Below are 57671 nucleotides of genomic sequence, written 5' to 3'. Positions count from 1 at the left end.
CGTGAGGGCCAGATTGCCCGTGTGAAAACTGATAGGTTGGTTTTTCACACGGCCGGTTCTGGCCGCGTTGGATCTAAAGGAAATCGTTTGTTGCAGCAGTACAACGCAGGCAATAAACAGAATTTTGTACGGGTATTCCGAAGCCGCTGATGGGCGCAGAGAACGTGAACCGCTCTGCGTGGGCTTCAGACTGGCTTTTCACCCCTGTAAGGGAATATTGCAGGCCCGTTTAAGTCCGCATTATAAGGAAATTTTCGGCCCCGTGGTGCGGCGAAATGGCACCTGGAGGGCTCGGCGAGGGGCGTTTTCAGGTTGGAGCGAGGGTTTACAGGGCTTTGGCGGAGGAAGTTTTTTTTTCGCCTGTTTCGGCTGGTTTTTGACGGTGAGATCAGGGTGTTCGCCCGGTTAAGCGCGGCTGATACGTTGCAAGCCAGGTAAGACGGGGCTTGCAGAGCAATGGGCGGGGTTTTGTGGACGAGATTGTGTGCAATATTGAGCTGTAAGGGAGCTTGAAAAGCATTGCTCAAAAAACAACCAAAAAACCATGTTTTTCACTACATGTTGTGGTTTTGGTCGATTTTCAACCACTCCAGACACAACTAAGCCCGACCGAAGTCGGGCTGTGATGTCGCGCCCGGTTTCAGCTGAAACGAGCGGCACCCACGCGGTCGGCACCATCGGCGGCAACCTTGGCTGCACCGATGTGATCAGCGCCATCGGCAGCGACTTTGGCAGCCCCCGTACGATCGAAACCATCGGCCGCGAAAGAGGCAGAATCGGTGTGGTCGTAACCGTCAGAAGCGACAGCCGCGTCGTTGAAAGCAGCCGAGCCAGTGCGGTCGTAGCCGTCAGCGGCGAAGGTGTTGGCGGCCAGGACGGAAAGGGTCAGGGCGAGGATCAGTTTGGTTTTCATGGTAGTGGCTCCAGGTTCGTTGGCGTTGTGTGCCTTGGGTGTGGAATGAATACTACGCCAAGTATTTTGATTAAAAAGTGCAAATAAATGCTTAAAGCAATCGTATTTATCGATACAAGGCCCGGCGCTTCATCTGGTCTCTAAAAAAGGATGGGTCGAGCCTCGGGAGATAAAAGTGGGGCGGATCAGCCGTTGGAGCAGCCGTTGCCCATGACGCTGTAACGCAGAATGTGTCGCTGGCCTTTGGAGTCGTCGTAGACCATTTTGGCCGGTACCACTTCGCAGACATTCGGGATTTCGCTCATCGAGATAACTTTGGCGATGTCCAAGTGGGTGGAGTAGGTGTATTCCTCGACGACGGGTTGTTGTTTGGCGGCATCAGTCGGAGCCTCGTCTGCCATGGCGGTTGCGCACAGACTGCTGAGGGCCAGAACCAATAAAGCTTTCATTTAAAAGTTACCTTTCTGAGGTCGAATGGGGTCACGCAATCTTTTTAGGATTGCGTGTGGAGCTTTAATAAAGAGTCTTGGATTAACTGCCTTCGTGGGGGCTGCAACTGGGTTAATCACTTTGCCGTGTTGGCGAGGCTGATTTTAGGCCTGGGGCTGGCGGGCATATAGCCGTGCTTTTGATAAACACTTTTGGCAGATTTGGTAACAATCCCCGCGAAGATCAAAAGATCGCAGGCTCCTGCGAAGCCCTGCAATAGCCGGGTTTGAGCTTCTCGTTGCGGTATAGCCACATTTTGTAGGGGCTTGTTACTACCATCGTCGAATGGTTCTATAGGCCCGCCCCGGCTACAACTGGGGCCATACAAAAACAACTATTCCACCGAGGTAAGAAAGATGAGTGCGGCTTCTTTGTATCCCGTTCGTCCCGAGGTAGCAGCCAATACGCTGACTGACGAGGCCACTTACAAGGCCATGTACCAGCAGTCGGTCGTCAACCCGGACGGCTTCTGGCGCGAACAAGCCAAGCGCCTGGACTGGATCAAGCCTTTCACCACGGTGAAGCAGACGTCCTTTGACGATCACCATGTCGACATCAAATGGTTCGCCGACGGCACGCTGAACGTTTCCTACAACTGCCTCGACCGTCATCTGGCCGAGCGCGGCGATCAAATCGCGATTATTTGGGAAGGGGATGACCCTGCCGAAAGCCGCAACATCACCTACCGCGAGCTGCACGAAGAAGTGTGCAAGTTCGCCAACGCCTTGCGCGGCCAGGATGTGCACCGCGGTGACGTGGTGACGATCTATATGCCGATGATCCCCGAAGCCGTGGTCGCCATGCTGGCCTGCACCCGGATCGGCGCGATTCACTCGGTGGTGTTCGGTGGTTTCTCGCCGGAAGCCTTGGCCGGTCGCATCATCGACTGCAAATCCAAAGTGGTGATCACCGCCGACGAAGGCATCCGTGCCGGCAAGAAGATCCCGCTCAAGACCAACGTCGACGACGCGCTGACCAACCCGGAAACCAGCAGTATTCAGAAAGTCATCGTGTGCAAGCGCACCGGTGGCAACATCAAGTGGAACCAGCATCGCGACATCTGGTACGAAGACCTGATGAAAGTGGCGGGCAGCGTTTGCGCGCCGAAAGAGATGGGCGCTGAAGAAGCGCTGTTCATCCTTTATACCTCCGGCTCCACCGGCAAGCCGAAGGGCGTGCAGCACACCACCGGCGGTTACCTGCTGTATGCGGCGATGACCCACGAACGCGTGTTCGACTACCGCCCGGGCGAAATCTACTGGTGCACCGCCGACGTCGGCTGGGTCACCGGTCACACTTATATCGTCTACGGCCCGCTGGCCAATGGCGCGACCACGTTGCTGTTCGAAGGCGTGCCGAACTATCCGGACATCACCCGGGTGGCGAAGGTTGTCGACAAGCACAAGGTCAATATCCTCTACACCGCGCCAACCGCGATCCGCGCGATGATGGCGTCGGGTACCGCCGCTGTCGAAGGTGCCGATGGCAGCAGCCTGCGTCTGTTAGGTTCGGTCGGTGAGCCGATTAACCCGGAAGCGTGGGATTGGTACTACAAGAATGTCGGCCAGTCCCGTTGCCCGATTGTCGATACCTGGTGGCAGACCGAAACCGGCGCGACCCTGATGAGCCCGCTGCCGGGCGCTCACGCGCTGAAACCTGGCTCGGCAGCACGGCCGTTCTTCGGTGTGGTGCCTGCGTTGGTGGACAATCTGGGCAACATTATCGAAGGCGTTGCCGAGGGAAACCTGGTGATTCTCGATTCGTGGCCAGGCCAGGCGCGCACCCTGTATCGCGACCATGACCGCTTCGTCGACACCTACTTCAAGACCTTCCGTGGCATGTACTTCACCGGTGACGGTGCGCGTCGTGACGCAGACGGTTACTACTGGATCACCGGTCGCGTGGATGACGTGCTCAACGTTTCCGGGCACCGCATGGGCACCGCCGAGATCGAAAGCGCGATGGTCGCGCACCCGAAAGTCGCCGAAGCGGCGGTGGTGGGTGTGCCGCACGACATCAAGGGGCAGGGCATTTATGTCTACGTCACGTTGAATGCGGGCGAAGAACCGAGCGAGCAACTGCGCCTGGAGCTGAAAAACTGGGTGCGTAAAGAGATCGGCCCGATTGCTTCGCCGGATGTGATTCAGTGGGCGCCAGGGCTGCCGAAAACCCGTTCGGGCAAGATCATGCGCCGGATTCTGCGCAAGATCGCCACGGCGGAATACGAAGGGTTGGGGGATATTTCGACCCTGGCCGATCCGGGTGTGGTGCAGCATTTGATTGATACGCACAAGACCATGAACGTCGCTTAAGCGCCGATTCCTGAGTCATCGAAGCCCCGCCAGGTGTTGAGCCTGGTGGGGCTTTTTTATGGTGATCGCACTTTAATCGTTGGTGTCTATGTGGGCCTCTTCGCGAGCAAGCCCGCTCCCACATAGAACCTGAGTAGGGCGCAAATTCTGTGTTCACTGCAGATCAACTGTGGGAGCGGGCTTGCTCGCGAAGGCGATCTGTCAAACGCCACATCAACACCAGCCAATAATTATCGGCTTCCGCCGTAGGCCATTTCCCGCTGTTACCCATCCTCCTTCAAGTTACTAAATGTGTAACCGCACGCCCGACAACGAGGCATTGGGAAACGCAAAGCCCCGTTTCAGGGCCTCTCAATCGCCCTGAAAAATAAGACACAACGCTGCGCTTGCCGGATTAGAAGGGTTTGCCAATAATAGGCCCGCAATTTGCAACATAGATCGGTTCACTGTCTTTTGCTCTTGCATGAAATTGCAGAGCTGTCAACGTGCCCAAGCGGCATTCTCGGTGCTTCTGTAATTTGTTGTCGCATTGAAGAAATATCGGCTTCGGGCCTGTCGTTAGAATGCCGATCACTCGCTCGTCGTTGCCTGTGTTGAAAATCACTGTTGAATTTCATACGCGCATCCCAGGACGCAGCACCGCTTTGCGGTTTAACCCATTCGCATATTGGGCTGTTGCTCACTCTGCCGTTTTTGCCCTTTACCGATGGAGTCCCAAGATGAAGAAACTCGTGCTGCTTGGCGTCCTGGCACTGTCCGTGCTGTCCCTGCCGACCTTCGCCGATGAAAAACCTCTGAAAATCGGTATCGAAGCGGCTTACCCTCCGTTCGCCTCCAAAGCGCCGGACGGCAGCATCGTCGGGTTCGACTACGATATCGGCAACGCCCTGTGCGAAGAGATGAAGGTCAAGTGCCAGTGGGTCGAGCAAGAGTTCGACGGCCTGATCCCGGCACTCAAGGTGCGCAAGATCGACGCAATCCTGTCGTCCATGTCGATCACCGAAGACCGCAAGAAGTCCGTGGACTTCACCAACAAGTACTACAACACCCCGGCTCGCCTGGTCATGAAGGCCGGCACTCAGATCAGCGAAAACCTGACTGAGCTCAAGGGCAAGAACATCGGCGTGCAACGTGGTTCGATCCACGAGCGTTTCGCCCGCGAAGTCCTGGCCCCGCTGGGTGCCGAGATCAAGCCTTACGGTTCGCAGAACGAAATCTACCTCGACGTGGCCGCCGGCCGCCTCGACGGCACCGTGGCAGACGCGACCCTGCTGGATGACGGCTTCCTGAAAACCGACGCCGGCAAGGGCTTCGCCTTCGTTGGCCCGGCCTTCACCGACGTCAAATACTTCGGCGACGGCGTAGGGATCGCGGTTCGCAAGGGCGACGCGCTGAAAGACAAGATCAACACCGCGATCGCGGCCATTCGCGAGAACGGCAAGTACAAGCAAATCCAGGACAAGTACTTCGCCTTCGATATCTACGGCAAGTAACCGTCCCCGCAACAAGTCCGAAATGGCGCAAGCAGCAGGATCTCTGAGGTTTGCGCCATTTTTTCATCCCAACTTTCGAGGACCTGAATCATGTTGAAAGGCTACGGGGCTGTCATCCTCGATGGCGCATGGCTGACGCTTCAGCTCGCCTTGTCGTCCATGGCCCTGGCCATCGTCCTGGGGCTGATCGGCGTGGCGCTGCGTCTGTCGCCGGTGCGCTGGCTGGCCTGGCTGGGCGATCTGTATTCCACGGTGATCCGCGGTATTCCCGATCTGGTGCTGATCCTGCTGATTTTCTACGGTGGCCAGGACCTGCTCAACCGCGTCGCGCCGATGCTCGGCTATGACGATTACATCGACCTGAACCCGCTGGCCGCCGGTATCGGCACCCTGGGCTTCATCTTCGGTGCGTACCTGTCGGAAACCTTCCGTGGCGCGTTCATGGCGATCCCCAAGGGGCAGGCAGAAGCCGGCATGGCGTACGGCATGAGCAGTTTTCAGGTGTTCTTCCGGGTGTTGGTGCCGCAGATGATTCGCCTGGCGATTCCGGGTTTCACCAACAACTGGCTGGTACTGACCAAGGCCACCGCGCTGATTTCGGTGGTGGGTCTGCAAGACATGATGTTCAAGGCCAAGCAGGCGGCAGACGCTACCCGCGAGCCTTTCACCTTCTTCCTCGCGGTGGCGGCGATGTACCTGGTGATCACCAGCGTCTCGTTGCTGGCATTGCGTCATCTTGAGAAGCGCTACTCGGTAGGCGTAAGGGCGGCTGAGCTATGATCTTCGACTACAACGTCATTTGGGAGGCCTTGCCGCTGTACTTCGGCGGGCTGGTGACCACCCTCAAACTGCTCGCGCTGTCGCTGTTCTTCGGTTTGCTCGCGGCATTGCCGCTGGGGCTGATGCGCGTCTCCAAGCAGCCGCTGGTCAACATGAGTGCCTGGTTGTTCACCTACGTGATCCGTGGCACGCCGATGCTGGTGCAACTGTTCTTGATCTACTACGGTCTGGCGCAGTTCGAAGCGGTGCGTGAGAGCTTCCTCTGGCCATGGCTGTCCAGCGCCACGTTCTGCGCGTGCCTGGCCTTCGCGATCAACACCAGCGCCTACACCGCCGAAATCATCGCCGGCAGCCTGCGCGCCACGCCGAACGGCGAGATCGAAGCGGCCAAGGCCATGGGCATGTCGCGAATCAAGATGTACAAGCGGATCCTGCTGCCATCGGCCCTGCGCCGGGCCCTGCCGCAGTACAGCAACGAAGTGATCATGATGCTGCAGACCACCAGTCTGGCGTCGATCGTGACCCTGATCGACATCACCGGTGCCGCGCGCACGGTCAACGCTCAGTTCTACTTGCCGTTCGAAGCCTACATCACCGCCGGCGCGTTTTACCTGTGCCTGACGTTCATTCTGGTGCGCCTGTTCAAAATGGCCGAGCACCGCTGGCTGGGCTATCTGGCCCCGCGGAAGCACTGATATGGAACGCATCGATCATGCTTTGCCGTGGAGCCACCTGGGCAGTGAACGCCGGATTTCGGTGTTCCGCTTCGGTGCTGGCGAGCGCAAGGCCTATATCCAGGCCAGCCTGCACGCCGATGAACTGCCGGGGATGCGCACGGCCTGGGAGCTGAAAAAGCGCCTGACCGAACTCGAAGCCCAGGGCTTGCTCAATGGTGTGATTGAACTGGTGCCGGTGGCCAATCCGCTGGGCCTGGGTCAATTGCTGCAAGGCAATCATCAGGGGCGTTTCGAAGCGGGCAGCGGCAAGAACTTCAACCGGGATTTTGTCGAACTCAGCGCGCCGGTGGCCGCCGAACTCGATGGGCATCTGGGTGATGATCCGCATGCCAATATTCGACTGATCCGTCAGGCCATGAGCGATCACCTGGCAGCTTTGCCAGAGGCGAGCAGCCAGTTGCAAGGCATGCAGCGCATCTTGCTCAGCCATGCCTGCACCGCCGATGTGGTGCTGGATCTGCACTGCGATTGCGAAGCGGCGCTGCACATGTACGCCTTGCCGCAACACTGGCCGCACTGGCGCTCGCTGGCTGCGCACCTGGACGTCAAGGTCGGTCTGCTGGCGGAAGATTCCGGCGGCAGTTCCTTTGACGAAGCGTGCTCGCTGCCATGGCTGCGTTTGTCGCGTCTGTTCCCGGATGCGCAGATTCCACTGGCCTGCCTGGCGACGACCATCGAACTGGGTGGTCAGGCCGATACCGGTCGCCCGGAGGCGATAGCTCACGCCGAGGGCATTCTGGCGTTCCTCGCCGAGCAAGGCCTGATCGGTGGTGAATGGCCCAAGCCCGCGCAAGACGCGTGCGAAGGCATGCCGTTCGAAGGCACCGAATTGTTGTTCGCGCCGCATCCTGGCGTGGTGAGTTTTCTGCGTAAACCCGGTGAGTGGGTGGAAGCAGGTGACGAGATTTTTGAAGTGATCGATCCGCTGGCGGATCGGGTCAGCACGGTGTGTGCTGGTACGTCCGGGGTGCTGTTTGCCATTGAACGGCTGCGTTACGCCCAACCCGGTTTCTGGCTGGCCAAGGTGGCGGGGCGCGAAGCGCTGCGTCACGGGCGCTTGCTCAACGACTGACTGACTGTTTTTGTGAGAACCGACCGCATGTACAAACTTGAAGTCCAAGACCTGCATAAACGCTATGGCAGTCACGAAGTGCTCAAGGGCGTGTCCCTGAAAGCGGCGGCTGGCGATGTGATCAGCATCATCGGCTCCAGTGGCTCCGGCAAAAGTACTTTCCTGCGCTGCATCAACCTGCTCGAGCAGCCGCACGCGGGCAAGATTCTGCTCAACAACGAAGAGCTGAAACTGGTCGCCAACAAGGACGGCGCGCTGAAAGCCGCCGACCCGAAACAGCTGCAACGCATGCGTTCGCGCCTGTCGATGGTGTTCCAGCATTTCAACCTGTGGTCGCACATGACCGCGCTGGAAAACATCATGGAAGCGCCGGTGCATGTACTCGGCGTGTCCAAGGCTGAAGCCCGCGAGAAAGCCGAGCACTACCTGAACAAGGTTGGCGTGGCCCATCGCAAGGACGCCTACCCGGGTCACATGTCCGGTGGCGAACAGCAACGTGTGGCGATTGCCCGTGCGCTGGCGATGGAACCTGAGGTGATGTTGTTCGACGAACCGACCTCGGCCCTCGACCCGGAGTTGGTGGGTGACGTGCTGAAAGTCATGCAGGCCCTGGCACAGGAAGGCCGGACCATGGTGGTGGTGACGCACGAAATGGGCTTTGCTCGTGAAGTGTCGAACCAGCTGGTGTTCCTGCACAAAGGCGTGGTCGAAGAAAGCGGTAACCCGCGCGAAGTGCTGGTCAATCCGCAGTCGGAACGTTTGCAGCAATTCCTCTCGGGCAGCCTCAAGTAATCAAGGCTGCCGTTGCGCACCGGGATAGTGCATGCTTCGCAGCCTAAAGTCTGGCCCTGATCCCCTGTGGGAGCGGGCTTGCTCGCGAAAGCGGTGTATCAGTCAACATGTTGCTGTCTGAACCACCGCATTCGCGAGCAAGCCCGCTCCCACAATGGATCTATGTTGGTTTTGAGATTTGCGTTCATTTACGGGCTAGCATTGGCCCATGCCTTCCATCACTGTTTTCGTTTCGGATTGCCCGCCATGACTGCCCATCGAATTGGTTTCCTGATTTGGCCCAGCACTAAAGCTCTGACGCTTGCGCTGGCAGAGGAGGCCTTGCGTGTTGCCCAGCGTGTGCACCCGGACGTTGTTTACGAATTGTCGTTTTTGCAGGCCGAACCGCCGACCGAAGGTGCCTGGCAATTGCCGGGTGAGCCCTGGGCCGGCAAGCTCGAAAACTTTCAGAAACTGTTCCTACTCGCCGATGAGCCGCCGACCTCGCTCGCGCCGTCGCTCAGCAGTGCGCTGAAACAACTGGTGCGCGCCGGTTGTGTGATCGGCGGTTTGTCGGCCGGTGTGTACCCGTTGGCGCAATTGGGTTTGCTCGACGGCTATCGTGCTGCTGTGCATTGGCGCTGGCAGGACGATTTCGCCGAGCGTTTCCCGAAGGTGATTGCCACCAGTCACCTGTTCGACTGGGATCGCGATCGCTTGACCGCGTGCGGTGGCCTGTCGGTTCTCGACTTGCTGCTGGCCGTGCTGGCCCGTGATCACGGCGCCGAACTGGCCGGCGCGGTGTCGGAAGAGTTGGTGGTCGAGCGCATTCGCGAGGGCGGCGAGCGCCAGCGCATTCCGCTGCAGAACCGCTTGGGTTCGAGTCATCCGAAGCTCACCCAGGCGGTGTTGCTGATGGAAGCCAACATCGAAGAGCCGCTGACCACCGACGAAATCGCCCAGCACGTGTGCGTGTCCCGTCGGCAGTTGGAGCGGATCTTCAAGCAATACCTCAACCGCGTGCCGAGCCAGTACTACCTGGAACTGCGCCTGAACAAGGCCCGGCAGATGTTGATGCAAACCAGCAAGTCGATCATCCAGATCGGCCTGTCGTGCGGCTTCTCTTCGGGGCCGCATTTCTCCAGTGCCTACCGCAACTTCTTCGGTGCCACGCCGCGGGAAGATCGCAACCAGCGGCGCAGCAGCAGTCCGTTCGAGTTGTCCTCGGTGCCATCGGAGCGCGGTTGATCGAGCGCTGTACTACTCGTCGATCTCGGAACCTTCAGAGTCGGAGATTTCTATCTCCCCCCGATTGATCACGGCTTCCACCCCAAAATCCGCGCCCGTGCGTTCGAAGTAAGCGATCAGCCGTAACAGGCTTTCCTCGGAAAATGGATTGCCCCTCAACGAAATATTATCTGCGACGTCCACCGGCAGTTCCGACAAGTCACTGGGCGCCTCGGTGATGGCGTTGCCGCTCAAGTCTGCCCAGTCCAGCTCGGACAGCTGTAACAGCCCATCCGGTATCCGGTTGATGCCGGTGTCGTTCAGCAGCACGGTCGCCAGCGCCGGCATCTGACTCACATCAGGCGTCTGTCCTAGCGGGTTCGAGCCCAGGTCGAGATAGTCGAGCTGTTCCATCCCCGCCAGGGCGGCGACCGATTCTGATGACAGACTGACGCGACACTCGGGAAGTGACAGAGACCTGAGTTGACCCATTTTGAACACCGCCTCCGGAATGTCGCCAAGGTTACAGCTGCGCAGCCTGAGGCTTTTCAGGTTGGGAAAGGACTCCAGGAAACGTCCGATGCGCGTCACCCCCTCCGCACTGCGAAACGCCAGTGACGACACATGGCTGAAATCGGCGCTCAGGGCAGGCAGTTCTCCATTGATGACCGTGGAAAGTGTCAGATCGTAGGTGGGTTCAAGCGTATCGCTGAAATTATCCAGCTCCGCATCCCGTTGCCAGCAGTTCTCAAGGGCTTGCTTGAATTCGTCGCGGTTGGCGTGCTCGACAAGCAGTTGAGCTGCGCTGAAGGGTTCGTCTGTCAGTGGATGCAGGTCCGGAAGAGCGGCGGTCCAGGCAGACAGATCGTTCCTCAATTGGCTCAGCTCTTCTTCCAGGCGTGTCAACGCGACCCGACCTTCCTCCAGCGTGCCGGGCAATTCGTAGACGAACTCGCTGGCTTGCTCGACTTCCATGCCAGGGTAGAGCGCCCTGACACGATCAATGTCTGCCTCGGGTGCGAAAACGCCCATGTCGAAAGCGCTGTCGACGTGATGGTTTTTGATGAGTTGTCGCGAGCTGTCGGAAACCGGATTGTGCGTGAGGTGTATGCCACGCTTTTCATACAGCGGACTGTCGAACAAGGCCGTCGGCAGTTCACTGATTCCATTGTTCATCAGCAGAAGGGTGCCCAGGCGTGGGTGTTGCAGAGTGCCGGGCGGGATTTCGGTCAGGTTGGTGCTGCTCAGGTCCAGATGGGTCAGTTCAGTCATCGAGTCGATGCGGGGCACCGTTTCAAACGGGTTGCGGTAAAGATCCAGCATGGTCAGTTTGTTTAATGACGTCAGCTTCAACCAGGTGGCTGCGTCTACCCTGATGCCGCAATCGCTTAACACCAGTGCCTCCAGCTGCGGCATCCGGGTGATGGCGTCGGGGAGGGTGGTCAGGGAGAAACGGCGCAGTTCCAGTCGGCGAAGTCCGCTGAAGCCCTGTAGAAAACCAGCAACACCTTGCGCTGCGTGGCTGCCTTCCAGGGATAGCAGCGACACATGACTGAAATCTGCAGTCAACGATGGCAGATCACCCAGCATCGGTTCGTCGAACCTGAGCACGTACCGCTCCATGTCGTCCGAGGTGTCAAAATCCCGATCGGTTTGGCGCCGCCAGGCGCGCTGGATTTCCTGCGCCAGCAACCTGCGAATGTGTTGTTCGGCCTGGCGCTCCAGGGCGCTCAACGCAACCCCGGTGTCGGGGTGCGCCGTTGGGGCTTCGCTGATCCATCGACCCAGATCCAGATGCAATCGGTTCAGCTCGTGGTGTACGCGTGAGAGTGCTACCCGAGCGCCATCGGGGTGGCTTTGCAACGCCTGGACCACGGACTGCAATTGATCCTGGGACAGATCGGGATAAACCTCCCGGACCCTGTCGTCGAGGGTGGGTGTCATGCGATTGCCGCGGTCATAGCCCTCCGCACCACCAGGAAGGCGCATGGTGGTCGGGTCGTAGTAGGGTTTTCGATGGGGATGCCTGGCAAACAGAGTGCGTAGCGTCGGCTGGTCCAGCGCGTTTTCGGCAATGCGCTTTCTGAGGGCCTGGGCGTCAGCGATGGAGGGGTTGAACGCATCGCGATGGGCCTGGGGCAACGTTTGAAAGAGTGCCTGATAGAAATCACCGGGCGTGTCCTGATCAACGTGATAGGAGCCATCCTCGTTGGCCACCAGTGTTTTCACGATGGCCGCATCGGTCGGGCCAATGCTGTCGCGCACGGTGCCCTCGCTGGAGTAATCCCGCACTTCGATGCGTAATCCGTCCGGCCAGCCGGGCAGTGCGTTCAGGCTGTGCAGGGCCACTTTGTGGGTGTCGACGTTTTCCAGCGCGTCGGCATAAAGGCCTTCATAGGCGCGGGTAGCGCGGACGGCCTCCATGGCTTTGTTCGCCGCGTCCTTGAGCCGCTGGGGCACGCGCCCGCCGTGCAGCTGGCGTAACTCGGTGCCGGTGGCATTGCTCACCAGCTCTTGCGCCACATCGGTCGGCAGGCCCCGCACATCGGCGAGCAGTTGCTGAACCTGCACATCATCGGTGTGTTCCTGAATGCTGTAGAGCCGCTCGAACAGCGACTTGCGATATTGGCGGGCCAGTGTTGCCGTTTGCTGTCTGAAGGCTGGCGTTTGGGTTGCCGGTGTCGGCAGTGGTGTATCGACCGGCCATGAGTCATGGCGTGTCAGCAGTGCATGCTGCAGGGCGGTATCGGCTTTTTGATAGTGCTCGGGTTGATCGCTGCCGATCTGTTCGATAAACGTTTCGATGTCGCGGTTGATCCGCCAGCGCTTGATCGTGTCAGTCAGCAGCGACGGCGGGCGATAGTTTTCGACATGCGCCTGGCGCAATACGTTGTCGTGGTAGCCGCTGATCCGCAGGATCTGTTCGCGCTCGGCACTGGTGAACGACTCGACACTATGGCCAAGGCGACGCATGACCTTTTCCCGCTCCCAGTACAGCGGTTGTTCCAGTTCGGTTTGCCAGGCACCGTGGTGGTTATGCCGCAGCGACGGCTGATAAGCATCGTTGCGGCGCGGATGCTCAATCTGGAACCTGTCCGACATGGGGTCGGGTTTCACTGAATACAGTTTTCCCTCAAGGCGCAGCATCGTTTTGCCCGCGTGTGGGTACAAGCCCAGATGATTGGGCTTTACCCCTTCGGGCAAACTGAGTGTCTGTTCATAAGGTGTGAGATCCGGCATCCAGTAACGGGTTTTGCCTCCGGCTGTGGCGACAGGTTTGAGCGGGTCGATGAGCGCGACGGCTTCGCGGGGCAGAAGCCGGCTGAAGGCGCCGACGGCGATTGCACCGCCTACCGCGAATGTCCCGACTTGAACGACGGTTTCGACGAACGTCATCAGGTGTCCGAACGCTTCTGTTCTCAGCCCTTCAGCCATGTCCACGATGCCTTCGAAGCTCTCGTCCAGTAACTGGTAGGCCATGTAGCCCAGCATCAATTCACCCAGCAACGGCACCAAGGGCGCCGCCACGAACGACGCAGCTTCAAGGATCCTGGAGGCCACTTTGCTGAAGGCATCCCACAATGCCCAGCGGGCGTCTCGGTCGGCGCTGGCGGTGGAGACGGCGACAGTGCTGGCGTCGTTGAGGATTTTGTTCAGCTGCCGCTGATAGCCATGGTTCCACAGGTCCGCTTTGATCGGGAGCACGGAGAAACGCAGATTGGGACGCTCGACCGGCGTTTCGCGCCAGCTCGGCAATGGATCGCCGGGCTGGTGCTGATGCCAGGTCACGGTCTGGAGGCGGCGGTTGAGATCGGCGAAAAAGTGTCCGCGTTCCTTGTGCTCGACGAACCGGCTGAAGAACGCTTGATAAGCGGGTGTCCGCAGCTTGCGAGTCAGATCGGTCATGAACGCCAGCGTGTCGGGGTATTGCTTGAGCGGGTATTCGGGGTCATCGGGAATATAGGCAATGAGCCGCGTACTCTTGCGTGCCCGCTCAAGGTTCGGCGCGAAAATGACAATGCCGGTCAGCGGGGACGACATCAGGGTCAGGTCGTGGCCATAGAGCGGCTGGCCATTGAGTCGCGCCCTCGAACCTCCTTCAACCATGCGCAGGAGCGCGAGGTGCGCATCATCTGGAATATCCTTGCGGATGTGTGCCATTTGCAGCGCCGACCTGAGTGCGGCTTTGTTCAAGCCGATCGTGCTGGATTTCAACGCGGCACCGGCCACCGGGTTGGTCAGCCCCAGAAATTCCTTGAGATACGCGGTGTACTGGCCACCGATATCGAGTTCGCGGCATAGCCGGGCGAAGGCCTGGACCGGGATTTTATGCTTGATCGCCGGCAACGTTTCGAACTGCCCTGTGGACGACGGCTCGGTAATGAAGGTCGAAGCGGATTCGAAGGCATCTGCGGCCGTTTCCGATTCCTGGAAGTTATGCAGCGCGGCATCGAGCAGCGATACCGTCCAGGTGCGGGCGGCCCCGGTGTTGATTTTGAACAGGGTCACGGTTTGTGGGATGTACAGGCGCAGGAAGGTGGTCTTGACGTCCAGTTCCAGGCCAAACCGGGTTTTCAGGGCCGCGATGAGAAGGGGTTCGGCAAATGCCCGTGGGTTTTTCAGCGTCGACAGCTTTGAATCCAGGCGATTTCGATGGTGCCAGTGTTCCTGACTGAGCTTTTTCAGCGAGGCATGTTGTGAAGGTGTCGCGGTGCCATGCCATTGGGGAGTCGCAAGCGAGGCGTTCTTGAGGGCGCTGCGGGTTTCAAGCGATGCCTCTAATGCCCAGGCGGGCAGATTGTTGAACAGGTGATGGTAATGATCATCCGGCTGCGTGACGAAGTGATCGTCGCCAGCGGCCCTAGGGTGATCGTTTTCGAGTTGGCTCATGCGCTATTCCCTTAGCGTTTGGATGAGTCGCCAGCAAAACAGACGATGAAGCACTGCGTGCGGTACATATTTACCGCATCGGTCGACAAGCCTGCCTATAACCTGTGCCGGCGGTTTAAACTGCGCCTTTGCGACCCTATATGTCGCATTGCCGTAAACCCGGGCAAAACCGGTGTTTGCGCTATAAGAAGTTGTCGCTTGGCGGCAAGGCCGGGCTGAAAACTGTCCTTACAATCCCCTCATCGCTCGCCAGTTTCAGGCGAGTGTTCCTCATCAGGAGACTCCGATGTCCGTTGAGCACGCTGCGGTAGAACGCGCCGATTTCGACCAGGTAATGGTTCCCAACTATGCGCCTGCCGCTTTTATTCCTGTGCGTGGCGCCGGTTCCCGTGTCTGGGACCAGTCTGGCCGCGAGCTGATCGACTTCGCCGGCGGGATTGCCGTTAACGTACTGGGCCATGCGCACCCGGCGCTGGTCGCTGCCTTGACCGAGCAGGCGAACAAGCTGTGGCACGTGTCCAACGTGTTCACCAATGAGCCGGCCTTGCGCCTGGCCCATAAGCTGGTCGACGCCACGTTTGCCGATCGTGTGTTCTTCTGCAACTCCGGCGCCGAAGCCAACGAGGCCGCTTTCAAGCTGGCCCGTCGCGTGGCCCATGACCGTTTCGGTACCGAGAAGTACGAAATCGTTGCCGCGCTCAACAGCTTCCACGGCCGTACCCTGTTCACCGTGAACGTCGGTGGCCAGTCGAAGTACTCCGACGGCTTCGGTCCGAAGATCACCGGCATCACCCACGTGCCTTACAACGATCTGGCCGCGCTGAAAGCCGCTGTTTCCGACAAGACCTGCGCGGTGGTCCTGGAGCCGATCCAGGGCGAAGGCGGCGTGTTGCCGGCCGAGCAGTCTTACCTGCAAGGCGCCCGTGAGCTGTGCGACGCACATAACGCGCTGCTGGTCTTCGACGAAGTGCAGACCGGCATGGGCCGCAGCGGTGAGCTGTTCGCCTACATGCATTACGGTGTGACCCCGGACATCCTGACCAGCGCCAAGAGCCTGGGCGGCGGTTTCCCGATCGCAGCAATGCTGACCACCGAAGACCTGGCCAAACACCTGGTCGTCGGCACCCACGGCACCACCTACGGCGGCAACCCGCTGGCGTGCGCGGTCGCTGAAGCAGTGATCGACGTGATCAACACGCCCGAAGTGCTGAATGGTGTCAAAGCCAAGCACGACAAGTTCAAGACCCGTCTTGAGCAGATCGGCGAGAAGTACGGCCTTTTCACTCAGGTTCGTGGCCTGGGCCTGCTGCTCGGTTGCGTGCTGAACGATGCCTGGAAAGGCAAGGCCAAGGACATCTTCAACGCCGCCGAGCGTGAAGGCCTGATGATCCTGCAAGCCGGCCCGGACGTGATTCGTTTCGCGCCAAGCCTGGTGGTAGAAGACGCCGATATCGATGCCGGTCTGGACCGTTTCGAGCGCGCCGTGGCCAAGCTGACGCAAGCCTGATAGACCCTTCGACGCCTGACAATTCAGGCGTCGAACCCAATTGTTATGCCGGGACGGATCAAATGTGGGAGCGGGCTTGCTCGCGAAAGCGGTGGGTCAGACAGCAATGATGTTGACTGATACACCGCTTTCGCGAGCAAGCCCGCTCCCACACTGACCTCTGTGTCTTCAATGACGGCCCGGTTACTTTTCCTGAAGTGTTAGATGAGAAAGGAGTGACACCATGCTGGTGATGCGCCCCGCGCAAATGGCTGATCTGGGCGAGGTACAGCGTCTGGCTGCGGATAGCCCGATTGGTGTCACTTCCTTGCCGGATGACGTTGAACGCCTGAGCGACAAGATCGCGGCAAGCGAAGCCTCGTTCGCCGCCGAAGTGAGCTTCAATGGTGAAGAGAGCTATTTCTTCGTCCTCGAAGACACTGCCACCGGCAAGTTGGTCGGTTGTTCGGCCATCGTTGCCTCGGCCGGTTATTCCGAGCCGTTCTACAGCTTTCGTAACGAAACCTTCGTGCACGCCTCCCGCGAGCTGAAGATTCACAACAAGATCCACGTGCTCTCCCAGTGCCACGACCTGACCGGCAACAGCTTGCTGACCAGCTTCTACGTGCAGAGGGAGTTGGTGGGCACGCCTTGGGCGGAGCTCAACTCCCGTGGCCGTCTGTTGTTCGTGGCCAGCCATCCGGAGCGCTTTGCCGATTCCGTGGTGACCGAGATCGTCGGTTACAGCGACGAAAATGGCGATTCGCCGTTCTGGGATGCCATCGGTCGCAACTTCTTCGACCTCAACTACGCCGAAGCCGAGCGTCTGTGTGGCCTGAAGAGCCGCACCTTCCTTGCCGAGCTGATGCCGCATTACCCGATCTACGTGCCGTTGCTGCCGGACTCCGCTCAAGAGGCGATGGGCCAGGTGCACCCTCGGGCGCAAATCACCTTCGACATCCTGATGCGCGAAGGCTTCGAGACCGATCACTACATCGACATTTTCGACGGCGGCCCGACCCTGCACGCCCGCGTTTCGGGGATCCGTTCGATCGCCCAGAGCCGTGTGGTGCCGGTGAAAATCGGTGAGCCGGTCAAAGGTGCCGGGCGTCAGTACCTGGTGGCCAATGCCCAGTTGCAGGATTACCGCGCCGTGTTGCTCGAGCTCGATTACGCGCCGGGCAAACCCGTGACCCTGGATCTTGAAGCGGCCGAAGCCCTGGGCGTCGGTGAAGGTGCCAGCGTGCGCCTGGTGGCGGTCTGACACGTAGAAAAGCAGGCCTGATTGATTGCCTGGAAAGCAGCGAGTTTCGCGCAGGGTGCCAAGCGCCCTTCGTTTGAGGAGATAGCATGATCGTTCGTCCCGTACGCAGCAGCGATTTACCCGCTCTGATCGACCTGGCCCGCAGCACCGGCACTGGCTTGACCACCTTGCCGGCCAACGAAGAGCGTCTGGCCCATCGGGTCGGCTGGGCCGAGAAAACCTTCCGCGGCGAAGCCGGGCGGGGCGATGCGGACTACCTGTTTGTGCTCGAAGACGACAATGGTCGCGTGGTGGGTATTTCCGCGATTGCCGGTGCCGTCGGCCTGCGTGAGCCTTGGTATAACTTCCGGGTGGGCCTGACGGTCAGCGCCTCGCAAGAGCTGAACATTTACCGCGAAATTCCGACGCTGTTCCTGGCCAACGACCTGACCGGCAACTCGGAACTGTGCTCGCTGTTTCTGCACGCCGATTACCGCAGTGGCCTCAACGGTCGCATGCTGGCCAAGGCGCGGCTGTTGTTCATCGCCGAGTTCCCGCAACTGTTCGGCAACAAGATCATCGCCGAGATGCGCGGCATGTCCGACGAAGCCGGGCGTTCGCCGTTCTGGGAAAGCCTTGGTCGGCATTTCTTCAAGATGGAATTCAGCCAGGCCGATTACCTCACTGGCGTGGGCAACAAGGCGTTCATCGCCGAACTGATGCCGAAATTCCCGCTGTACACCTGCTTCCTGTCGCCAGACGCGCGCAACGTGATTGGCCAGGTTCATCCGGACACCGAGCCGGCCCTGGCGATGCTCAAGAGTGAAGGTTTCAGTTACCAAGGCTACGTCGACATTTTCGACGCAGGCCCTGCGGTGGAGTGCGAAACCGCCAAGATCCGCGCGGTGCGCGACAGCCAGGCGCTGGTGCTGGCCATCGGCACCCCGGGCGATGACGCCACGCCGTTCCTGATCCATAACCGCAAGCGCGAAGACTGCCGGATCACTGCCGCGCCTGCACGCTTCGCCGCCGGCACGTTGGTGGTTGATCCGCTGACCGCCAAACGTCTTCAACTCAACGCTGGCGATCAAGTACGCGCCGTTCCGTTGTCTGCAGCTCGGGAGTCGAAATAATGAATTCGCTATACATCGCCGGTGAATGGCTGGCCGGCCAGGGTGAAAGCTTTCAATCGGTCAACCCGGTGACCCAGCAAGTGCTGTGGGCCGGCGAAGGCGCCACCGCCGATCAGGTCGAGTCGGCTGTGCAGGCTGCGCGTCAGGCGTTCCCGGGCTGGGCCCGTCGTACCCTGGAAGAGCGCATCAGCGTGCTGGAAGCCTTTGCCGCCGCGCTGAAGAATCACGCTGACGAACTGGCTCACACCATCGGCGAAGAAACCGGCAAACCCCTGTGGGAAGCGGCGACTGAAGTCACCAGCATGGTCAACAAGATTGCCATCTCGGTACAGAGCTACCGCGAACGCACCGGCGAGAAGAGCGGCCCGCTGGGCGACGCCACCGCTGTATTGCGTCACAAGCCACACGGTGTGGTGGCGGTGTTCGGCCCTTACAACTTCCCCGGTCACTTGCCGAACGGTCACATCGTGCCGGCGCTGCTGGCCGGTAACAGTGTGCTGTTCAAGCCCAGCGAGCTGACGCCGAAAGTCGCCGAACTGACGGTCAAGTGCTGGATCGAAGCCGGTCTGCCGGCTGGCGTGCTGAACCTGCTGCAAGGTGCTCGCGAAACCGGTATCGCCCTGGCGGCGAACCCGGGCATCGACGGTCTGTTCTTCACCGGTTCCAGCCGTACCGGCAATCATCTGCATAAACAGTTTTCCGGTCGTCCGGACAAAATCCTCGCGCTGGAAATGGGCGGTAACAACCCACTGGTGGTGGATCAGGTCGAGAACCTCGATGCGGCCGTTTACACCATCATTCAGTCGGCGTTCATTTCTGCCGGTCAACGCTGCACCTGCGCCCGTCGTTTGCTGGTGCCGCAAGGCGCCTGGGGCGATACGCTGCTGGCGCGTCTGGTGGCGGTCAGCTCGACCCTTTCAGTCGGTGCGTTCGATCAGCAACCAGCGCCGTTCATGGGCTCGGTGATTTCCCTCGGCGCTGCGAAAGCGCTGATGGAAGCGCAAGAGCATCTGCTGGCCAACGGCGCCGTGGCGCTGCTGGAAATGACTCAGCCCCAGGCTCAGGCTGCGTTGCTGACCCCGGGCATCCTGGACGTGACAGCCGTTGCCGATCGCCCGGACGAAGAGCTGTTCGGCCCGTTGCTGCAAGTGATCCGCTACGCTGATTTTGAAGCGGCGATCGCTGAAGCCAACGACACCGCTTATGGCCTGGCGGCCGGTCTGCTGTCGGATTCCGAAGCGCGTTATCAGCAATTCTGGCTGGAAAGCCGCGCCGGTATCGTCAACTGGAACAAGCAGCTGACCGGTGCGGCGAGCAGCGCACCGTTCGGCGGCGTCGGCGCCTCGGGCAACCACCGTGCCAGCGCCTACTACGCGGCGGATTACTGCGCGTACCCGGTGGCGTCGCTGGAAACCCCGAGCCTGACCTTGCCGACTGCTTTGACGCCCGGCTTAAAGATGTCGTAGCGCCCATTCGCGAGCAAGCCCGCTCCCACATTGGAATACATTTCCCTGTGGGAGCGGGCTTGCTCGCGAAGGCCGCGATGCGGTCTAAAAGAACAGTTACCAGAAGCCTATAACAACAGATTCTCGTGGAGCCTCGCTGATGAAATCCTATGAAGTCAATTTTGACGGTCTAGTGGGGCCGACCCATAACTACGGTGGCCTGTCCTACGGCAACGTCGCCTCCCAGAGCAACAGCCAGCAATCTTCCAATCCGAAGGAAGCCGCGCTGCAAGGCCTGGCGAAGATGAAAGCGCTGATGGAGATGGGCTTTCAGCAAGGCGTGCTGGCACCGCAGGAACGTCCGGACGTCGGTGCGCTGCGCCGCTTGGGTTTCAGCGGCACCGACGCGCAAGTGATCGAGCGCGCCGCCAAGGACGCAATGCCGCTGCTGGTCGCCAGTTGCTCGGCGTCGAGCATGTGGGTAGCCAACGCCGCCACGGTCAGCCCGAGCGCCGACACCGCCGATGGTCGCGTGCATTTCACCGCCGCCAACCTGAACTGCAAATATCACCGCAGCATCGAACACCCGACCACCAGTCGCGTGCTGGGGGCGATGTTCGCCGATCAGAAGCATTTTGCGCACCATGCCGCGTTGCCGGCCGTGGCGCAGTTCGGTGATGAAGGCGCGGCCAACCACACCCGTTTCTGCCGTGACTATGGCGAAGCCGGCGTCGAGTTTTTCGTGTTCGGCCGCAGCGCGTTCGACACCCGTTATCCAGCCCCGCAGAAGTACCCGGCGCGTCAGACCCTCGAAGCCTCCCAGGCGGTCGCGCGTCTGCATGGCCTGAGCGATGACGGCGTGGTCTATGCCCAGCAGAACCCTTCGGTGATCGATCAGGGCGTGTTCCATAACGACGTGATCGCCGTAGGTAATGGCGAGGTGCTGTTCTATCACGAGGACGCGTTCCTCGACACCGACCAGATGCTCGCTGAGTTGCAAGGCAAACTCGCAAAAGTCGGTGGGAAATTTCAGTCGATCTGCGTACCGCGTTCCGCGGTCACCGTGGAAGACGCCGTCCGTTCCTACCTGTTCAATAGCCAGCTGCTGTCGCGTCCTGACGGCTCCATGCTGTTGATCGTGCCGGAAGAATGCCGTGGCAACGAGCGTGTCTGGCAGTACCTGCAAGGCCTGACCAGCTCTGGCGGCCTGATCCGCGAAGTAAAAGTTTTCGATCTCAAGCAGAGCATGCAGAACGGCGGTGGCCCGGCTTGCCTGCGGTTACGCGTCGCCCTCAACGAAACCGAACTGGCGGCCGTCAACCAAGGGGTTATCATGACGGCACCGTTGTACGGCACGTTGACCGAATGGGTCGACAAGCACTACCGCGACCGCATGACCGAAAACGATCTGGCGGACCCGCAATTGTTGCTTGAGTGCCGGACGGCACTGGATGAACTGACGCAAATCCTTAAACTGGGCGCGGTTTATCCATTCCAGATCAATTGAACGTCGAGAGCGTAAAAACATGAGCGATACCCTGCAGCTGATCCTTGAAGACACCGACGGCACGCAACTGGAAACTTCCTGCACCCGCGTCGCGGTCATGTGGCAAGGCAAAGAGCTGTGGATCCAGCAGGACGGCCGCGGCCAGTTGCTGATCGGCGTGGACGTCGAAGAGGGTGACGCTGAATACGCCAACCTGCTGTTGCGCCCATTGGCGACTAATCTGGTAAGTCTGCAACTGGAGATGGAACCGGCCGACCTCGGCGGCGATGAGGACCACGTGCACGGCCCGGATTGCAATCACGATCACTAAGGAAACCGCTCTATGCTCGCCCTCGGCAAACTGCTTGAACTGACCCTCGCCGGCCGCGAACCGGCGGAGAAGACTCAACTGACAGTCGAAGGCGTACGGATGCGCTGGTTGAGCGAAGGTGCGCTGGAAGTCCGGCCACCTGACGCTCGCGACAATGGCCTGGACCTGCTGCTTTCGGCAGGCATCCATGGCAATGAAACAGCGCCGATCGAGTTGCTCGATCGCCTGTTGCATGACATCGCCCGCGGTGACTTGAAGCCGCGCGCGCGTATTCTGTTCCTGTTCGGCAATCCCGAGGCTATCCGCCGCGGCGAGCGTTTCATCGAGCAGGACGTCAATCGGCTGTTCAACGGCCGACACGAACAAAGCAGCGGCTCCGAGGCCTTGCGCGCTTGTGAGCTGGAGCGGCTGGCGGCGACGTTCTTCAGCCTGCCGGACCGCAATCGCCTGCATTACGACCTGCACACGGCGATCCGTGGCTCGAAAATCGAGCAGTTCGCCTTGTATCCCTGGAAAGAAGGCCGTCAGCATTCACGCCTGGAACTGGCTCGCCTGCGCGCCGCCGGTATGGAAGCGGTGCTGTTGCAGAACAAACCTTCCATCGTCTTCAGCTCCTACACCTACGACAAGCTCGATGCCGAGTCCTTCACCCTGGAGCTGGGCAAGGCCCGGCCGTTCGGGCAGAACGATGGGGTGAACGTCAGTCTTCTTGAAGCACGGCTGAAGCAGATCATCGAAGGCAGCGAGCCACCCATGACCGACGACGGGCTGGATGGTTTGCAGTTGTTCAGTGTGTCGCGGGAGGTCATCAAGCACAGCGATAGCTTCCGCCTGAACCTGCCGGCGGACATCGAAAACTTTTCGGAATTGAAAGTGGGTTATGTGCTGGCCGAGGATATCGCCAATACCCGCTGGATCATCGAAGAGCAGGGCGCCCGGATCATCTTCCCCAACCCCAGGGTCAAGAACGGCCTGCGCGCCGGCATCCTGATCGTGCCGACCACCGACGAAAACCTGGCTTAAGCACGACACATAACAAATGTGGGAGCGGGCTTGCTCGCGAAAGCGGTTTAACATTCAACGTATTTGTTGACTATCAGTCCGCTTTCGCGAGCAAGTCCGCTCCCACATTTGATTTGAGTGAAGCCCGGACCCCACCCAAATCACAGGCTGTGTTTAGACGGCCAATGCGCGAGGCTCGCTGCGACGCAATGCACGGGTCTTGTGCAGCGTATCCGCGCAAGTCTTCGCCGCTTCCTGACCCTTATGCACGAAATGCTCGAAGAAGAACTTCTGATGTTCTTCGCCGGCATGGAAGTGGTGCGGGGTCAGAACCACCGAGAACACCGGTACTTCAGTTTCCAGCTGAACCTGCATCAGGCCGCTGATCACCGACTGGGCGACGAATTCGTGGCGATAGATGCCGCCGTCGACCACCAGGCCTGCGGCGACGATGCCGGCATAACGACCGGACTTGGCCAGCAGCTTGGCGTGCAGCGGAATTTCAAAGGCGCCGCCGACTTCGAAGAAATCGATGTCCGATTCCTGATAACCCTGGGCAATCATTTCGGCGACGAAGCCTTTACGGCTCTGGTCGACGATTTCCTTGTGCCAGCAGGCCTGGATGAACGCGACGCGCTCGCCCTGATGGTTTTTGCTTTTGCTATCGATTGCGGTGGGTTGCATGTTCTGACTCCTGTTTGTGTGAAAAACAGGGCGTTATGAATCGAATGGGATTCAAGGGGGCGCAGGCACAAATGCCTGCGGACGACGCTTTGGTATAAGCCTGGGCGGCGTCAATCCCGTTCTCTCTTCATCCGGACTATGACCGTCGGCCCCGGGATCACACCGGGTCTGCTGACCTTGCCGCCATCACAGCCATTGCCGTGCCTGTCGCCAAGCGCTCGCGGGCTATGCGCATTGCGCGCAATTACCGCCGGTGGGGAGTTGCACCCCGCCCTGAGAACGTTTTGCCGCCCGTTTGTTTGGCGGCGAAGGGTTTTTAACACATATTTCCGTGGTGTGCATGCCAATACCCGTCAATCAAATGCAGAACCTGTGGGAGCGGGCTTGCTCGCGAAAGCGGTTTAACATTCAACGCAAATGTTGACTGTCAGTCCGCCTTCGCGAGCAAGCCCGCTCCCACATGGATTGCGCTTTTTCGAAGACGTAAAGCGCCTTTTCCTCGTTCAAGGCTTGATTATTTGTCGGCATGACCGCAGTAATTCCATCCTGAAAGGGATTTTCCCTGCTAACCGAGGCCAGATTCATGAGCGTTATCGATCTTCGCAGCGACACCGTCACCCAACCGACCGCAGGGATGCTCGACGCGATGGCCAATGCGGCCACTGGTGACGACGTTTACGGCGAAGATCCGACGGTCAATCGTCTGGAAGCCGAACTCGCAGAACGACTGGGTTTTGCCAAGGCACTGTTTGTCCCGACGGGCACCATGAGCAACCTGCTGGGCTTGATGGCCCACTGCGAGCGCGGTGATGAATACATTGTCGGTCAGCAAGCCCACACCTATAAATACGAAGGTGGTGGCGCGGCGGTGCTCGGTTCGATCCAGCCGCAGCCGCTGGAAGTGCAGGCCGATGGCTCGCTGGACCTGGCGCAGGTCGCCGCGGCGATCAAGCCGGACGACTTCCACTTCGCCCGCACCCGTTTGCTGGCATTGGAAAACACCATGCAGGGCAAGGTGCTGCCGCTGGAGTATCTGGCCCAGGCTCGCCGTTTCACTCGTGAAAACGGCCTGTCGCTGCATCTGGATGGTGCCCGGCTCTACAACGCGGCGGTCAAGCTGGGTGTCGATGCCCGGGAGATCACTCAGCATTTCGATTCGGTTTCGGTTTGCCTGTCCAAAGGCCTGGGCGCGCCGATCGGTTCGGTGCTGTGCGGCTCGGCGGAGTTGATCGCCAAGGCGCGACGTCTGCGCAAGATGGTCGGCGGCGGCATGCGCCAGGCCGGGATTCTCGCGGCGGCGGGGCTCTATGCGTTGGATAACAACGTACAGCGCCTGGCCGACGACCACACCAACGCGCAATTGCTGGCCGAAGGCCTGCGCGCGGCGGGCTACGAGGTCGAACCGGTGCAGACCAACATGGTTTACGTGAAAATGGGCGACAAGGCCGAAGCGATCAAGGCCTTCGCCGCGACACACGGGGTCAAGCTCAGCGCTGCCGCTCGTCTGCGAATGGTCACGCACATGGACGTCAGCCGTGCGCAAATCGAGCAGGTTGTCGCGACATTCGTCGAGTTTTCCCGCATCTGATCGCGTTAGCGGTCCAATTGACCGTTTCTATCGTATAAACACGCTGTACCCCGCGCGCAGGGCCGATATAATGCGGCCCTTTGCCGTCGCTTCGTCTGTTGACGTTTCGCACAGGCCTTTGGCCGCAGCCTCCGTGGAAGAACCTAATGAAAAGCGCAGAAATCCGTGAAGCCTTCCTTCGCTTCTTCGAAGAACAAGGCCACACCCGTGTAGCCTCCAGCTCTTTGATTCCGGGCAACGACCCAACCCTGCTGTTCACTAACGCGGGGATGAACCAGTTCAAGGACTGCTTCCTGGGCCAGGAAAAACGCGCGTACACCCGCGCCGTCAGCAGCCAGAAATGCGTGCGCGCCGGCGGCAAGCACAACGACCTGGAAAACGTCGGTTATACCGCCCGTCACCACACCTTCTTCGAAATGCTGGGTAACTTCAGCTTCGGTGATTATTTCAAGCGTGACGCCATTACCTTTGCCTGGACGTTCCTGACCTCCGACAAATGGCTGAACCTGCCTAAAGAAAAGCTCTGGGTCACTGTCTACGCCAGCGATGACGAGGCCTACGACATCTGGACCAAGGAAGTCGGTGTACCGGCCGAGCGCATGGTTCGCATCGGTGACAACAAGGGTGCGCCGTACGCCTCCGACAACTTCTGGACCATGGGCGATACCGGCCCGTGCGGTCCTTGCACCGAGATTTTCTACGATCACGGCGCCGACATCTGGGGTGGCCCACCGGGCTCGCCGGAAGAAGACGGCGACCGTTACATCGAAATCTGGAACAACGTGTTCATGCAGTTCAACCGCACCGCCGATGGCGTGTTGCACCCGCTGCCAGCCCCGTCGGTAGACACCGGCATGGGTCTTGAGCGGATCAGTGCCGTGCTGCAGCACGTTCACTCGAACTATGAAATCGACCTGTTCCAGAGCCTGCTGAGCGCATCGGCCAAGGCCATCGGTTGCACCAACGACAACCAGGCTTCCCTGAAAGTCGTGGCGGACCACATCCGTTCCTGCGGCTTCCTGATTGCCGACGGCGTGCTGCCGTCCAACGAAGGCCGTGGTTATGTGTTGCGCCGGATCATTCGCCGCGCTTGCCGTCACGGTAACAAACTGGGCGCCAAGGGCAGCTTCTTCTACCAGATCGTTGCGGCCCTGGTCGCCGAGATGGGCGAAGCGTTCCCAGAGCTGAAGTCCCAGCAGGCGCACATCGAGCGCGTCCTGAAAGCCGAAGAAGAACAATTCGCCAAGACCCTGGAACAGGGTCTGAAAATCCTCGAGCAGGATCTGGCCGAACTCAAAGGCGACGTGGTACCGGGCGACGTGGTGTTCAAGCTTTACGACACCTACGGCTTCCCGATGGACCTGACCGGCGACATCGCCCGTGAGCGCAACCTGACCATCGATGAGGAAGGCTTCGAGCGCGAAATGGAAGCCCAGCGCGTGCGTGCCCGCTCCGCCAGCTCCTTCGGCATGGACTACAACAGCCTGGTCAAGGTTGACGTGGCCACCGAATTCACCGGTTACACCGCTCACAGCGGTTCCGCCAAAATCGTTGCGCTCTATAAAGAAGGGCAATCGGTTGACGTACTGAGCGAAGGCGAAGAGGGCGTGGTCGTTCTCGATCAGACGCCGTTCTATGCCGAATCCGGTGGTCAGATTGGTGATTGCGGCTTCCTCCAGGCTGGCGCTGCGCGTTTCGACGTGCGCGACACCACCAAGACCGGCGGCGCGTTCCTGCACCACGGCGTGCTGGATTCGGGCAGCCTGATCGTAGGGGCTCCGGTGGAGACTCATGTCGATGCCGAAGTGCGTCATGCGACGTCGCTGAACCACTCGGCGACTCACTTGCTGCACGCCGCATTGCGCCAGGTACTGGGCGAGCACGTTCAGCAGAAAGGTTCGTTGGTCGACAGTCAGCGTCTACGCTTTGACTTCAGCCACTTCGAAGCGATCAAGCCTGAGCAGTTGAAGGCGCTGGAAGACATCGTCAACGCCGAGATCCGCAAGAACTCCGAGGTTGAAACCGAAGAAACCGACATCGAAACCGCCAAGCAGAAAGGCGCCATGGCGCTGTTCGGCGAGAAGTACGGCGACAGTGTTCGCGTGCTGAGCATGGGCGATTTCTCCGTCGAACTGTGCGGCGGTATTCACGCCACCCGTACCGGCGACATCGGTCTGCTGAAAATCATCAGCGAAGGCGGTGTTGCCTCCGGTGTGCGTCGTATCGAGGCTGTGACTGGCGCAGCAGCGCTGGCCTACTTGAACGCGGCTGAGGAACAACTCAAGGAAGCGGCCAACCTGGTCAAGGGCAGCCGCGACAACCTGATCGACAAGCTGTCGGCTGTGCTGGAGCGCAACCGTCTGCTGGAGAAGCAACTCGAGCAGTTGCAGGCCAAGGCGGCCAGTGCGGCGGGCGACGATCTGTCGGCTTCTGCCCTGGACGTCAAAGGCGTGAAAGTACTGGCCGTGCGTCTGGACGGTCAGGATGGCAAGGCGCTGCTGGCGCTGGTCGATCAACTGAAAAACAAACTCGGCCGCGCAGTGATCCTGCTCGGCAGTGTCCATGAGGAAAAGGTCGTTCTGGTTGCAGGCGTGACCAAAGACCTGACTGGCCAACTCAAAGCCGGTGATTTGATGAAGCAAGCCGCTGCGGCAGTGGGCGGGAAGGGCGGTGGTCGTCCAGACATGGCGCAAGGCGGTGGTACTGACGCTGGCGCACTGGATGCCGCATTGGCCCTGACTGTTCCATTTGTAGAGCAGGGTTTATAAGGCAGTGTGCCTGGCCCGCGGTCTAGTGGCGGGCCAGAACGCTGTTTGAGTGATTATTGGGCGCCCTTCATGGGCAGAGGCGGCTTTGAAATGGCTTTGATCGTACAGAAATTTGGAGGCACCTCAGTCGGCACTGTCGAGAGAATCGAGCAGGTCGCCGACAAGGTTAAGAAATTCCGCGATGCGGGCGATGACCTGGTGGTTGTGCTGTCTGCAATGAGCGGCGAAACCAACCGTCTGATCGATCTGGCCAAGCAAATCAGTGGCGACGGCCAACCGGTTCCTCGCGAGCTGGATGTGATCGTGTCCACCGGTGAGCAGGTGACGATTGCACTGTTGGCCATGGCGCTGATCAAGCGCGGCGTGCCGGCGGTGTCGTACACCGGCAACCAGGTACGGATTCTGACGGATAGCGCGCACAATAAAGCGCGAATCCTGCAGATTGATGACCAGAAGATTCGCGGTGATCTGAAGGCAGGTCGTGTCGTCGTTGTCGCCGGTTTCCAGGGCGTTGACGAGCACGGCAATATCACCACGCTTGGTCGTGGCGGCTCCGACACCACCGGTGTGGCGCTGGCGGCAGCCCTGAAGGCTGACGAATGCCAGATCTATACCGACGTCGATGGCGTCTACACCACCGACCCGCGTGTAGTGTCCGTGGCCCAGCGTCTGGACAAGATCACCTTTGAAGAGATGCTGGAAATGGCCAGCCTCGGTTCCAAGGTATTGCAGATCCGTGCGGTGGAATTCGCCGGCAAGTACAACGTTCCGCTGCGCGTACTGCACAGCTTCAAGGAGGGTCCGGGCACCCTCATTACTATTGATGAAGAGGAAACCATGGAACAGCCGATCATTTCCGGCATCGCTTTCAACCGCGATGAAGCCAAGCTGACTATCCGTGGCGTGCCAGACACCCCGGGCGTGGCGTTCAAGATTCTCGGCCCGATCAGTGCCGCGAATATCGAAGTCGACATGATCGTGCAGAACGTTGCGCACGATAACACCACCGACTTCACCTTCACCGTGCATCGCAACGATTACCAGGCGGCGCAAACCGTGTTGGAAAACACCGCTCGCGAGATCGGTGCCCGTGAAGTCGTTGGCGACACCAAGATTGCCAAGGTCTCGATCGTTGGCGTCGGTATGCGTTCCCACGCAGGCGTGGCCAGCCGCATGTTCGAATCCCTGGCCAAAGAAAGCATCAACATCCAGATGATCTCGACATCGGAAATCAAAGTCTCCGTTGTGATCGAAGAGAAGTACCTGGAACTGGCTGTGCGCGCTCTGCACACGGCTTTCGAACTGGACGCACCAGCCCGACAGGGCGAGTAATGCGTTTCCCGGAGGGCGCGGTCTGACCGCGCCCTTTCGTTTTTTTGAATGGTGCGTACCAAAGCTGTTCTTTTGCTCGCGCTAGTCAATACTCAGGCATGTAGGGCTGCGACCTTTTCGGTTGTAGGTCGAATGCCTTTTTTTTGCAGACTGTTGTCCCTGAAATGAAATGCGTGAGGAGAAAGGTATGCTGATTCTGACTCGTCGGTGCGCAGAAAGCCTGATTATTGGTGATGGCGAAATCACCGTGACCGTGCTCGGCGTTAAAGGAAATCAAGTGCGTATTGGTGTCAACGCCCCGAAAGAGGTGGCTGTCCACCGTGAGGAAATTTACCTGCGTATCAAGAAAGAGAAGGACGAAGAACCAAGCCATTAATTTTTATCGTTTTTTATGTTTGCAAACGGGGATAAAGCTGGTTAATATACGCCCCGTGTTGCGGAGAGCTGGCCGAGTGGCCGAAGGCGCTCCCCTGCTAAGGGAGTACACCTCAAAAGGGTGTCGGGGGTTCGAATCCCCCGTTCTCCGCCATTATTTGCTTAGTACGTTGTAATCTGGCTTCTTCGGTAAGTTGTTGAAATTACTAGAAAAAGTGCTTTACAAAAAGATTTAACGGCCTATAATGCGCGGCAACAAATGCACTCGTAGCTCAGCTGGATAGAGTACTCGGCTACGAACCGAGCGGTCACAGGTTCGAATCCTGTCGAGTGCACCATTTAAGAGTTGTTTGCAGCAATGTGAATAACTTGGCTCCAACCAGTTGTGATCTGGTATAAAAACACAAATGCACTCGTAGCTCAGCTGGATAGAGTACTCGGCTACGAACCGAGCGGTCACAGGTTCGAATCCTGTCGAGTGCACCAAACACCAAAAAGCCCGCGTTTAACGCGGGCTTTTTGCCGTCTGCGATTTGGCTTTTCCTTTGGTACAACCTTTCTCGTCGAACTCGATGTGAGCACTGCGCCCCCGCTTGTTGTCATAGCGGTAGCTCATGGCTGAATTGCGGGTGCTGATCTTGTCTGGCTTGCCGAGAGCGCTTTCGACGTCCTGTTGGTTCATGCCGGCAACGACACGCTGATTGATGATCGCTATGCGGCGTTCCTTCGCGCTGAGCAGATTTCCACATTTGTCCTCGGATTGACCAACGACCGTCGGCTCTCTTCTTAGGTTTTTCATACCGGATGTTTTACGGACCTCGGCTTCTGGCATCAGGGCTGTCGTGCTACCTGGCAAGAAGGTTTGCACGTCCTGAAGCGAAAGGCTTTCTCCAGTCGTACAGCTCAAGGTTGTGAAGGTGATGTGCCCATTGGGGGCTTCGCATCGGTGAACAGTCGTGGCAAACGCCCAAAGCGGCTGGCAGAGCAGGGTGGCTAGCAAAAAATAATGAACATTCCATGGCATTCGGCGTCCTCCTGACGGTCCTTATCAAGAGTAGCCAATACATTTTTCGACGATGGTGTGTTTTCTTTTCAGGATAAGTCGTCGCAGTTCCATGGATCAGGACAGCGCTCAGGTTTGTCTCGCAACCGCTTGTTTCAGCCACGATTTTTTAACGTTTAAAACCGTCAGGCGGTGTTATCATTGCGCCCGTCAGCCCCGCCGGGGCTTGTGGAATACCTCCATGGACTTACCCAGTAGTTACTCAGTACCCCGTTTTTACAATCATGAATTGACTGATTGATCCTTCCGGCGTGCCCCGCTGCTGGGAGTGGAGTTCGCCTATGTCTGAAGTTGAAGTAAAGAAAACGCAGGAAAGCTTGCAGGACCGCCTTGCTCAAGTCATTGAGCTGCTGCAGCGCCAGCGGGTGGTCGAAGACCTGACTCACCGCCAGGAAGGTCCGCATCACGACCGGGTCGAGAACCTGGTTCACCGGCAAAACCTCGTCGAGTTGCAGCGCAAGCTCGATGATCTGCACTCCGCCGACGTTGCCTACATCCTTGAAGCTCTGCCACTGGACGATCGTCTGACCGTCTGGCAATTGGTCAAGGCCGACCGCGACGGCGACATCCTGCTCGAAGTATCCGATTCGGTTCGTGAAACCCTGATCGCCGACATGGACGATCACGAACTCCTGGCGGCAGCCAAGGACATGGACGCCGACGAACTCGCTGACCTGGCCTCCGAGCTGCCGCGAGACGTCGTCCACGAGCTGATGGAAACCCTCGATGCTCAGCAGCGCGAGCGCGTCCGCTCCGCGTTGTCCTATGACGAGGAGCAGGTCGGTGCGCTGATGGACTTCGAGATGGTGACCATCCGTGAGGATGTCAGTCTCGAAGTGGTTTTGCGTTATCTGCGCCGTCTCAAAGAGCTGCCAAGCCATACCGACAAACTGTTCGTGGTCGATTACGACGGCGTGCTCAAGGGCGTATTGCCGATCAAGCGCCTGCTGGTCAATGACCCGGAAAAGCAGGTTTCGGAAGTCATGGCCAGCGATCCGGTGAGTTTCCATCCGGATGAAGACGCTTACGAGGCCGCTCAGGCCTTCGAGCGTTACGACTTGATCTCGGCCCCGGTGGTCGACAAGAACGGCAAGCTGATCGGTCGTCTGACCATCGATGAAATGGTCGACCTGATTCGTGAAGAGAGCGAAAACGAAGTTCTCAACATGGCGGGTCTGCGTGAAGAAGAAGATATTTTTGCGTCAGTCTGGAAGTCCCTGCGCAACCGTTGGGCCTGGCTGGCGGTGAACCTGATCACTGCATTCGTTGCATCCCGGGTGATCGGTTTGTTCGAAGGCTCCATCGAGAAACTGGTGGCCCTCGCGGCATTGATGCCGATCGTGGCAGGTATCGGTGGCAATTCGGGTAACCAGACGATCACCATGATCGTTCGGGCCATGGCGCTGGACCAGGTCAGTACCGGCAATACATCGCGTTTGATGCGCAAGGAATTGGCGGTCGCCTTGATCAATGGCCTGGTCTGGGGTGGGGTGATTGGTGTGGTGTCCTACCTGCTTTATGGCAGTTGGTCCCTTGGCGTGGTGATGACCGCCGCCATGACGCTTAACCTGTTGCTTGCAGCGTTAATGGGGGTGTTGATTCCGATGACCCTGGCGCGGCTCGGGCGTGACCCGGCGATGGGAGCCAGTGTGATGATCACGGCCATGACCGACAGTGGAGGCTTCTTCATCTTCCTCGGGTTGGCGACAATTTTCCTGCTCTGACACCCTGCCTTAAAAAAGCCCGCCGGAATCGGCGGGTTTTTTTTTACCTGAATTTCAGGCAAAAAAAAGCCAGCAATTACGCTGGCTTGAGCTTTCGGGATGAATCAGGAAACGTCTGCGGCCATTTCGGCGTCATGGGCGATCAGCGAAACCAGTGCGTTTTGCTGACGGTGGGAGAGTTGGCGGAAGCGTTGCAGCAGTTCGCGTTCGTGCAATGACAGCTCGGGGCTGTCCAGGCGCATGCTCAATTCTTCGCCCAACGCGCCTTCCTGAATAAGACTCTGCTCAAGGCGCGCGATGATTTCAGAATTCATGCTGCGATGATGATTGCGAGCCACCTCGGCAATGCGTTCACGCATTCCGTCTGGCAGACGTACGACGAACTTGTCAGCCGTACGGCTGGAATAAATTGCCTGTTTCAATGGGCGCATATATTTAACCGGTTAGTTCAGGGGAGCGGTTCTCGGGATTGGCCGCAGGATGTCAGATAGGACAAGCACTCCGACCAAATGTTCAACCTGAATTGAAAGAGGCACGCATCATGCCTCAAATTAGCCAGATCATTGGCGTCAATTCTGTGACAAATATTGATCCGGGTAAAGGCTTAATGCCAGCACCTATTATCAGAAATGCGGACTGGTTTGAAAACATTCCATGAGTCCGTATCGCTGACCGCGTCCTCTTGCCCGACAGGAGATGCCTGAAGACCCCTGAAGGTGCATGCTATGCGGATTCGATCCTTGTTCCTTACCTTAACAGGATAGTGGCAAATGGCCGATTTACTAGGGCAGACGGATGGTATGGGATGATTTCAGGATGGATGGCAGGCTGATTTATTTAATGGGGCCTTCGGGATCCGGCAAGGACAGCCTCATCGAAGCCGCTCGCGGGCCGTTGCGGGCACATAATTGTGAGGTGGTGCGTCGGGTTATCACGCGGTCGGCTGAATCCGTGGGTGAAGACGCCATCGAGGTATCCCGCGAAGAGTTCGAGCGACGCAGAAACAAAGGGGATTTCGCGCTGTCGTGGCAGGCCAATGGGCTGGATTACGGTATTCCTGTGCTCATAGATCAGTGGCTCAAGGAAGGTCGCGATGTGCTGGTCAATGGTTCGCGCGGGCACCTGGAACAAGCGCAACAGCGCTATCCCAAGCTATTGCCGGTGCTATTGACGGTCAGGGATGAAGTTCTGCGAGAGCGCCTGCGGCGGCGGGGGCGTGAGAGCCTCGCAGAAATTGAAGCGAGACTGCACCGCAATACGTTATTCACGGCTGATGATTCAGACAATTCAATGGGTGATGCACCGATCCGCCGACTTGATAACTCCGGCGACTTGGCTGTGACCGTCGCCAGGCTTCTGGAGCTGCTGAGCGTCAGCGCAAAACCGGATCGAATTTGATCTTGCGCCCGGCGATCAGCGCCAGCACAAAAAGTGCACCGAACACGCCGCAGGCAATCAAGGGCAGGGTGACGACCGCGTCCTGGACCAAAGACAGATGAAGGATGCCACTTAGTAAGGCGAGGATGAAAAACCCTGCGGCCGATTTGGACATGCTGTGCTCCTGATGGGGTGATTCAAAATACCAAGCGTTCAAAAGACTGTATGCGCGGTTGAAGACTCTCCTGGCTCACCTCTTGGCCGACAAAACTGTGTTGATCGCTCATGGTTGCCAATTGAGGCGCTTTTTGCAGCTGCAGGTAATGGGGCGCGCGTTGGGCAAGCGCCACGGCATCGTTTTCGGGGAAGAACTGAAAACCCAACAGAACCGCCAGGGCCACTGCATTCGCGACTAAAAGAGCGCTGTTCATGGGGCTGATCTCCTTCGTTCTTTGAGAACAGTCGAAGCAGCCCGCATGCCAAAAGTTTAACGGCAATTAAATCCTTTAAAAACAAACAATTAGGATATTTTCGCAAAATGCTGGCATTGCATTTTGCAATGATGGCATTTTGCGGTGATGCAATTTGCACGGTAAACAACGCCACGCTTCTGTGAGGCGCCTGCCTACACTTAAAAAGCCTACGGACGACATGACAAAAGCGGGCCTGCCCGTTAACATGCATGCCGTCCATCGCCCCGCATTCCTTGCGGGCGACTTGTGTCTCAGTAGCTCAATTGGATAGAGCATCCCCCTCCTAAGGGGAAGGTTGGCAGTTCGAACCTGCCCTGGGACACCACTATCATCAAGCGCCCACCCCCCCAGTCAGCTCCAGCCCACTGCATCAAGCCGTCAGCGTATGCTCGGAATCCCCGAACCAGGTGCGCACCAGATCGGGCCCAGGCGTACCCGTGTGGTCAAGCACCGCCACATCGACGAAGTTCTTGCCATTGCTTGCACCATCGGTATCCACCTTCACGGTGATGTCGCTGCCGGTCTGCACCACTTGGACAAAGTCCGACACCTGGCTGGTGCTGCTGACAAAGTTGGCCTTGAGCAGCGCGGAGAGATCGACTGTGTCCCCTTCGGCGTAGTTGTAGTCGAGGATATGGTCGCCGCCTTCATTCACGTTGAAGTAGGCGAACACGTCGGCTCCCGCGCCACCGCTGAGCGTGTCTTCGCCGCCACGACCCACGATGATGTCGTTGCCGTCGCCGCCACTGATCGTGTCCGCGAGCATGCTGCCCACCAGTGTGCCGCTGGATTCTCCGTGGTAACTGACTTGGGTGCCGGCCTCGCCGCCGTCGGTGACTTGGAAATCTTCCACCGAGTAATGCCCCAGCAGGTTCACCTCGGCCCGATGCACGCCGTCGTCCACCGTCAGCAGGCCGCCGGCACCAGAGGCGTTGGCGTTGTAGCTGAGCTGGGTGTTGGCGCCGAAAGCGAGATCGCCGAACAACAGCAAGTCATTGCTTTCCAGGCCGAGGATGCCGGCCAGCGAGCCCGCTGTTTCGGCCTGGGCGATCACCAGCGTGCCCGCGCCTTCGCCATGGAAGGCGACGGACCCGTGGGCGGCGCCGGAGAAGGTCAGGGTCGCGTCGCCATCGATGGTCGCGCTGCCGTTGCCGGTCACGTCGGCCAGCAGGTGCAGGTCACCACCGTTGGCCCACAAGTGGCCGGTGTTTTCGACCGTACTGGCCACCGTCATACCGCCTGCGCCCGTGGACTCCAGCACCCCGCTGTTGGTGATGGTGTGGGTGCCGGTGTCGAGCACCAGGCTGTTCAGCCCGCTGGCCATGATCAGCCCCGCATTGATCAGCACCATCTGCCCGGCACCCAACTGGCCGGCGCCGGAAATGCGGTTGTCGATATTGGTCAGCACGGTGTCGGCACTGCCACCGAAAACCACGTTTTGCGCGTTGTCGGATAGCAGCACCTGGCCGCCACCGGTCAAGGTCGCGCCACGGAACAGAACCTCAAGACTGGTCGTGCTGCCGGCGGAGCCGAGTTCGATGGTGCCGCTGTTATTGATGCTGCCACCGAACGGCATGATCGCGCCGTCGGCAATGGTGAGGGTCCCGCTGTTGTTGGTGAGTGGGTCGACATCGAACTGGAAGTTCGCTTCGCTCAAGTCCGCCGCATCGACACCTTTGAGAGTGACCGTCTGGCCAGTGCTGATGCTGACCAGTGCATTGCCGTTGGCGTCGTTGGTGATACTCAAGTCTGCAAAGCCGTTGACGCCCGTGAAGCCAATCAAGTCGATCTTGTCCGCTGTGGCATCGAAATTGTAGATCTGGTTGTTGCCGATCGGCTGGGCGAAGACGAAGGTGTCGGCACCAGACGAACCGGTCAGATTGTCATCAGCGGACAAGGCGAAGATCGGCGCGCCTGGGGCATAGACTTCGACGTTGTTGAATACGTAGGCACTGGCGGTGCTGCCGTCGCTGTTGGTCCAGTTCATGTTGACATCAAGCACCAACGCACCCACGAAGTCGCTTGGTGTTGTCACGGTCAATGCGCCGGGATCGCTGGTTTGCACGGTCCAGGTGCCGTCGCCGTTGTCGGTACCTGTATTGAACGCCCACCCCGAGGGAACACCGCTGATGGCCACCGTTACAAGGCTGCTGATATCGGCCAACGGAACGCTGAGGGCTAGATTGATCGGTTCGCCGGCAACGCCTGCCGGAAGGTTTGCACTGCTCCCGGCCGCACCAGCATTACCCGCCAGGTCGGTGTAGCTGTTCGCGGCGACGTCGACTTTTATGCTACCGCTCAGCGTTCTGGTCAGCGTCGCCGTGTAGGTATCGCCGTCAACCTGGGTAAAGTTACTGAAGGTTCCGCGGGGCGTTCCGCTCGTTGTCGTCACCGCGACATCAGACAGGCTGAAACCGCTCACTGTCTCACTGAACTGGAATGTGACCGTCGACGTTGAACCGACCGAAATCCCGAGGGCAGTCCCCGTCACTGCCACCGTCGGCGGCACGGTATCAACCGGCGTCTCAACGACGTTCTGCACGTTTACCGTAATGGTCTGCGTGTCGATTCCGCCATTGCCGTCGGCCACCTGAACATCCACAACGTAGGCGTTGTCGCCATCGGTACCCCCGACATCCTGGGGATTCTCGTAATCAGGCGCCGAATTGAACGTCAGCACCCCGCTTGAACTGATCGTGAATTTGCTGAAGTCCGTCCCGGCCGTATTCAGGATCGAGTAGCTCAGTGTCTGCGTTGGTAGATCAGCGTCGGTCGCCAGCACTGTCGTGACCGCCGTGGTGTTCTCCAACACGTTGATCGAAGCCGTCGCACCACCACCGTTGGAGGTGATAATCGGGCTATTGTCGTTGACGCCTGTCACGGTTACAGCAATCGCCTGGTCGTCGAACAGCGTGCCGTCCGATGCCCGCACAATCACGTCATAAACGTTGTTCGTTCCCGTATCAGTCGGCGCTTCAAAGTTGGGTGCAGAGATAAAGCTCAGCACGCCTGTGCCAGAAACGATCGAGAATTTCGCGGCATCCACTCCACCGACGATGCTGTAGCTCAGCGTTTGTGCTGGCAGATCAACATCGGTCGCCGTTACCGTCGTGATCGCCGTGGTGTTTTCCGCCACGCTGATCGAAGCCGTTGCACCAGCACCGTTGGAAGTGATCGTCGGTGAGTCGTTGCTGCCGGCGATGTGCACCGTGACCGATGTGAGGGTGCCATCGGCGCTGCTCACCGCAAAGGTGTCGGTGTAGGTGGTACCGGCGGCGAACTCGTTGTGCGCAGAGTTGGCGACGTAGGTCCAGGCTCCGTCGGTGCCGATGGAGAACTGGCCGTAGCTACCGGCGGTGGATTGCGCGACGAAGGTTGCGGCGCTGTCGACGTCGCTGATGGTCAGGGTGCCGGCGGTGGAGATGTCGGCGGCGGCATTGGTCTCGGTGAGGTTGGCGATGTCGGCGGACAGCACGGCCGCATCGTTGGTGCCGAGGATGTGCACGGTGACCGAAGTAGCGGTGCCGTCGGCACTGCTCACCGCGAAGGTGTCGGTGTAGGTGGTACCGGCGGCGAACTCGTTGTGGGCTGAGTTGGCGACGTAGGTCCAGGCTCCGTCGGTGCCGATGGAGAACTGGCCGTAGCTGCCGGGGGTGTTGGTTTGCGCGACGAAGGTTGTGGCGCTGTCGACGTCGCTGATGGTCAGGGTGCCGGCGGTGGAGATGTCGGCGGCGGCATTGGTTTCGGTGAGGTTGGCGACGTCGGCGGACAGCACCGCCGCATCGTTGGTGCCGAGGATGTGCACGGTGACCGAAGTAGCGGTGCCGTCGGCGCTGCTCACCGCGAAGGTGTCGGTGTAGGTGGTACCGGCGGCGAACTCGTTGTGCGCAGAGTTGGCGACGTAGGTCCAGGCTCCGTTGGTGCCGATGGAGAACTGGCCGTAGCTACCGGCGGTGGATTGCGCGACGAAGGTTGTGGCGCTGTCGACGTCGCTGATGGTCAGGGTGCCGTTGGTGGTCAGCGCGGCATTGGTCTCGGTGAGGTTGGCGACGTCGGCGGACAGCACGGCCGCATCGTTGGTGCCGAGGATGTGCACGGTGACCGAAGTAGCGGTGCCATCGGCGCTACTCACCGCAAAGGTGTCGGTGTAGGTGGTACCGGCGGCGAACTCGTTGTGCGCAGAGTTGGCGACGTAGGTCCAGGCTCCGTCGGTGCCGATGGAGAACTGGCCGTAGCTACCGGCGGTGGATTGCGCGACGAAGGTTGCGGCGCTGTCGACGTCGCTGATGGTCAGGGTGCCGGCGGTGGAGATGTCGGCGGCGGCATTGGTTTCGGTGAGGTTGGCGACGTCGGCGGACAGCACCGCCGCATCGTGGTGCCGAGGATGTGCACGGTGACCGAAGTAGCGGTGCCGTCGGCGCTGCTCACCGCGAAGGTGTCGGTGTAGGTGGTGCCGGCGGCGAACTCGTTGTGCGCAGAGTTGGCGACGTAGGTCCAGGCTCCGTTGGTGCCGATGGAGAACTGGCCGTAGCTACCGGCGGTGGATTGCGCGACGAAGGTTGTGGCGCTGTCGACGTCGCTGATGGTCAGGGTGCCGTTGGTGGTCAGCGCGGCATTGGTCTCGGTGAGGTTGGCGACGTCGGCGGACAGCACGGCCGCATCGTTGGTGCCGAGGATGTGCACGGTGACCGAAGTAGCGGTGCCATCGGCGCTACTCACCGCAAAGGTGTCGGTGTAGGTGGTACCGGCGGCGAACTCGTTGTGCGCAGAGTTGGCGACGTAGGTCCAGGCTCCGTCGGTGCCGATGGAGAACTGGCCGTAGCTACCGGCGGTGGATTGCGCGACGAAGGTTGCGGCGCTGTCGACGTCGCTGATGGTCAGGGTGCCGGCGGTGGAGATGTCGGCGGCGGCATTGGTTTCGGTGAGGTTGGCGACGTCGGCGGACAGCACCGCCGCATCGTTGGTGCCGAGGATGTGCACGGTGACCGAAGTAGCGGTGCCGTCGGCGCTGCTCACCGCGAAGGTGTCGGTGTAGGTGGTGCCGGCGGCGAACTCGTTGTGCGCAGAGTTGGCGACGTAGGTCCAGGCGCCGCCAGTGCCGATGGAGAACTGGCCGTAGCTGCCGGCGGTGTTGGTTTGTGCGACGAAGGTAGCGGCGCTGTCGACGTCGCTGATGGTCAGGGTGCCGTTGGTGGTCAGCGCGGCATTGGTCTCGGTGAGGTTGGCGACGTCGGCGGACAGCACGGCCGCATCGTTGGTGCCGAGGATGTGCACGGTGACCGAAGTAGCGGTGCCGTCGGCACTGCTCACCGCGAAGGTGTCGGTGTAGGTGGTACCGGCGGCGAACTCGTTGTGGGCTGAGTTGGCGACGTAGGTCCAGGCTCCGTCGGTGCCGATGGAGAACTGGCCGTAGCTGCCGGGGGTGTTGGTTTGCGCGACGAAGGTTGTGGCGCTGTCGACGTCGCTGATGGTCAGGGTGCCGGCGGTGGAGATGTCGGCGGCGGCATTGGTCTCGGTGAGGTTGGCGATGTCGGCGGACAGCACGGCCGCATCGTTGGTGCCGAGGATGTGCACGGTGACCGAAGTAGCGGTGCCATCGGCGCTACTCACCGCAAAGGTGTCGGTGTAGGTGGTACCGGCGGCGAACTCGTTGTGCGCAGAGTTGGCGACGTAGGTCCAGGCTCCGTCGGTGCCGATGGAGAACTGGCCGTAGTTGCCGGCTGTGTTGGTTTGCGTCTGGAAGCTTTCCGGGCTGTCGATATCAGTGACGGTCAGGCTACCACCCGTGGTCAGCGGAGCATTGGTTTCGGTCAGCGTGACACTGGCCGAGGACAGCACTGCGGCGTCGTTGCTGCCGGTGACAGTGACGGTCACCTGCTGGGTGTCGACACCGCCGAGGCCATCGCTGACCTGCACGCTGAACACTTCGTTGTGACTCTCACCGGCCTTCAGCGATTGCACCGCACTGGCGACGCCATCGGTGCCGTTGGCCAGGGTGTAGGTCCATTGGCCGGTGCTGTCGACGGCGATCGAGCCGTAGGTTCCAGTTGCCGAGCCATTGATGGACCAGGTGGCGGTGGCCGCGTGGTCGATGTCGCTCGAGCTGAACTGGCCACTGACGCTGAAGGTGCTGTCTTCCTGCACTGCGCCGACATCGTTGCCACTGGCGAAACTGAGTACGGGTGCATCGTTGCTGCCGGTGACAGTGACGGTCACCTGCTGAGTGTCGACACCACCGAGGCCATCGCTGACCTGCACGTTGAACACTTCGTTGTGACTCTCGCCGGCCTTCAGCGATTGCACGGTGCTGGCAACGCCATCGGTGCCGTTGGCCAGGGTGTAGGTCCACTGGCCGGTGCTGTCCACGGCGATGGAACCGTAAGTGCCGGTATTGGACCCGGCAATGCTCCAAGTGGCGGTGGCATCGTGATCAATGTCGGTCGAACTGAACTGGCCACTGACGCTGAGCGTGGTGTCTTCCTTCACGGAGCCGACATCATTGCCCGACGCGAAACTGAGCACCGGCGCATCGTTGCTGCCAGTGACGGTGACAGTCACTTGCTGGGTGTCGATGCCGCCCAAGCCATCGCTGACCTGCACGCTGAACACCTCGTTGTGAGTCTCGCCGGCCTTCAGCGATTGCACGGCACTGGCGACGCCATCGGTGCCGTTGGCCAGGGTGTAGGTCCACTGGCCGGTGCTGTCGACGGCGATCGAGCCGTAGGTTCCAGTTGCCGAGCCATTGATGCTCCAGCTGGCGGTGGCATCGTGGTCAATGTCGGTCGAACTGAACTGGCCGCTGACGCTGAGGGTGGTGTCTTCCTTCACGGAGCCGATATCGTTACCCGACGCGAAACTGAGCACCGGCGCATCGTTGCTGCCGGTGACGGTGACAGTCACTTGCTGGGTGTCGACGCCACCGAGGCCATCGCTGACCTGCACGTTGAACACTTCGTTATGACTCTCGCCGGCCTTCAGTGACTGCACGGCACTGGCGACGCCATCGGTGCCATTGGCCAGGGTGTAGGTCCATTGGCCGGTACCGTCGACGGCGATCGAGCCATAAGTGCCGGTATTGGACCCGGCAATACTCCAAGTGGCGGTGGCATCGTGATCAATGTCGGTCGAACTGAACTGGCCACTGACGCTGAGCGTGGTGTCTTCCTTCACGGAGCCGATATCGTTGCCACTGGCGAAACTGAGTACGGGTGCATCGTTGCTGCCGGTGACAGTGACGGTCACCTGCTGAGTGTCGACACCACCGAGGCCATCGCTGACCTGCACGCTGAATACCTCGTTGTGACTTTCGCCGGCTTTCAGCGATTGCACCGCATTGGCAACGCCATCGGTGCCGTTGGCCAGGGTGTAGGTCCACTGGCCGGTGCTGTCGACGTCGATCGAGCCGTAGGTTTCAGTTGCCGAGCCATTGATGGACCAGGTGGCGGTGGCATCGTGATCAATGTCGCTCGAACTGAACTGGCCACTGACGCTGAGCGTGGTGTCTTCCTTCACGGAGCCGATATCGTTACCCGACGCGAAACTGAGCACCGGCGCATCGTTGCTGCCGGTGACGGTGACAGTCACTTGCTGGGTGTCGATGCCGCCCAAGCCATCGCTGACCTGCACGCTGAACACCTCGTTGTGAGTCTCGCCGGCCTTCAGCGATTGCACGGCACTGGCGACGCCATCGGTGCCGTTGGCCAGGGTGTACGTCCACTGGCCGGTGCTGTCGACGGCGATCGAGCCGTAGGTTCCAGTTGCCGAGCCATTGATGCTCCAGCTGGCCGTGGCATCGTGGTCAATGTCGGTCGAACTGAACTGGCCGCTGACGCTGAGGGTGGTGTCTTCCTTCACGGAGCCGATATCGTTACCCGACGCGAAACTGAGCACCGGCGCATCGTTGCTGCCGGTGACGGTGACGGTCACCTGCTGGGTGTCGACACCGCCGAGGCCATCGCTGACCTGCACGCTGAACACTTCGTTGTGACTCTCGCCGGCCTTCAGCGATTGCACGGCACTGGCGACACCGTCGGTGCCGTTGGCCAGGGTGTAGGTCCACTGGCCGGTGCTGTCGACGGCGATCGAGCCGTAGGTTCCAGTTGCCGAGCCATTGATGCTCCAGCTGGCGGTGGCATCGTGATCAATGTCGGTCGAACTGAACTGGCCACTGACGCTGAGCGTGCTGTCTTCCTTCACAGAGCCGACATCATTGCCCGACGCGAAACTGAGCACCGGCGCATCGTTGCTGCCAGTGACGGTGACGGTCACCTGCTGGGTGTCGACACCGCCGAGGCCATCGCTGACCTGCACGCTGAATACCTCGTTGTGACTTTCGCCGGCTTTCAGCGATTGCACGGCGCTGGCGACGCCATCGGTGCCGTTGGCCAGGGTGTACGTCCACTGGCCGGTGCTGTCGACGGCGATCGAGCCGTAGGTTCCAGTTGCCGAGCCATTGATGCTCCAGCTGGCCGTGGCATCGTGGTCAATGTCGGTCGAACTGAACTGGCCACTGACGCTGAGCGTGCTGTCTTCCTTCACAGAGCCGACATCATTGCCCGACGCGAAACTGAGCACCGGCGCATCGTTGCTGCCAGTGACGGTGACGGTCACCTGCTGGGTGTCGACACCGCCGAGGCCATCGCTGACCTGCACGTTGAACACTTCGTTGTGAGTCTCGCCGGCCTTCAGCGATTGCACGGCACTGGCGACGCCATCGGTGCCGTTGGCCAGGGTGTAGGTCCACTGGCCGGTGCTGTCCACGGCGATGGAACCGTAAGTGCCGGTATTGGACCCGGCAATGCTCCAAGTGGCGGTGGCATCGTGATCAATGTCGGTCGAACTGAACTGGCCACTGACGCTGAGCGTGGTGTCTTCCTTCACGGAGCCGACATCATTGCCCGACGCGAAACTGAGCACCGGCGCATCGTTGCTGCCAGTGACGGTGACAGTCACTTGCTGGGTGTCGACGCCACCGAGGCCATCGCTGACCTGCACGTTGAACACTTCGTTATGACTCTCGCCGGCCTTCAGCGATTGCACGGCACTGGCGACGCCATCGATGCCGTTGGCCAGGGTGTAGGTCCATTGGCCGGTACCGTCGACGGCGATCGAGCCATAAGTGCCGGTATTGGCCCCGGCAATACTCCAAGTGGCGGTGGCCGCGTGATCGATGTCGCTTGAGCTGAACTGGCCACTGACGCTGAGGTTGGTGTCCTCCTGCACCGCACCCACATCATTACCCGACGCGAAACTGAGCACCGGCGCATCGTTGCTACCAGTAATGGTGATGGTCACGGTCTGCGTCGCCGAAACAGCGTTAGCCGCGCCGCTGTTGTCGGTGGCGACCACGGTGTACGAGAAGGTGACGGTTTCACCCGCGCCGAGGAAATCGAGGTTCTGGCTGGTGCTGTAATCCCAGCTGTTTTGATCGACCGAAAAACCGGCGACCAGTGCCGAAGCCACGCCCGCATCGAGCGTGCCGCTGCTCCAGGCGATGTTGCCGTTGGAGGTGTGCGACACAGTCACCACGTCGATGTTGTCCACGTCGGCAAAGCTCAGTGCGCCGCTGTCGCTCAGTGTGGCCGCGCCGTTGCCTTCGCTCATGGCGCCGGTGACGTCGGCAATCGTCAGCGTCGGCCGGTCGTTGGTGCCGGTGATAGTAATGGTCACGGTCTGTACCGTGCCGTCACCGATCGCCACGTTATAAGTCTGGGTGAGGGTCTGGCCTTCGCCCAGGAACTGCACGGCGGCGTTGTCTACCGCGAAGTGCCAGCCCAGCGAGCCACTGCCCGTACCGGTGCTGTCATTCAATGGATCTGTAGTGAAACTGCCCAGGTAGCCGGAAGCACCCGGCGTGACGGTGACACTGTGGGTATCGATCAGGTCGGCGTCGGTGAAGGTGATGCTGCCGTTGGCTGCGTAATCGCCGCTGTCTTCCTTGGCATCGCCGGCCTGTGCGCCGCTGGTGATCTGCACCTGGTCGTTGGTGCCGGTGATGGTGATGGTCACATTTTGCGTGGTCGACGAACCATGCCCATCACTGACAGTGACCACATAGGTTTCGGTAGCCGTCTGACCCTGGGCCAGGTACTGGGCTGCCGCATTGTTCACGGTGTAGGTCCAGTTAACGGTGCCGTTGGCCGCATTGGCTGCTTCAGCCACAGAGGCAAGGGCGAAGTTGCCCAGTGCTGTGGCATTGCCGCCCGAAGCCACGAATGAGGCGGTATGCGTGTCGCTCAGATCGACATCGCTAAATGCAATCGTGCCCGTCGTGCTTAGCGAATCGGTTGTGCTCGGCGTCGTGGGCGCATCTTCGGTCACCGTGCCAGCCTGCACGCCGATGTTCATCGTCACGCTGTCATTCATACCGGCAAATTGCACCTGCGCAGTGGCCCAGCTGAGCGTGCCATTACCGAGACGAATCGCATACGTAAAGCTGTCCGCCAGGGACGCTCCGGCAGCAAGCGACTGAAGCTGCGCCTTGAAAGCAGTCGACAATGTAGCGGCGTCGTAGCCGACCTTGCCATCCGAGGTAATCCAGATCTTTGCCCCATTGAGGCTGGTGTCGGTGCTCGTTGCCTCGATTCTGCTCGTGTCCTGGACCAGCAGATCGGCCGGGGCATAAACCTTGGTGGCAGTAGACAGACTGGTCGCGTTATCAACTGACCAGAGCGTCTTTGCGCTACCGCCCAGGTCATTGGACATGACGTCCAGGTACACGACTCCCAGCAGGTCTTCAGTGATGGTCGAGCTGCTGGTGCCAATGACGCCTGTAGTGAAAATGTCGTCCTGCGCCTGCGGTGTATTGGAAAACGAGGTAACGGTGCCGTCGCTGGTCGTTGTGGTGGTAGCCATGTCTTTCTCCCGAGAATGTTTTTTTTATTGGAATTGCCAGGGACTGCTGACAGGACGAAGTCCCGTGCTTGTGCCGCTCAGGGTGTTCAGGAGCGGTGCGGGGTGGCTACCGGACATCGTCGACCGTCTGGGCTTGACGGGACAGGTGCTGCCGGCAGAGAGGCGCTGGTATTGCGGGGGTGAAGAAACTCGCCGTACTTGAGGAGTGAATCGCAGGAGCGGTCGGGCGAACGTGGGCCCAAGCCTGAGGCTGCGCTGCGCATGGCGCGCAGTATCCTGAGAGCGCCCATAGTGAAGGGACTCCTGAAGTAATGGCTGGATGAGGCCGTATTTTGGTGCAGCACTGACTCAGGGATACGGCCTTTCCTGATATCAGTTTGATAGGTGTTTAGTTGTGGGGTCAGGCTTTGTAAAGGTGTTAAGCGAAGGTAACAGTGCAATGTGCCAATATTCCGACAAGTGGATGTTTTGGTGTCAATAATATGTCGATTTGTTTTTGGCGAAGGGGGCGCAGGCAGTCAATGCGAGGGCGCCTGAAACGAGCTGAAACCCTTATGGGGCATGGTCTGGCTGCGGTATACCAGTGCTGGGGCCCTCAAATTACAGCGACTGTTCACCCCCCCGACGACTTACGTGGAAAGTCCATCATGGGTGTGCCTTACTTCTGACTCCATTCAAGGAGCCAAGTAATGCGACACAGAGGCGCGCAATTCTGGTTATGGACCGACCCCCGTTTGCCTCACCGCACCCATGAAGAAGTGCTCAGTGACGGGACGCAAGTGGAAGTGCGGGCACGGCTGAGTCATGAGGGGAGCACCCAGGTGTTCATCGGTGTTTACGATAACCACGGGATCATGCTGTGTGAGGAGTTTCACGACAGGGACCGGGATGAGCCTTACTGCGTGGCGTTGAAGTGGGGAGCTCTACGAGCAGGGGAGATTGTGGCAGGCACTCAGGCGTTCGTTGCACCTCACCGGGCGCAACTGACGCTGGGTACGGTCATCACCGATGAGTCGGTACTGGCGCTGCGACGGATGGAAATGAGCGAACGTGAGCGTTTCAAGCTCAGTTGCGATGATGCGTGGTCGGAATACCTGGCCGCCAAAGCAGCCATGCTGAACCTCATGCGTGCGCCCAACGTCGATCCAAAAGTCTGGGCAGACCACAAAGAGCGACTGAAACAGGCGATTGACCGGCGCGTCTGTGTGCAACGCGCTTATCTACGCTGAGCTATTGAGAACCTGGTACTTGGGGCTGGCGCAGGGTTTGGATGGTTGCGATCAGGTCATCGTAGGACACCGGTTTTCCAATGTGCTGGTTAAACCCCGATTGGCGGGCCTTCTGAATATCGCTGTTGGCGCCATATCCCGTCAGGGCAATGGCCGGCACATTCTTGACATGCGGCAACTGACGTAATGCTTGGATCAGTTCATGGCCGTTCATGACCGGCATGCCCAAGTCCGAAATGATCAGGTCGAAGTGGTTGTTTGTGGCCGCATCCAGAGCGTCCTGCGGACGATCAAAGGCAACGACTTCGGCGTCTTCCATTTCCAGCAGCATTTTCAGGGTTTCCAGGACCTCGACAGAGTCGTCGACCAGCAAAATCGTCAAGCCGCTCAGTCTTCCTGATGCCTCGTCGATTGGGGTTTCGGCTTGGCTTTCGCCTTCGGCATTGGCCAGCGGCAAGTAGACACTGAAGGTACAACCAGCCCCGACGCCGGGTGAACTCACCTCAACCGTGCCATGTTGCGCCTCGGTCAATTGGCGCACCAGTGACAAACCGATGCCCAGCCCTTCGCGCTGGTGGTTGGTGTGCTGTGTTTCAGCCTGGCCAAACAGGTCGAATACGTGTTCGAGGTTCTCGGCCGCGATGCCGGTGCCATTATCCTTGACGTCCAGCCGCGCCATGTTTCCGGCCAGGCTGGCGATCAATTGCACGCGGCCGTCGGGCGGGGTGAATTTCAGTGCGTTATTCACCAGGTTCCAGATGATCTGCTCCAGGCGCGTCGGATCGGCGCGCACCATCAACGGCTCCGAAGGCACATGCAGCTCGACGGAGGTGCTGTGCTGGTCGTTGAGGACGACGGTGTAAATATCGCGCAGCACACTGGCCAGATCCACGGCGATCGGTTTGAGCTTGAGCTTGCCGGTGCGCACGCGGGCGACATCCAGCAGGTCGTCGATGATCCGCGCCTGGCTGCTGACAGCATCGCAGATGGTGTTGACGGCTTTGGCGGCCGGCGCCACCGACTTGGTCACAGGCAAGCGCCGCAACAGTTCGGCGTTGAGCTGGATCAGGTTCAGAGGATGCTTGAGTTCGTGGGACATGACCGCGAAGAACTCATCCTTGAGGTAATTGGTGTTCAGCGTCTCGGCCAGTTGTTGGCTTTGTTCCTCATGCTGGCGTTTGTGACCGGTCAGGTCCCGGGCGATTTTCACGTAGCCGCGAAGGTTGTCACCGCTGAGCAAGGTCACCTCACCGCTGCAATAGAAGCGGCTGCCGTCCTTGCGCAGGTGCCAGCGTTCATCTTCGGTACGGCCATGGGTGCGAGCCCCCAGCAGTTCGGTTTCAGGTACGCCGGAGGCGCGGTCTTCGGCGGAAAAAATGAAGTCGTAGTAAGCGCCTTCGGCCTCGGCCTTGCTGTAGCCGAAGATCAGTTCGGCGCCTTTGTTCCAGGTGGTGATCACGCCTTGTTCATCAAGGGTGATGATCGCGTAGTCGCGGGTGCTTTCAGCCACCAGGCGCATGCGTTCTTCGCCCAGGCGCAGTTCTTCTTCGGCCTCGCGGCGTTTGGTGATGTCAATGAACGTCAGCACGGTGCCGTCGATACGGTCTTCACTGGAGCGATAGGGCAGCAGGCGGGCGATGTACCAGTGCTTGTCGGTGCTGCTGACTTCACGTTCGATCATGTTCAATGATTCGAACACCGATGCCGCGTCACTCGCCAGGTCGTCGTAGTGCAGGCGATGGGTGATGTCGAGCAGGGAGCGACCGGTGTCCATCGGCAACATGCTGAAAATATCGGTGGCGCGTGGGGTGAACCACTTGATCCGCATGCTGCGGTCGACAAACACCGTGGCAATGTCGGTGGAGGCGATCAGGTTGGTCAGGTAGTCGTTGATCTTGTCGGTTTCTTCGACTTTGGTTTTCAGCTCGTAGTTGACCGTCAGCAACTCTTCGTTGATCGATTGCAGCTCTTCCTTGCTGGTTTCCAGCTCTTCGGTGGCCGAGCGCAGTTCTTCGTTGATCGCCTGCATTTCTTCGTTGGAAGCTTTCAGTTCCTCACTGGAAATTTCCGATTGTTCAATGGTGTCCTGCAAGTGCAGTTTGGTGCGTTGCAGTTCACGTTCCAGGTTGGACAATACCTGGCTCTCGGTTTGCAACAGGGGCGTGGTCGTCGCTTGCGAAGGATCGACTTCGACGTCCTCGAAAATCACCAGAATGAACTCACCGTCCGACTCTTCATCCTTGTAAGGCTGCACCTCCAGGCTGACCTTGTAACGCCGCTCCTCGAGTTTGATCGGCACCTCGCGGGACTTCACCGCCAGGCCGCTCTGCTGGGCCTGGAACAGCGTGGTGCGGATTTCCAGGCGCAGCTCCGGCAGGATCAGCGTCAGCAGGTTACGTGACAGCTCACCGCCCACATGCCGCAGGAAACGCCCGGCACTTTCGCTCATGTGCAGGATATCGGCATTGGTATCGATGATCATGCTCGGCGGGCCGGAGCGTTCGAGGGCGCGCTGGTGGATGTCGGCGAACGACAGTTTGCGCTGCACGGCGTGCTGCGGTGCCTGATGGGAAATATTGGAGCGCACATAACCACCGCGCGGCACGGTCGGCGTGCGTCGACTGTTGGCGGTGCCGGTCTTGGCGCGGAAGATCCGGTTGCGCTTGTCCACCGGCGTGAACAGTTCATGGCAAGCGTCTGCGCTTTCGGAGGAACCGAGGAACAGAAAACCGCCGGGGCGCAAGGCGAAGTGGAACATCTGCAGGATTTCGCGCTGTACTTCGCGATCCAGATAGATCAACAGGTTCCGGCACACGATCAGGTCGATTTGCGAGAAGGGTGGATCGGACAGCAGGCTGTGCTTGGCGAACAGCACCTTCTCGCGGATTTCCTTGCGAATCCGATAGTGCTCATCTTCCTTGATGAAGTAGTGCCGCAGCCGCGTCGGCGGCACATCCGTGACGATGGCTTGCGGGTACAGACCGGCCCGGCCGAAGCTGATGGCGCGCTCGTCGATGTCGGTGGCGAAAACTTGCAGTGAGGCCTTGCTGGCTTCCTGTTGCAGCTGATCGCTGACCAGCATCGCCAGGCTATAGGCTTCTTCGCCGGTGGAGCAACCAGCCGACCAGACCCGGATTTCTTCTTTTTCAGGCTGCGCCGAAACCGCGGCGCTGACCAGTTGCGGAATGACATCCCGCTCCAGCGCTTCGAAGGCTTCGCGATCACGGAAAAAGTTGGTCACGCCGATCAGCATGTCCCCCAGCAGCGACTTGGTTTCTTCGGGATTGCTTAGCAGGTAGCGGTAATAAGCTCCCAGGTCTGGCTGGGCCGTGACCTGCATCCGGCGTTCGATCCGCCGCAATACTGTCGCGCGTTTATAGTGCTTGAAGTCATGACCGGTGCCGGTGCGCAACAGGATCAGGATGTCGTGCAGCATTTGTTCGGCGAGTGCTGCATCGCGCTCGGACACCGAGGCGAAGGATTGCAGTTCCGGATCGTTGGCGGCAGGCAAGCTGATTTCCCGGGAGTTGTGCCACAGGTCCAGTAGCTTTTGCGGCATTTCTACTACGGGCAACACCAGATCGACCATGCCGGTCTCGATGGCCGCTCGGGGCATACCGTCGAACTCGGCGTCCTCCGGTACCTGGGCCAGGGTAATGCCGCCCTGTTCCTTGATGCGCGACAAGCCGACCGCGCCGTCGGAACCACTGCCCGAGAGCACCAGGCAGAAGGCGCGCTCGCGGTGCACCTGCGCCAAGTCGCGGAAGAACAGGTCGATCGAGGCATGGCGTCCCAGTTGTGGGTCGTTTTCAACAACCTCAAGGTTATTGCCATTCATCAGCAGTCGCCGCGCCGGCGGGATGACATAGACCCGGTTTTTCTCGATCGGTACGGTTTCGGTGACCTGCAGAACCGGCATCCGGGTCGATTCCTGGATGATCTTGTCTGCGACGCTTTGGTGGTCGGGCGACAAGTGCAAAATGATCACAAACGCCATGCCGTTGTCTTGAGGCATGTTCTCGAAAAACAGCTTGATGGATTGCAGCCCGCCTGCCGACGCGCCGATGCCCACTACCGGAAAGTCCAGGGTGCTGGGGTTCAAGGCCTTTCGCTCGGGAGCCATGGCCGAGTGCTTGGGGGGGGTGGTCATTTCCAGGCCTTTACCGGCGATTTAGAACGTATTGAGTTCAAGCAGACAATAATTAGCGCATTTCAATAAATCAGAATAATCCCGTTTTTCAATAACTCCTTCAAATATTTAGCGCGTCTATGTGCAGCCGTATGATCTTTTGGCAGTAAAAGGAACGATTGCACTCCCGCTGCTTCAAGGGAACGCGACTACTGGCCGATAACGCGACAAGCCGTTGTGATTTCATCGCTGGCGGCCGGTAAAGCTCATCACGCGATTGTGCGAAATTGCTTGATAGCCAATGGCCTCTCGCTATCATCTGCGCGCCTGAAAGGCCGCGAAGCTGAACTCGCAGCCATTGCCTTTAGGTTGTTCTTCCTTAAATTGCCTGGAAATCTTCGATGCTGTCGTATCACCAAAAAAGCTTTTTGATCGTCGATGATTTCTCGGATTTCCGCAGTTCCGTCAGGTCCATGCTGCGGGAGCTGGGCGTCAAGGACGTCGACACCGCCGATACCGGTGAGCAGGCGCTGCGCATGTGCTCGCAGAAGTCCTACGATTTCATCCTGCAGGATTTCCACCTGGGCGATGGCAAGAAAAACGGTCAGCAGGTACTCGAAGACCTGATGATCGAGAAGCTGATCAGCCATGAAAGTGTGTTTGTCATGGTCACCGCCGAAACCAGCCAGGCCATGGTGCTTAGTGCACTGGAGCATGAGCCCGATGCTTACCTCACCAAACCGTTCAACCGTTCCGGCCTGGCCCAGCGCCTGGAGCGACTGGAACAGCGCAAGACCTTGCTCAAACCGATCCTGCAAGCGCTTGACCGGGGTAAACCGGTTGAAGTGCTCAATGCCTGCATCGCCCTGTGCAAACAAGACATTCGTTATTCGCCGCTGTGCCTGCGCTACCGCGCCGATGCGTTGCGCGACCTGAACCAGAACGAAGCGCTGGAGCGTCTTTACGACAGCATCATTGCCGATCGGCCGTTGCCCTGGGCGTTTGCCGGATTGGGCCAGTTGCTGTTCAAACGCGGGCAGGTCAGCCAGGCCAAGGGCGTTTACGAAAAAGCCCTGAAAGTCTTCCCGATGATGCCGGCCCTCTACGACGGCATGGCCGATGTGCTGGTCGCCGAAGGCGACACCAAAGCGGCGCAGAAAGTATTGGAAGAGGCTATTCGCCTGTCGCCGCTGGCGGTGCGTCGGCAAGCATTGCTGGGCAAGCTGGCGATGGCCAACGAAGATTTCGACACCGCCTCCAAAGCCTATCGCCAGGCCGTGAACCAGGGCGCGCAGTCACGTTTCAAGGACGCGGAAAGCAACCTCGGCCTGGCCCATGCCTTGATCAGCAAAGGCGCGGAAAAGGGCCTGGACACGCGGACCCGCCTGGAAATCAACACCACGCTGAGTGCGGTGGCGAAGGAAAATCCTTCCGACCCCGGCCTGCAGATTCGGGCGCGCCTGATGAAGGCCACCAGCTTGCTGCTCAACGATGCCGAAACCGCCGAGAAGCTCACCGAGCAGGCGCTGATGCGCCTCGATGGCATGGAGCAGTTCATGAGCGCCGAAGCGGCATTGCTGGTGGCCAAGCAGCTGCAAATGCTGGGGCAGGCGAGTGCCGGCGCTTCGATGCTGAAAAACTGTGCGGAGATCTACGGCGACGACCCGACCGTGATGAAGGGCATTGCCAAGCTGACCGACGACCCGACCATCCTCAACTCGGGCAATGCGGCCGCCGATCTCAACCGCCAGGGCGTGCGGGTGTACAAGACCGGCAATCTGGTGGAAGCCCGGGAAGTTTTCCGCAAAGCCCTGGCGCTGCAACCGAAGAACATCAGTATTGCCCTGAACATGGCGCAGTCGCTGCTGCATGGCACCGACACCAGCGTCCCGTCGGCCGAGCTGGAAGAGTGCCGGGCCTGCCTGAAAACGGTCGGCCTGATGCCCGATACCGACGCGCGTTATCCGCGCTACCAGAAACTGAAAATCAAGGCGTTCGGCGAATGATCGACAGCGAACCGTCACTCGACTTCTCCACGGTGATTGCCTCCACCGTGCACGACATGAAGAACTCCCTGGCGATGCTGATGCAGGCCCACAGTCAATGGCTGGCGCGCTTGCCTGATCCCGAGCGGCATACCCCGGAGCAGGGCGTGATCGACTTCGAGTTCGCCCATCTCAATGGCATGCTGGTGCAGTTGTTGGGGCTGTACAAACTCGGCGTCAACCAGATGCCGTTGCAGCCGGCTTACCATGAACTGGATGACTTCATCGAGGCGCAACTGGCGGCTCACCAGGAAGTGTTCGCCAGCCGCGGCATTATCGCGACCTATGAAGTGGATCCGTTGAGCCCGCTGGGTTTTTTCGACCGTGAACTGATTGCCTCGGTGCTCGCCAATTGCATCAACAACGCCATCCGTTACGCTCGCCACGCCTTGTTGATCAGCGTCAGCGATGAAGCCGGGCAACTGGTGCTGACCATCAATGACGATGGCGAGGGTTATCCGGCCGAGATGATCGAGCGTCAGGCCGATTACGTGCAGGGCATCAACCACAGCAGCGGCAGTACCGGCCTGGGCTTGTACTTTGCCGGGCGGATCGCCGCGTTACATCAACGCAATGGCGTCGGTGGGCGCACCGAAATCAGTAACGGTGGCCCATTGGGTGGTGGTGTGTTCAGCCTGTATCTCCCCTGAGCGACACGATCCCCACAGGATTGCGCCTTTTTGTTTGACGCTGCTTGATATTCCGAACAGCCGGAGCCTATTTTGTACGGGTCGCCGTTCGCGGCTCGTACAACAACAAGGATTGCGTCATGACAACCGATGGCCATCGTTCACTCGCGCAGCGATTGACGGGCATTGATGAGATTGAATGTGTTACGCCGGACCTCAATGGCGTACCCCGCGGCAAGGTGATGACCGCCGAAGGATTTCTTGAAGGGCGGCGTTTGCAGATGGCGCGGGGAGTGCTGCTGCAATGCATCATGGGCGGTTATCCGCCGGCGCGTTTTTATGGCAGCGATGATGGCGACCTGGCGCTGGTGCCGGATCCCGCGCAGATCCACCGCTTGCCCTGGAGCTCGCAACCTCGGGCGCTGGCTATATGCGATGCGCAGGAGCTGACGGGCGAGAGCTCGCTCCTGTCGACCCGCGGCCAGCTCAAGGCGGTGATCGCTCGATACGCTGCCCTCGGTCTGGCGCCCGTTGTGGCGACCGAGCTGGAATTCTTTGTGTTCGCGCCCAACCCTGACCCGACGCAACCCTTCCAGCCGCCGGTCGGCCTGGACGGTCGCCGCGAGGACGGTCATTCAGCGTTCAGCATCAGCTCCAATAACGGCCTGCGTCCGTTCTTCAATGAAGTCTATGAATGCATGTCGGCGCTGGGTTTGCCGCGCGATACCTTCATGCATGAGATGGGCGTCAGCCAATTCGAAATCAACCTGCTGCACGGCGACCCGCTGCTGCTGGCCGACCAGACCTTGCTGTTCAAGCATCTGCTCAAGGAAGTGGCGCTCAAGCATGGCCTGACCGTGGTCTGCATGGCCAAGCCGTTGGCTCACACGCCAGGCAGTTCGATGCATATCCACCAGAGCATCGTCGAGATCGGCACCGGGCGTAACGTGTTCAGCGACAAGGCCGGCGAGCCGACGGCGACCTTCCGTCATTTCATCGGCGGTCAGCAGGCCGGCCTGGCGGATTTCACCGCGCTGTTCGCGCCGAATGTGAACTCCTATCAGCGCCTGTGCCATCCTTACGCATCGCCCAATAATGCCTGCTGGTCCCACGACAACCGCGCGGCCGGATTGCGCATTCCGGCCAGTTCCCCGGTTGCTCGTCGGGTCGAAAACCGCTTGCCGGGGGCCGATGCCAATCCGTATCTGGCGATCGCCGCGAGCCTGGCGGCGGGGTTGTATGGCATCGAAAACAAACTGGAGCCGAGCGAGGCAATCCAGGGTGAATTCGTGGTGCCGGATAATCTTGCGTTGCCGTGTACCTTGCATGCCGCTCTTGAACGTCTGAAACGTAGCCAATTGGCGAAGGAACTGTTCGGCAAGGAGTTCATCGAAGGCTACATCGCTTCGAAGACCATGGAGTTGACCAGCTTCCTCGATGAAATTACTCCCTGGGAACGGCGTGTTCTAGCAGCCCAGGCCTGACGATCTGTCGCCATCGGGCTATCGTTGTCGATAGCCCGATACTCACTGCAAGGAGCCGCTCGGAACGCCGATGCGCCAAATCCTGAAATCCTTTCGAGGACTTTATTTCGCCTCGCTGATGATGTTGATCGGCTCGGGCCTGTTGAGTACCTACCTTGCCCTGCGCCTGGCGGCCGATAAAGTCGACAGCCTGTGGGTCGGCGCGTTGATGGCGGCCAACTATTTCGGCCTGGTGCTGGGTGGCAAGATCGGCCATCGGCTGATTGCCCGGGTCGGGCATATTCGAGCTTATTCAGCCTGTGCCGGGATCGTCGGCGCGGCGGTGCTGGGCCATGGCCTGGTGGACTGGCTGCCCGCGTGGTTGTTCCTGCGGGTGATCGTCGGCCTGGGCATGATGTGCCAGTACATGGTGATCGAAAGCTGGCTCAACGAGCAGGCAGAAGCCAAGCAGCGTGGCGTGGTGTTCAGCGGCTACATGATCGCCTCGTACCTGGGGCTGGTGCTGGGTCAGCTGATTCTGGTCATGCACCCGGGACTGGGGCTGGAACTGTTGATGCTGGTCGCGCTGTGCTTCGCCCTGTGTCTGGTGCCGGTGGCCCTGACCCGGCGGATTCACCCGGCGCCTCTGCACCCGGCACCGATGGAGCCACGGTTCTTCATCAAGCGCGTGCCGCAGTCACTGAGCACGGTATTGGGGTCGGGGTTGATCGTCGGTTCGTTCTACGGTCTGGCGCCGCTGTATGCCTCGCAGCAAGGGTTGTCCACGGAACAGGTCGGCCTGTTCATGGGGAGCTGCATTTTTGCGGGGCTGGTGGTGCAGTGGCCGTTGGGTTGGCTGTCCGACCGTTATGACCGGGCACTGTTGATCCGCAGTTTTGCGTTCACCCTGGCACTGGCGGCGTTGCCGCTGGCGATCATGCAGCAGGTGCCGCTGGAGGTGCTGTTCATCGCCGGATTCCTCTGCTCGTTGGTGCAGTTCTGTCTGTACCCGTTGGCGGTAGCGTTCTCCAACGACCACGTCGAGGGTGATCGCCGGGTGTCGCTGACGGCGATGCTGCTGGTGACCTACGGCGTCGGCGCGAGTATCGGACCGCTGGTGGCCGGGGTGTTGATGAAGTTGTTCGGCAGCCAGATGCTCTATGCCTTTTTCAGCTTCTTCGCGCTAGTGCTGGTGTGGCGAATCCGTCCGAAAGCGGTCACCAACCTGCATCAGGTGGACGATGCTCCGCTGCATCACGTGGCCATGCCGGACAGCATGTCGAGTTCGCCACTGGTGGCGTGCCTTGACCCGCGAGTCGATGAGCAAGTGGTGCAGGATCAGATGCAGAACCCGGTCAACCCGGAGCCTGATGTCGATCCGGATGCCGAGCCCGAACCAGAACCTGAAACAGTTTCGGAATCAGAAGACCCGGACGCAGGTCGCGAGCAAAGTTTTACCGAAGCGCGGCCTTGATCCAGGCATAAAAAAAACGGGCAGTCACCGCAAGGGGCTGCCCGTTTTTTTATTGGCGGGGCGTATCAGAAGTCGTCTTTGTCGAAGCGCCGGGCTTCGCGTTGCAGCTGATAGACGAACCGCTCGACCTGCCGTTGCACCAGGCCGCTCATGTTGTGAAAGCGCACGCCGGCGAAGGTGGTGTTGATCTTTTCTTCAAAGTGCAGGTAACGCAACTCGACCGGTGCCGTCATGCTGCCGAAGGGCAGGGCGGCGATGAAACGGTCGTAGACCTGGCCTAATTGCAGCCTGGCGGTGATGTCACCGTCGAAGCGCAATTTGCAGCCAGTGGCGGAGATGTCCAGCAGTTTGCCACCAATAGGCGACTTGAGTTTGTCACCCCCCAGCTCGACATTAACCAGTTGTGCCAGCTTCAACGCAGCCCGGAAAGCATTGCGGCGCTGGTGGTAAACCACCTCATCGGGCAGCGAGCCACGGTAGCAGCGACCATCACCGGATTCGTCGATAGTCAGCGGGCCGTTGCTTTCCCACGCGATGCGCACGCCATCGTGGAAACCTTCGACCTTGAACGGTTCACCGGCCAGCAGAAAGCGTTCGCCGTCGCGGGGGATCATTTCGTCCAGGGCGATCATGTTGCTGTTACGATCGACATCCACCAGATAACTCTGGAAGCGCTGGCTGCGCTCGTGGAACGTGATGATCAGCGGGTCATGGCTGTCTTGCAGCTGACGCAGGTTGCCGGAGATTTCCAGGGGCGTGGTGAGCACCTTGGGTGGCTGCGGAGCATCTTCCGCGTTTAAGGCATTGAACACGGGGTATCAATCTCCAGACAAATATGACTACTAGCCAGCATTCTGCCAGCATGTTTCGCGTCTTGATAGAGCGTGCTCATTGAAAGGCTCAAGCCTGACTGAGCGGGCGTGGCTTGGCGAGCTTGGAGGTTGATCCGCGGGCATCGTAGAGCGCTGGCGGCTCACCGCCGGTGAGGATTTTCAGCTGGTTGGCCGTGGCGGCCTGCTGCACCAGAATCGACTGGCCATTGTTGGTATTGGTGCTCTGGCACTGGGCCAGGAGGTCGGTCAGCACGTCGCTCTGTGCCAGCAAATGTTCACCAATGCTCGACTGGCTGGCGAGTTGCTCCAGGCCCTGGCGATTGGTCGGCAGATTGAGGCTGACGAGGATTTCACTGCGTTTGCGGCCATGCTGTTCGAGCAGAATGATCAATGCCTGTTTACGCGCCAGAATCTCTTCAAGCAGTGGCATGTCGCGACCGTGCAAGGCGAGGGACTCGGTTTGCAGCAGTTCCAGCAGTTGTTGCGCCGGGGCAAAGTCGTCGATGATCAGTTGCAGTAAATGAGTGTCGTGCATGGCTGGCCTTGGGTTTTAAGCGTCCAAAAGCCTGGCGCGGGCCGTGGCCTAGCGCTGGGCTTCGAAGTTGAGCAGTTTGCTGGCTACACGGTTGCTGTCGACCTTATAGCTGCCATCGGCAATCGCTGCTTTCAACTCGGCCACGCGGGCTTTGTCGACGGCAGGCTGATCGCGCAGCTTGTCAGTGACCTTCTGCAACTGTTGAGCCTCATTGCTGAGGTGTACCGATTCCCCGCTTTTGGTGGTACTGGCCTGTTCGGCCGGGGTATTCAGCGGCGCGGATTGG

At 59.6% G+C, this 57671-nt stretch carries 39 protein-coding genes, 4 tRNA genes and 1 riboswitch (1 of these 44 cut by a window edge); of the genes, 29 read left to right on the top strand and 14 right to left on the bottom strand.

The window, feature by feature from the left end; translation table 11 throughout:
* Positions 1–640: 640 nt before the first annotated feature.
* Together PSH64_RS23060 and PSH64_RS23055 are read right to left on the bottom strand one after the other, a co-directional pair.
* The gene (locus PSH64_RS23060) at positions 641–913 is read right to left on the bottom strand and encodes a hypothetical protein (RefSeq protein ID WP_305478813.1); all 273 of its coding nucleotides are present in this window, start codon (positions 911–913) and stop codon (positions 641–643) included.
* A 185-nt stretch (positions 914–1098) separates the two neighbouring features.
* Positions 1099–1362, bottom strand: coding sequence for a DUF2790 domain-containing protein (locus PSH64_RS23055; protein ID WP_105346381.1), 264 nt, complete (start codon positions 1360–1362; stop codon positions 1099–1101).
* A gap of 396 nt (positions 1363–1758) precedes the next feature.
* Between PSH64_RS23055 and acs the strand changes: the two genes are divergently transcribed.
* The 7 genes from acs (at position 1759) to PSH64_RS23020 (ending at position 9815) form a co-directional block, all read left to right on the top strand.
* On the top strand, positions 1759–3714 hold the full coding sequence (gene acs, locus PSH64_RS23050; RefSeq protein WP_305478810.1) for an acetate--CoA ligase: 1956 nt from the start codon (positions 1759–1761) through the stop codon (positions 3712–3714).
* Between the two features lie 719 nt (positions 3715–4433).
* Positions 4434–5207, top strand: a complete 774-nt coding sequence (locus PSH64_RS23045) for an ABC transporter substrate-binding protein (RefSeq protein ID WP_305478808.1) — start codon at positions 4434–4436, stop codon at positions 5205–5207.
* A gap of 90 nt (positions 5208–5297) precedes the next feature.
* Entirely contained in the window at positions 5298–5987 is a 690-nt protein-coding gene (locus PSH64_RS23040) for an ABC transporter permease (protein WP_007934894.1), read from the top strand.
* On the top strand, positions 5984–6682 hold the full coding sequence (locus PSH64_RS23035; RefSeq protein WP_105346377.1) for an ABC transporter permease: 699 nt from the start codon (positions 5984–5986) through the stop codon (positions 6680–6682). Before PSH64_RS23040 ends, PSH64_RS23035 begins: the two co-directional genes overlap by 4 nt.
* A gap of 1 nt (position 6683) precedes the next feature.
* Positions 6684–7796, top strand: a complete 1113-nt coding sequence (locus PSH64_RS23030) for a M14 family metallopeptidase (protein WP_305478805.1) — start codon at positions 6684–6686, stop codon at positions 7794–7796.
* Between the two features lie 27 nt (positions 7797–7823).
* Entirely contained in the window at positions 7824–8588 is a 765-nt protein-coding gene (locus tag PSH64_RS23025; RefSeq protein ID WP_007971015.1) for an ABC transporter ATP-binding protein, read from the top strand.
* A 246-nt stretch (positions 8589–8834) separates the two neighbouring features.
* The gene (locus PSH64_RS23020; protein WP_007904681.1) at positions 8835–9815 is read left to right on the top strand and encodes a GlxA family transcriptional regulator; all 981 of its coding nucleotides are present in this window, start codon (positions 8835–8837) and stop codon (positions 9813–9815) included.
* A gap of 12 nt (positions 9816–9827) precedes the next feature.
* On the opposite strand, the gene PSH64_RS23015 is transcribed toward PSH64_RS23020, so the two are convergent.
* Positions 9828–14684, bottom strand: coding sequence for a dermonecrotic toxin domain-containing protein (locus PSH64_RS23015; RefSeq protein WP_305478802.1), 4857 nt, complete (start codon positions 14682–14684; stop codon positions 9828–9830).
* 286 nt (positions 14685–14970) lie between these two features.
* On the opposite strand from PSH64_RS23015, the gene PSH64_RS23010 reads away from it, so the two are divergent.
* From PSH64_RS23010 to astE, 7 genes are all read left to right on the top strand, one after another.
* Entirely contained in the window at positions 14971–16191 is a 1221-nt protein-coding gene (locus PSH64_RS23010) for an aspartate aminotransferase family protein (protein ID WP_305478800.1), read from the top strand.
* A 223-nt stretch (positions 16192–16414) separates the two neighbouring features.
* Entirely contained in the window at positions 16415–17434 is a 1020-nt protein-coding gene (gene aruF / locus PSH64_RS23005; RefSeq protein ID WP_007934901.1) for an arginine/ornithine succinyltransferase subunit alpha, read from the top strand.
* A gap of 86 nt (positions 17435–17520) precedes the next feature.
* Positions 17521–18546, top strand: coding sequence for an arginine N-succinyltransferase (astA, locus tag PSH64_RS23000; RefSeq protein WP_018926391.1), 1026 nt, complete (start codon positions 17521–17523; stop codon positions 18544–18546).
* Entirely contained in the window at positions 18543–20012 is a 1470-nt protein-coding gene (gene astD, locus PSH64_RS22995) for a succinylglutamate-semialdehyde dehydrogenase (RefSeq protein WP_305481200.1), read from the top strand. Before astA ends, astD begins: the two co-directional genes overlap by 4 nt.
* 139 nt (positions 20013–20151) lie before the next feature.
* Complete coding sequence (gene astB / locus PSH64_RS22990; RefSeq protein WP_105346360.1) at positions 20152–21498, top strand: N-succinylarginine dihydrolase; 1347 nt, start codon at positions 20152–20154, stop codon at positions 21496–21498.
* Between the two features lie 19 nt (positions 21499–21517).
* Positions 21518–21808 carry a topoisomerase II gene (locus PSH64_RS22985; protein ID WP_105346358.1) on the top strand — a complete coding sequence of 97 codons (291 nt, stop codon included), beginning with the start codon at positions 21518–21520 and terminating at the stop codon, positions 21806–21808.
* A 12-nt stretch (positions 21809–21820) separates the two neighbouring features.
* A complete protein-coding gene (gene astE / locus PSH64_RS22980) occupies positions 21821–22831 on the top strand; it encodes a succinylglutamate desuccinylase (RefSeq protein ID WP_105346356.1) in 1011 nt (336 codons plus the stop codon).
* Between the two features lie 153 nt (positions 22832–22984).
* Here the strand turns inward: astE and PSH64_RS22975 are convergent, their stop codons facing one another.
* On the bottom strand, positions 22985–23494 hold the full coding sequence (locus PSH64_RS22975; protein ID WP_105346354.1) for a 6,7-dimethyl-8-ribityllumazine synthase: 510 nt from the start codon (positions 23492–23494) through the stop codon (positions 22985–22987).
* A 114-nt stretch (positions 23495–23608) separates the two neighbouring features.
* Positions 23609–23779: riboswitch (FMN riboswitch) on the bottom strand.
* Between the two features lie 298 nt (positions 23780–24077).
* On the opposite strand from PSH64_RS22975, the gene ltaE reads away from it, so the two are divergent.
* The 7 genes from ltaE to PSH64_RS22940 all read left to right on the top strand — a co-directional run bounded on the left by ltaE (position 24078) and on the right by PSH64_RS22940 (position 30043).
* Entirely contained in the window at positions 24078–25082 is a 1005-nt protein-coding gene (gene ltaE, locus PSH64_RS22970; protein WP_305478795.1) for a low-specificity L-threonine aldolase, read from the top strand.
* A 146-nt stretch (positions 25083–25228) separates the two neighbouring features.
* Positions 25229–27850: an alanine--tRNA ligase gene (gene alaS, locus PSH64_RS22965; RefSeq protein WP_305478793.1), complete on the top strand. Its 2622-nt coding sequence runs from the start codon at positions 25229–25231 to the stop codon at positions 27848–27850.
* A gap of 90 nt (positions 27851–27940) precedes the next feature.
* Entirely contained in the window at positions 27941–29182 is a 1242-nt protein-coding gene (locus tag PSH64_RS22960) for an aspartate kinase (protein ID WP_105346344.1), read from the top strand.
* A 187-nt stretch (positions 29183–29369) separates the two neighbouring features.
* Positions 29370–29558 carry a carbon storage regulator CsrA gene (csrA, locus tag PSH64_RS22955; protein WP_002554426.1) on the top strand — a complete coding sequence of 63 codons (189 nt, stop codon included), beginning with the start codon at positions 29370–29372 and terminating at the stop codon, positions 29556–29558.
* Positions 29559–29620: 62 nt separating this feature from the next.
* Positions 29621–29711, top strand: a tRNA-Ser gene (locus tag PSH64_RS22950).
* A gap of 107 nt (positions 29712–29818) precedes the next feature.
* A tRNA-Arg gene (locus tag PSH64_RS22945) sits at positions 29819–29895 on the top strand.
* Positions 29896–29966: 71 nt separating this feature from the next.
* Positions 29967–30043, top strand: a tRNA-Arg gene (locus tag PSH64_RS22940).
* Positions 30044–30062: 19 nt separating this feature from the next.
* Here the strand turns inward: PSH64_RS22940 and PSH64_RS22935 are convergent.
* Entirely contained in the window at positions 30063–30581 is a 519-nt protein-coding gene (locus PSH64_RS22935) for a cell envelope protein SmpA (protein ID WP_305478791.1), read from the bottom strand.
* Positions 30582–30901: 320 nt separating this feature from the next.
* Between PSH64_RS22935 and mgtE the strand changes: the two genes are divergently transcribed.
* A complete protein-coding gene (gene mgtE, locus PSH64_RS22930) occupies positions 30902–32344 on the top strand; it encodes a magnesium transporter (protein ID WP_105346339.1) in 1443 nt (480 codons plus the stop codon).
* Between the two features lie 104 nt (positions 32345–32448).
* Here mgtE and PSH64_RS22925 read toward each other — a convergent pair whose 3' ends face one another.
* On the bottom strand, positions 32449–32775 hold the full coding sequence (locus tag PSH64_RS22925) for an Arc family DNA-binding protein (protein ID WP_018926380.1): 327 nt from the start codon (positions 32773–32775) through the stop codon (positions 32449–32451).
* A gap of 385 nt (positions 32776–33160) precedes the next feature.
* On the opposite strand from PSH64_RS22925, the gene phnN reads away from it, so the two are divergent.
* Positions 33161–33742: a phosphonate metabolism protein/1,5-bisphosphokinase (PRPP-forming) PhnN gene (gene phnN / locus PSH64_RS22920; protein ID WP_305481199.1), complete on the top strand. Its 582-nt coding sequence runs from the start codon at positions 33161–33163 to the stop codon at positions 33740–33742.
* On the opposite strand, the gene PSH64_RS22915 is transcribed toward phnN, so the two are convergent.
* Together PSH64_RS22915 and PSH64_RS22910 are read right to left on the bottom strand one after the other, a co-directional pair.
* Complete coding sequence (locus PSH64_RS22915) at positions 33717–33896, bottom strand: PA3371 family protein (protein WP_105346337.1); 180 nt, start codon at positions 33894–33896, stop codon at positions 33717–33719. The genes phnN and PSH64_RS22915 overlap by 26 nt on opposite strands.
* 22 nt (positions 33897–33918) lie before the next feature.
* On the bottom strand, positions 33919–34152 hold the full coding sequence (locus tag PSH64_RS22910; protein ID WP_105346334.1) for a hypothetical protein: 234 nt from the start codon (positions 34150–34152) through the stop codon (positions 33919–33921).
* 290 nt (positions 34153–34442) lie between these two features.
* On the opposite strand from PSH64_RS22910, the gene PSH64_RS22905 reads away from it, so the two are divergent.
* Positions 34443–34519 (top strand) — tRNA-Arg (locus PSH64_RS22905).
* 45 nt (positions 34520–34564) lie between these two features.
* On the opposite strand, the gene PSH64_RS22900 is transcribed toward PSH64_RS22905, so the two are convergent.
* Entirely contained in the window at positions 34565–38557 is a 3993-nt protein-coding gene (locus PSH64_RS22900) for a VCBS domain-containing protein (protein ID WP_305478786.1), read from the bottom strand.
* Complete coding sequence (locus PSH64_RS22895) at positions 38485–45048, bottom strand: VCBS domain-containing protein (protein ID WP_305478784.1); 6564 nt, start codon at positions 45046–45048, stop codon at positions 38485–38487. The genes PSH64_RS22900 and PSH64_RS22895 overlap by 73 nt, the downstream gene beginning before the upstream one ends.
* A gap of 689 nt (positions 45049–45737) precedes the next feature.
* Between PSH64_RS22895 and PSH64_RS22890 the strand changes: the two genes are divergently transcribed.
* The gene (locus tag PSH64_RS22890; RefSeq protein ID WP_105346332.1) at positions 45738–46277 is read left to right on the top strand and encodes a hypothetical protein; all 540 of its coding nucleotides are present in this window, start codon (positions 45738–45740) and stop codon (positions 46275–46277) included.
* A 1-nt stretch (position 46278) separates the two neighbouring features.
* On the opposite strand, the gene PSH64_RS22885 is transcribed toward PSH64_RS22890, so the two are convergent.
* Positions 46279–50427 carry a CheR family methyltransferase gene (locus PSH64_RS22885; protein WP_305478781.1) on the bottom strand — a complete coding sequence of 1383 codons (4149 nt, stop codon included), beginning with the start codon at positions 50425–50427 and terminating at the stop codon, positions 46279–46281.
* Between the two features lie 380 nt (positions 50428–50807).
* Here PSH64_RS22885 and PSH64_RS22880 point away from each other — a divergent pair, with 380 nt between their 5' ends.
* The 4 genes from PSH64_RS22880 (at position 50808) to PSH64_RS22865 (ending at position 56017) form a co-directional block, all read left to right on the top strand.
* Positions 50808–52412 (top strand): tetratricopeptide repeat-containing response regulator, encoded by a 1605-nt coding sequence (locus PSH64_RS22880; protein ID WP_105346326.1) that lies wholly within the window; start codon positions 50808–50810, stop codon positions 52410–52412.
* Entirely contained in the window at positions 52409–53101 is a 693-nt protein-coding gene (locus tag PSH64_RS22875; RefSeq protein WP_105346325.1) for a sensor histidine kinase KdpD, read from the top strand. The genes PSH64_RS22880 and PSH64_RS22875 overlap by 4 nt, the downstream gene beginning before the upstream one ends.
* A 221-nt stretch (positions 53102–53322) precedes the next feature.
* The gene (locus PSH64_RS22870; RefSeq protein ID WP_181150711.1) at positions 53323–54564 is read left to right on the top strand and encodes a glutamine synthetase family protein; all 1242 of its coding nucleotides are present in this window, start codon (positions 53323–53325) and stop codon (positions 54562–54564) included.
* Between the two features lie 70 nt (positions 54565–54634).
* Positions 54635–56017 carry an MFS transporter gene (locus tag PSH64_RS22865; RefSeq protein ID WP_105346323.1) on the top strand — a complete coding sequence of 461 codons (1383 nt, stop codon included), beginning with the start codon at positions 54635–54637 and terminating at the stop codon, positions 56015–56017.
* Between the two features lie 65 nt (positions 56018–56082).
* On the opposite strand, the gene PSH64_RS22860 is transcribed toward PSH64_RS22865, so the two are convergent.
* The 3 genes from PSH64_RS22860 to flgM form a co-directional block, all read right to left on the bottom strand.
* Positions 56083–56829: a flagellar brake protein gene (locus PSH64_RS22860; protein WP_305478778.1), complete on the bottom strand. Its 747-nt coding sequence runs from the start codon at positions 56827–56829 to the stop codon at positions 56083–56085.
* Positions 56830–56917: 88 nt separating this feature from the next.
* Positions 56918–57385 (bottom strand): flagella synthesis protein FlgN, encoded by a 468-nt coding sequence (locus PSH64_RS22855; RefSeq protein WP_105346320.1) that lies wholly within the window; start codon positions 57383–57385, stop codon positions 56918–56920.
* 48 nt (positions 57386–57433) lie between these two features.
* Positions 57434–57671: the 3' portion of a flagellar biosynthesis anti-sigma factor FlgM gene (flgM, locus tag PSH64_RS22850; RefSeq protein ID WP_105346318.1), read on the bottom strand. The gene runs 89 nt beyond the window's last position; the window shows 238 of its 327 coding nt (coding positions 90–327); its start codon lies beyond the right edge, outside the window — the gene reads right to left on this strand; its stop codon occupies positions 57434–57436.

The sequence above is a fragment of the Pseudomonas sp. FP1742 genome (assembly GCF_030687145.1).
GTDB classification, from domain to species: Bacteria; Pseudomonadota; Gammaproteobacteria; order Pseudomonadales; family Pseudomonadaceae; genus Aquipseudomonas; species Aquipseudomonas frederiksbergensis_D.
Note: the sequence above shows the minus strand (reverse complement) of the source record. Positions and strands in the feature narration are given on the sequence as shown.

Bases quoted from the DNA above. Each gene is read 5' to 3' on its own strand.
- PSH64_RS22975 (WP_105346354.1), bottom strand. From the start codon at position 23,494: ATGCAACCCACCGCAATCGATAGCAAAAGCAAAAACCATCAGGGCGAG.
- PSH64_RS22960 (WP_105346344.1), top strand. From the start codon at position 27,941: ATGGCTTTGATCGTACAGAAATTTGGAGGCACCTCAGTCGGCACTGTC.
- PSH64_RS23060 (WP_305478813.1), bottom strand. From the start codon at position 913: ATGAAAACCAAACTGATCCTCGCCCTGACCCTTTCCGTCCTGGCCGCC.
- PSH64_RS23030 (WP_305478805.1), top strand. From the start codon at position 6,684: ATGGAACGCATCGATCATGCTTTGCCGTGGAGCCACCTGGGCAGTGAA.
- PSH64_RS23055 (WP_105346381.1), bottom strand. From the start codon at position 1,362: ATGAAAGCTTTATTGGTTCTGGCCCTCAGCAGTCTGTGCGCAACCGCC.
- PSH64_RS23025 (WP_007971015.1), top strand. From the start codon at position 7,824: ATGTACAAACTTGAAGTCCAAGACCTGCATAAACGCTATGGCAGTCAC.
- PSH64_RS22855 (WP_105346320.1), bottom strand. From the start codon at position 57,385: ATGCACGACACTCATTTACTGCAACTGATCATCGACGACTTTGCCCCG.
- PSH64_RS22935 (WP_305478791.1), bottom strand. From the start codon at position 30,581: ATGCCATGGAATGTTCATTATTTTTTGCTAGCCACCCTGCTCTGCCAG.
- PSH64_RS22915 (WP_105346337.1), bottom strand. From the start codon at position 33,896: ATGTCCAAATCGGCCGCAGGGTTTTTCATCCTCGCCTTACTAAGTGGC.
- PSH64_RS22890 (WP_105346332.1), top strand. From the start codon at position 45,738: ATGCGACACAGAGGCGCGCAATTCTGGTTATGGACCGACCCCCGTTTG.
- ltaE (WP_305478795.1), top strand. From the start codon at position 24,078: ATGAGCGTTATCGATCTTCGCAGCGACACCGTCACCCAACCGACCGCA.
- PSH64_RS22985 (WP_105346358.1), top strand. From the start codon at position 21,518: ATGAGCGATACCCTGCAGCTGATCCTTGAAGACACCGACGGCACGCAA.
- PSH64_RS22910 (WP_105346334.1), bottom strand. From the start codon at position 34,152: ATGAACAGCGCTCTTTTAGTCGCGAATGCAGTGGCCCTGGCGGTTCTG.
- csrA (WP_002554426.1), top strand. From the start codon at position 29,370: ATGCTGATTCTGACTCGTCGGTGCGCAGAAAGCCTGATTATTGGTGAT.
- PSH64_RS23035 (WP_105346377.1), top strand. From the start codon at position 5,984: ATGATCTTCGACTACAACGTCATTTGGGAGGCCTTGCCGCTGTACTTC.
- PSH64_RS22865 (WP_105346323.1), top strand. From the start codon at position 54,635: ATGCGCCAAATCCTGAAATCCTTTCGAGGACTTTATTTCGCCTCGCTG.
- phnN (WP_305481199.1), top strand. From the start codon at position 33,161: ATGGATGGCAGGCTGATTTATTTAATGGGGCCTTCGGGATCCGGCAAG.
- acs (WP_305478810.1), top strand. From the start codon at position 1,759: ATGAGTGCGGCTTCTTTGTATCCCGTTCGTCCCGAGGTAGCAGCCAAT.
- PSH64_RS23010 (WP_305478800.1), top strand. From the start codon at position 14,971: ATGTCCGTTGAGCACGCTGCGGTAGAACGCGCCGATTTCGACCAGGTA.
- alaS (WP_305478793.1), top strand. From the start codon at position 25,229: ATGAAAAGCGCAGAAATCCGTGAAGCCTTCCTTCGCTTCTTCGAAGAA.
- PSH64_RS23045 (WP_305478808.1), top strand. From the start codon at position 4,434: ATGAAGAAACTCGTGCTGCTTGGCGTCCTGGCACTGTCCGTGCTGTCC.
- PSH64_RS23015 (WP_305478802.1), bottom strand. From the start codon at position 14,684: ATGAGCCAACTCGAAAACGATCACCCTAGGGCCGCTGGCGACGATCAC.
- PSH64_RS22880 (WP_105346326.1), top strand. From the start codon at position 50,808: ATGCTGTCGTATCACCAAAAAAGCTTTTTGATCGTCGATGATTTCTCG.
- astA (WP_018926391.1), top strand. From the start codon at position 17,521: ATGATCGTTCGTCCCGTACGCAGCAGCGATTTACCCGCTCTGATCGAC.
- astB (WP_105346360.1), top strand. From the start codon at position 20,152: ATGAAATCCTATGAAGTCAATTTTGACGGTCTAGTGGGGCCGACCCAT.
- PSH64_RS22885 (WP_305478781.1), bottom strand. From the start codon at position 50,427: ATGACCACCCCCCCCAAGCACTCGGCCATGGCTCCCGAGCGAAAGGCC.
- mgtE (WP_105346339.1), top strand. From the start codon at position 30,902: ATGTCTGAAGTTGAAGTAAAGAAAACGCAGGAAAGCTTGCAGGACCGC.
- PSH64_RS22875 (WP_105346325.1), top strand. From the start codon at position 52,409: ATGATCGACAGCGAACCGTCACTCGACTTCTCCACGGTGATTGCCTCC.
- aruF (WP_007934901.1), top strand. From the start codon at position 16,415: ATGCTGGTGATGCGCCCCGCGCAAATGGCTGATCTGGGCGAGGTACAG.
- astE (WP_105346356.1), top strand. From the start codon at position 21,821: ATGCTCGCCCTCGGCAAACTGCTTGAACTGACCCTCGCCGGCCGCGAA.
- PSH64_RS23020 (WP_007904681.1), top strand. From the start codon at position 8,835: ATGACTGCCCATCGAATTGGTTTCCTGATTTGGCCCAGCACTAAAGCT.
- PSH64_RS22925 (WP_018926380.1), bottom strand. From the start codon at position 32,775: ATGCGCCCATTGAAACAGGCAATTTATTCCAGCCGTACGGCTGACAAG.
- PSH64_RS23040 (WP_007934894.1), top strand. From the start codon at position 5,298: ATGTTGAAAGGCTACGGGGCTGTCATCCTCGATGGCGCATGGCTGACG.
- PSH64_RS22895 (WP_305478784.1), bottom strand. From the start codon at position 45,048: ATGGCTACCACCACAACGACCAGCGACGGCACCGTTACCTCGTTTTCC.
- PSH64_RS22870 (WP_181150711.1), top strand. From the start codon at position 53,323: ATGACCGCCGAAGGATTTCTTGAAGGGCGGCGTTTGCAGATGGCGCGG.